This is a genomic window from Hymenobacter sp. (assembly GCF_036388155.1).
In the GTDB taxonomy this organism is placed as follows: domain Bacteria; phylum Bacteroidota; class Bacteroidia; order Cytophagales; family Hymenobacteraceae; genus Hymenobacter.
In genome coordinates this window covers 1-48,607 of record NZ_DASVSI010000034.1, presented here as the reverse complement: position 1 = coordinate 48,607, position 48,607 = coordinate 1, and the positions used below count along the sequence as shown (strand labels likewise).

Annotated in this window: 38 protein-coding genes and 1 pseudogene; 32 read left to right on the top strand and 7 right to left on the bottom strand. The window is 59.4% G+C overall.

Annotated features, from left to right (window positions below):
* Nucleotides 1-165: 165 nt before the first annotated feature.
* Nucleotides 166-342: a hypothetical protein gene (locus VF629_RS05030; RefSeq protein ID WP_331057362.1), complete on the bottom strand. Its 177-nt coding sequence runs from the start codon at nucleotides 340-342 to the stop codon at nucleotides 166-168.
* Nucleotides 343-493: 151 nt separating this feature from the next.
* Between VF629_RS05030 and fumC (VF629_RS05025) the strand changes: the two genes are divergently transcribed.
* Nucleotides 494-1,894 (top strand): class II fumarate hydratase, encoded by a 1,401-nt coding sequence (gene fumC / locus VF629_RS05025; protein ID WP_331057361.1) that lies wholly within the window; start codon nucleotides 494-496, stop codon nucleotides 1,892-1,894.
* Between the two features lie 187 nt (nucleotides 1,895-2,081).
* Here fumC (VF629_RS05025) and VF629_RS05020 read toward each other — a convergent pair whose 3' ends face one another.
* Complete coding sequence (locus VF629_RS05020) at nucleotides 2,082-3,113, bottom strand: LLM class flavin-dependent oxidoreductase (protein WP_331057360.1); 1,032 nt, start codon at nucleotides 3,111-3,113, stop codon at nucleotides 2,082-2,084.
* Between the two features lie 178 nt (nucleotides 3,114-3,291).
* Here VF629_RS05020 and fumC (VF629_RS05015) point away from each other — a divergent pair.
* From fumC (VF629_RS05015) to VF629_RS04975, 9 genes and pseudogenes are all read left to right on the top strand, one after another.
* Nucleotides 3,292-3,476, top strand: a pseudogene (gene fumC, locus VF629_RS05015) (class II fumarate hydratase); the annotation flags it as partial.
* A gap of 94 nt (nucleotides 3,477-3,570) precedes the next feature.
* Nucleotides 3,571-4,692 (top strand): DHH family phosphoesterase, encoded by a 1,122-nt coding sequence (locus VF629_RS05010; protein ID WP_331057359.1) that lies wholly within the window; start codon nucleotides 3,571-3,573, stop codon nucleotides 4,690-4,692.
* Nucleotides 4,693-4,772: 80 nt separating this feature from the next.
* A complete protein-coding gene (locus tag VF629_RS05005; RefSeq protein ID WP_331057358.1) occupies nucleotides 4,773-5,363 on the top strand; it encodes a Crp/Fnr family transcriptional regulator in 591 nt (196 codons plus the stop codon).
* A gap of 64 nt (nucleotides 5,364-5,427) precedes the next feature.
* Nucleotides 5,428-6,015, top strand: coding sequence for a DinB family protein (locus VF629_RS05000; protein ID WP_331057357.1), 588 nt, complete (start codon nucleotides 5,428-5,430; stop codon nucleotides 6,013-6,015).
* A 77-nt stretch (nucleotides 6,016-6,092) separates the two neighbouring features.
* Complete coding sequence (locus VF629_RS04995; protein ID WP_331057356.1) at nucleotides 6,093-6,686, top strand: GNAT family protein; 594 nt, start codon at nucleotides 6,093-6,095, stop codon at nucleotides 6,684-6,686.
* Nucleotides 6,679-7,086, top strand: a complete 408-nt coding sequence (locus tag VF629_RS04990; RefSeq protein WP_331057355.1) for a diacylglycerol kinase family protein — start codon at nucleotides 6,679-6,681, stop codon at nucleotides 7,084-7,086. Before VF629_RS04995 ends, VF629_RS04990 begins: the two co-directional genes overlap by 8 nt.
* A gap of 93 nt (nucleotides 7,087-7,179) precedes the next feature.
* Nucleotides 7,180-7,656: a DUF6970 domain-containing protein gene (locus tag VF629_RS04985; RefSeq protein ID WP_331057354.1), complete on the top strand. Its 477-nt coding sequence runs from the start codon at nucleotides 7,180-7,182 to the stop codon at nucleotides 7,654-7,656.
* Nucleotides 7,657-7,737: 81 nt separating this feature from the next.
* Complete coding sequence (locus VF629_RS04980) at nucleotides 7,738-8,235, top strand: DinB family protein (RefSeq protein WP_331057353.1); 498 nt, start codon at nucleotides 7,738-7,740, stop codon at nucleotides 8,233-8,235.
* 84 nt (nucleotides 8,236-8,319) lie between these two features.
* Nucleotides 8,320-8,943, top strand: coding sequence for a thioredoxin family protein (locus VF629_RS04975; RefSeq protein WP_331057352.1), 624 nt, complete (start codon nucleotides 8,320-8,322; stop codon nucleotides 8,941-8,943).
* A gap of 69 nt (nucleotides 8,944-9,012) precedes the next feature.
* On the opposite strand, the gene VF629_RS04970 is transcribed toward VF629_RS04975, so the two are convergent.
* Entirely contained in the window at nucleotides 9,013-9,858 is an 846-nt protein-coding gene (locus VF629_RS04970; RefSeq protein ID WP_331057351.1) for a DUF4382 domain-containing protein, read from the bottom strand.
* 118 nt (nucleotides 9,859-9,976) lie between these two features.
* Nucleotides 9,977-13,015 carry an AsmA-like C-terminal region-containing protein gene (locus VF629_RS04965; RefSeq protein WP_331057350.1) on the bottom strand — a complete coding sequence of 1,013 codons (3,039 nt, stop codon included), beginning with the start codon at nucleotides 13,013-13,015 and terminating at the stop codon, nucleotides 9,977-9,979.
* A 506-nt stretch (nucleotides 13,016-13,521) separates the two neighbouring features.
* Here VF629_RS04965 and VF629_RS04960 point away from each other — a divergent pair.
* The 3 genes from VF629_RS04960 to VF629_RS04950 all read left to right on the top strand — a co-directional run bounded on the left by VF629_RS04960 (nucleotide 13,522) and on the right by VF629_RS04950 (nucleotide 17,119).
* Nucleotides 13,522-14,637 carry an OmpA family protein gene (locus tag VF629_RS04960; RefSeq protein WP_331057349.1) on the top strand — a complete coding sequence of 372 codons (1,116 nt, stop codon included), beginning with the start codon at nucleotides 13,522-13,524 and terminating at the stop codon, nucleotides 14,635-14,637.
* Nucleotides 14,638-14,735: 98 nt separating this feature from the next.
* Nucleotides 14,736-15,776, top strand: a complete 1,041-nt coding sequence (locus VF629_RS04955; RefSeq protein WP_331057348.1) for a PorP/SprF family type IX secretion system membrane protein — start codon at nucleotides 14,736-14,738, stop codon at nucleotides 15,774-15,776.
* Between the two features lie 68 nt (nucleotides 15,777-15,844).
* Nucleotides 15,845-17,119 (top strand): SUMF1/EgtB/PvdO family nonheme iron enzyme, encoded by a 1,275-nt coding sequence (locus VF629_RS04950; protein ID WP_331057347.1) that lies wholly within the window; start codon nucleotides 15,845-15,847, stop codon nucleotides 17,117-17,119.
* 89 nt (nucleotides 17,120-17,208) lie between these two features.
* Here VF629_RS04950 and VF629_RS04945 read toward each other — a convergent pair whose 3' ends face one another.
* A complete protein-coding gene (locus tag VF629_RS04945) occupies nucleotides 17,209-17,910 on the bottom strand; it encodes a ComF family protein (RefSeq protein ID WP_331057346.1) in 702 nt (233 codons plus the stop codon).
* 199 nt (nucleotides 17,911-18,109) lie between these two features.
* Between VF629_RS04945 and VF629_RS04940 the strand changes: the two genes are divergently transcribed.
* The 13 genes from VF629_RS04940 (at nucleotide 18,110) to VF629_RS04880 (ending at nucleotide 32,716) form a co-directional block, all read left to right on the top strand.
* Nucleotides 18,110-18,490 (top strand): carboxymuconolactone decarboxylase family protein, encoded by a 381-nt coding sequence (locus VF629_RS04940; protein WP_331057345.1) that lies wholly within the window; start codon nucleotides 18,110-18,112, stop codon nucleotides 18,488-18,490.
* Nucleotides 18,487-18,876 (top strand): hypothetical protein, encoded by a 390-nt coding sequence (locus VF629_RS04935; RefSeq protein WP_331057344.1) that lies wholly within the window; start codon nucleotides 18,487-18,489, stop codon nucleotides 18,874-18,876. The genes VF629_RS04940 and VF629_RS04935 overlap by 4 nt, the downstream gene beginning before the upstream one ends.
* Nucleotides 18,877-19,011: 135 nt before the next feature.
* Nucleotides 19,012-19,782, top strand: a complete 771-nt coding sequence (locus VF629_RS04930) for an exodeoxyribonuclease III (protein WP_331057343.1) — start codon at nucleotides 19,012-19,014, stop codon at nucleotides 19,780-19,782.
* Between the two features lie 175 nt (nucleotides 19,783-19,957).
* Nucleotides 19,958-23,470, top strand: a complete 3,513-nt coding sequence (locus VF629_RS04925; protein WP_331057342.1) for a DUF4175 family protein — start codon at nucleotides 19,958-19,960, stop codon at nucleotides 23,468-23,470.
* Nucleotides 23,471-23,636: 166 nt separating this feature from the next.
* Nucleotides 23,637-24,083 (top strand): ATP-binding protein, encoded by a 447-nt coding sequence (locus tag VF629_RS04920; RefSeq protein WP_331057341.1) that lies wholly within the window; start codon nucleotides 23,637-23,639, stop codon nucleotides 24,081-24,083.
* A 6-nt stretch (nucleotides 24,084-24,089) separates the two neighbouring features.
* Nucleotides 24,090-24,587, top strand: a complete 498-nt coding sequence (ybeY, locus tag VF629_RS04915) for an rRNA maturation RNase YbeY (protein ID WP_331057340.1) — start codon at nucleotides 24,090-24,092, stop codon at nucleotides 24,585-24,587.
* Nucleotides 24,588-24,803: 216 nt separating this feature from the next.
* Complete coding sequence (locus VF629_RS04910) at nucleotides 24,804-25,529, top strand: GNAT family N-acetyltransferase (RefSeq protein ID WP_331057339.1); 726 nt, start codon at nucleotides 24,804-24,806, stop codon at nucleotides 25,527-25,529.
* 347 nt (nucleotides 25,530-25,876) lie between these two features.
* On the top strand, nucleotides 25,877-27,745 hold the full coding sequence (mnmG, locus tag VF629_RS04905) for a tRNA uridine-5-carboxymethylaminomethyl(34) synthesis enzyme MnmG (protein WP_331057338.1): 1,869 nt from the start codon (nucleotides 25,877-25,879) through the stop codon (nucleotides 27,743-27,745).
* A 159-nt stretch (nucleotides 27,746-27,904) separates the two neighbouring features.
* Nucleotides 27,905-28,810, top strand: coding sequence for a class I SAM-dependent methyltransferase (locus VF629_RS04900; protein WP_331057337.1), 906 nt, complete (start codon nucleotides 27,905-27,907; stop codon nucleotides 28,808-28,810).
* On the top strand, nucleotides 28,810-29,106 hold the full coding sequence (locus VF629_RS04895; RefSeq protein WP_331057336.1) for a hypothetical protein: 297 nt from the start codon (nucleotides 28,810-28,812) through the stop codon (nucleotides 29,104-29,106). The genes VF629_RS04900 and VF629_RS04895 overlap by 1 nt, the downstream gene beginning before the upstream one ends.
* Nucleotides 29,090-30,727: an Ig-like domain-containing protein gene (locus tag VF629_RS04890; RefSeq protein WP_331057335.1), complete on the top strand. Its 1,638-nt coding sequence runs from the start codon at nucleotides 29,090-29,092 to the stop codon at nucleotides 30,725-30,727. The genes VF629_RS04895 and VF629_RS04890 overlap by 17 nt, the downstream gene beginning before the upstream one ends.
* A gap of 884 nt (nucleotides 30,728-31,611) precedes the next feature.
* Nucleotides 31,612-32,106: a DUF4385 domain-containing protein gene (locus VF629_RS04885; RefSeq protein WP_331057334.1), complete on the top strand. Its 495-nt coding sequence runs from the start codon at nucleotides 31,612-31,614 to the stop codon at nucleotides 32,104-32,106.
* 124 nt (nucleotides 32,107-32,230) lie between these two features.
* Nucleotides 32,231-32,716 carry a hypothetical protein gene (locus VF629_RS04880; RefSeq protein WP_331057333.1) on the top strand — a complete coding sequence of 162 codons (486 nt, stop codon included), beginning with the start codon at nucleotides 32,231-32,233 and terminating at the stop codon, nucleotides 32,714-32,716.
* A gap of 185 nt (nucleotides 32,717-32,901) precedes the next feature.
* On the opposite strand, the gene VF629_RS04875 is transcribed toward VF629_RS04880, so the two are convergent.
* Nucleotides 32,902-34,305, bottom strand: a complete 1,404-nt coding sequence (locus VF629_RS04875) for an inorganic phosphate transporter (protein WP_331057332.1) — start codon at nucleotides 34,303-34,305, stop codon at nucleotides 32,902-32,904.
* Nucleotides 34,306-34,479: 174 nt separating this feature from the next.
* On the opposite strand from VF629_RS04875, the gene VF629_RS04870 reads away from it, so the two are divergent.
* The 4 genes from VF629_RS04870 to VF629_RS04855 all read left to right on the top strand — a co-directional run bounded on the left by VF629_RS04870 (nucleotide 34,480) and on the right by VF629_RS04855 (nucleotide 43,205).
* A complete protein-coding gene (locus VF629_RS04870; protein ID WP_331057331.1) occupies nucleotides 34,480-35,982 on the top strand; it encodes a glycine--tRNA ligase in 1,503 nt (500 codons plus the stop codon).
* 243 nt (nucleotides 35,983-36,225) lie between these two features.
* The gene (locus VF629_RS04865; protein WP_331057330.1) at nucleotides 36,226-38,670 is read left to right on the top strand and encodes an efflux RND transporter permease subunit; all 2,445 of its coding nucleotides are present in this window, start codon (nucleotides 36,226-36,228) and stop codon (nucleotides 38,668-38,670) included.
* 195 nt (nucleotides 38,671-38,865) lie between these two features.
* Complete coding sequence (gene ileS / locus VF629_RS04860; protein ID WP_331057329.1) at nucleotides 38,866-42,366, top strand: isoleucine--tRNA ligase; 3,501 nt, start codon at nucleotides 38,866-38,868, stop codon at nucleotides 42,364-42,366.
* A 167-nt stretch (nucleotides 42,367-42,533) separates the two neighbouring features.
* Nucleotides 42,534-43,205: a lipoprotein signal peptidase gene (locus VF629_RS04855; RefSeq protein WP_331057328.1), complete on the top strand. Its 672-nt coding sequence runs from the start codon at nucleotides 42,534-42,536 to the stop codon at nucleotides 43,203-43,205.
* Between the two features lie 25 nt (nucleotides 43,206-43,230).
* Here VF629_RS04855 and VF629_RS04850 read toward each other — a convergent pair whose 3' ends face one another.
* The gene (locus tag VF629_RS04850; protein ID WP_331057327.1) at nucleotides 43,231-43,680 is read right to left on the bottom strand and encodes a hypothetical protein; all 450 of its coding nucleotides are present in this window, start codon (nucleotides 43,678-43,680) and stop codon (nucleotides 43,231-43,233) included.
* 98 nt (nucleotides 43,681-43,778) lie between these two features.
* Here VF629_RS04850 and VF629_RS04845 point away from each other — a divergent pair, with 98 nt between their 5' ends.
* Complete coding sequence (locus tag VF629_RS04845; RefSeq protein WP_331057326.1) at nucleotides 43,779-45,683, top strand: ABC transporter ATP-binding protein; 1,905 nt, start codon at nucleotides 43,779-43,781, stop codon at nucleotides 45,681-45,683.
* Between the two features lie 254 nt (nucleotides 45,684-45,937).
* Nucleotides 45,938-48,430, top strand: coding sequence for a ribonuclease R (gene rnr, locus VF629_RS04840; RefSeq protein ID WP_331057325.1), 2,493 nt, complete (start codon nucleotides 45,938-45,940; stop codon nucleotides 48,428-48,430).
* Nucleotides 48,431-48,607 lie beyond the last annotated feature (177 nt).

Genomic DNA, 48,607 nt, shown 5'->3' with positions numbered 1-48,607 from the left:
GCTGAGCGCAGCCGAAGCATCTCTACTGCTACACTAAAATTGATTAGTTGCGCGGTAGAGATGCTTCGGCTGCGCTCAGCATGACCGTTCTTATTAATTATCAGCGACGTTGCTTCCTATTTAAGCGCCAGCTGCTGAAATCTTACCTGACTGTGTCCAGCCAGTTTAGCCGCTGTAGCCGCCGCCGCTTTCGGGCTCGGTGGCGCTGCCGCCGGGCTTGGTGGGCGTGGGCAGGTCGGTTTCGGTGGTCACTTCAACGTCACTGTAGTCGGGGGTGCCGTCGCCCTGCACGGGTACGGGCGGTTCGGTTTTGGGGTCGGGGGTGGGCGTGGGCTGGTTCATGGAAAGAAACAATGTGAATTGCTTGGGTGTACGGGCTTAGGCGGCCAATGGCTGCGTTGTGCCGTTCGGGGCCGGCGAGGCGGTGTACTTTTGCGCACGACCCCAACCGCAAGGGCTCACCATTTCACCACCTCACCACCTCACCTTCAGCATGGATTTCCGCACCGAAAAGGACACCATGGGCACCGTGCAAGTGCCTGCTACCGCGTACTGGGGCGCCCAAACCCAGCGCTCCATCGAGAATTTCCCCATCGCCCAGGACATCAACCGGATGCCCAAGGAAATCATCGCGGCGTTTGCCTACTTGAAGAAAGCCGCGGCTTTCACCAACCGCGACGCTGGCGTGCTTTCCGCTGAAAAAGCCGAGCTGATTGGCAAGGTGTGCGACGAAATCCTGGCCGGCGACTTGGTCGACTCGTTCCCGCTGGTGGTGTGGCAAACGGGCTCGGGCACGCAGAGCAACATGAACCTGAACGAGGTGATTGCCTACCGCGGCCACGTGCTGCAGGGCGGCCAGCTCACCGACGAGAAGAAGGCCCTGGCCCCCAACGACGACGTGAACAAAAGCCAAAGCTCGAACGACACGTTCCCGACGGCCATGCACATTGCGGCCTACAAAATCCTGGTCGAGACCACCATCCCCGGCATCGAAAAGCTGCGCGACACGCTGAAAGCCAAGTCGCAGCAGTTCATGAACATCGTGAAAATCGGCCGCACCCACTTCATGGACGCCACGCCGCTCACGCTGGGCCAGGAGTTTTCAGGCTACGTGTCGCAGCTCGACCACGGCCTGCGCGCCATCAAGAACACGCTAGCCCACCTGAGCGAGTTGGCCCTGGGTGGCACCGCTGTGGGAACCGGCATCAACACCCCTCCCGGCTACTCCGAGAACGTGGCCAAGCACATTGCCGAGCTCACCGGCCTACCCTTCATCACGGCCGAAAACAAGTTTGAGGCCCTGGCCGCGCACGACGCCATTGTGGAAGCTCATGGCGCCCTCAAAACGGTGGCGGTGAGCCTGATGAAAATTGCCAACGACGTGCGCATGCTCAGCTCGGGTCCCCGCGCCGGCATCGGCGAAATTCACATCCCCGACAACGAGCCCGGCTCCAGCATCATGCCCGGCAAGGTGAACCCCACCCAAGCCGAAGCCATGACCATGGTGGCCGCCCAGGTAATGGGCAACGACGTGGCCATCACCGTGGGCGGCTCGATGGGTCACTTCGAGCTGAACGTGTTCAAGCCGGTGATGATTTACAACTTCCTGCACTCGGCCCGCCTCATCGGCGACGTGTGCGTGAGCTTTAACGACAAGTGCGCCGTGGGCATTGAGCCCATCAAGGCCAACATCGACAAGCACGTGAACAGCAGCCTGATGTTGGTGACGGCCTTGAATCCCCACATCGGCTACTACAAGGCCGCCGAAATCGCGCAAACCGCCCACAAAAACGGCTCGACGCTGAAGGAAACCGCCCTGCAACTAGGCTACCTCACCGAAGAGCAGTTCAACGAGTGGCTGAAGCCCGAGGAAATGGTGGGTGAAATCAAGTAGCCCCGAGCTACTCATGAAGCAATTCCCGGCTTAGCAGCCAACCCCATTAGGCGGTCATGCTGAGCGTAGTCGAAGCATCTCGCGTGCCGAAGTAATCCTTTCGTTTTACCGATTGAGTTACTTCCACACGCGAGATGCTTCGGCTGCGCTCAGCATGACCGTTCTTTTTGCCTGTCCGGGTGGCCTATTAGGCTACCACCGTGCGCAGCAACGGAGCTACCCGCGTGCCCAATAGCTCGATGGAGCGCATGATTTCGTCATGCGGCAGCGCGGCCACGTCCTGCTGGAAGGTGACACGGGAAACCCCACCAAGGGCCTCGCTGTGGCGCAGGATTTTGGCAGCCACTTCTTCAGGACTGCCCACTAGCAGCGCGCCTTTCGGCCCGGCCTGGGCATCAAACATGCCCCGCGTAATGGCAGAACCGCCCCGTTCGCGGGCCCGCTCGGTGAAGCTGCGGGCGTAGCCGGGAAAGAACTCCTCCACGGCCTGCTCGGTGGTTTCGGCCACATAGCCCAGGGAATGCAAGCCCACTTGCAACTGCTCGGGCGCGTGCCCGGCCCGGCGGCCGGCTTCGCGGTACAAGTCCACCAAGGGCCGGAAACGGTGGGTGTCGCCACCGATGATGGCCACCATCAGCGGCAGGCCCAGGGTACCGGCTCGCACAAACGAAGCGGGCGTGCCGCCCACCCCCAGCCAGATGGGCAACTGCGGCTGCATGGGCCGTGGGTAGATGCCCTGGCCCGTGAGGGCGGGCCGGAACTTGCCGGACCAGTGCAGCTTTTCCTGTTCCCGGATGCGGAGGAGCAAGTCGAGCTTTTCGGCAAACAACTCGTCGTAGTCGTCGAGGTCGAAGCCGAACAGCGGGAAGGCTTCGATGGAGGAACCGCGGCCCACTACCATTTCGGCGCGGCCCTGTGAAATCAGGTCCAGGGTGGCGTATTCCTGAAAGGCGCGCACCGGGTCGATGGCGCTCAGCACGGTGACGGCGCTGGTCAGGCGAATGCGCTTGGTGCGGGACGCTGCGGCCGCTAGAATCACGGCAGGCGCCGAGTCCAGAAACTGCTCGCGGTGGTGTTCTCCGATGCCAAACACGTCGAGGCCTACTTGGTCGGCTCGCTCAATGCGGTCGAGCAGTTGGCCCATGGCTTCGGCGCCGCTTGGCTTTTGGTTGGTGCCGTTATCGAATAGAGCAGCAAAACTATCAATTCCAATTTCCATGATTGCAGAGTTTGAGTAGGTGATTTTTGGTAGTCCAAACGCAGGTACTGGGTAAACCAAATCATTTAGCCTATCAAATGTACGTACATTATATGTATGTACATTATTTATGAGATAATAATTCTACAGCTACCAACTAAGCGTTTTCAAAAGGATAATAACTGCCCGGTATGTGAAAAGCAGTCTCATGCTGGTGACGGCCCTTAACCCCCCACGTCGGCTATTACAAAGCCGCCGAAATCGCGCAAACCGCCCACAAAAGGCTCGGCGCTGAAGAAAAATGCCCTGCAGCTCGGCCACCTCACAGAAGAGCAGTTCAACGAATGGCTGAACCCCGAGGAAATGGTGGGCGACACTAAGTAGCGCGGACTTTTAGTCCGCGACTGGCAAACCTCGAACAGCGCGCTATGCGCGGACAACAAGGCGGCGCTACGTTACGCTGCGCAACCTTTGGCGCTTGCTTTACGCACAACGGGCGACCGGCTACCAGGCTGGTTGCCCGTTGCTTTTGGCTGCCTACCCGCAATTCGTCGCGCCTTTTCGCGCTTTCCTTGACGCCATTCCACCCACGGGGCGCGTGGTGGTGTATTGTCATTTCGACGCCGACGGGCTAGCCGCGGGCGCCCTGTTTGGTCGCGGCTTGGCCCGCTTGGGGCCCGGCTGGGAAATAGAAGTGCTGCCCTCGGGCAAGGGCGAGAATGCCTTCCTGACGCCAGCTGTGCACGAAAAATTACTGGCCGAGCGTCCCGATGCCCTCATCGTAACCGACCTGGGCGTGCACGAGCGCGGTACTTTGGAAAGCCACGGCATACCGGTGCTCTACGTCGACCACCACATTCCGGAAGGCCAGCCGCCCGCAGGCGCCACCGTGCTCACCGGCTACGGCCTCGACCCCGTGCCTTGCTCGGCGTGGCTGGCCTATGAATTGCTGGCCGCCGAAACCGACGTCACGGACCTGCGCTGGGTGGCCGCCATCGGCATCATATCCGACCTCGGCGACCAAGCTGCCTGGCCGCCGCTGGCTGAAGTGAAAAAGGAGTTTACCGCCAAGTGGCTCAAAGAAGCCGTGGCCGTGTGCAACGCCGCGCGCCGAGCCGGGGAATTTGACTTAGAGCGGCCCCTCCGCTACCTCCTGCACGACGACAACCCGCGGCCACTGGCGCAAGACGAAGTGCTGGCCGGCTACCGCGCCGCCGTGGCCCAGGAACTGCAAGCCGCCCGCAAGCTGCCGCCGCGTTTCCCGCCCAAAACCGTGGAAAACGCGCTGCCAGTGGCCCTCATCACCATCAATTCGCCGGCCCAGATTCACCCACTCATTGCCCAGCAGTGGATACAGCGCCTGCCCGACCGCGTGGTGCTGTGCGCCAACCTGGGCTACCTGCCCAACGGCCACATTGCCGTGGCCGGCCGCGCCGCCAGCAATAGCCTGCACATCCCCAACCTGCTGCGCGAGGCCTTCGCCCGCACCGGCCAGTCTCCGCCCGAGAACTTTGCCCACGGCCACCCGCAAGCCAGCGGTGGCCACCTCAGCCCAGCCGAATACACCGTGCTGTTGCGTGGGCTCGGGCTGGCCGAGTAGGGCAAGCTCAAATAGCCGGCTATGATTTGGGTGCGGAATTTCCATATTTGGATGCTCTAACTCGCACCCAACATTCTTCCATGGCTTCTGCACCTGCCTTTGCTGATGCGGCCCGCAGCATGCTCGTCACTTCGCTGGGTGCCGTGCCGTTTTTAACGCCGGCGGAAATCACCGATTTTGTGGCCTGTTGGACGAAGGAGTTGCGGGTGCCACGGAATGAGTTTCTGATTTCGCCTGGGCAGACGGAGCAGTATTTGTACTTCACGCATCACGGCACGCTGCGCATTTTTTACCCCACGGCCAGCGAGGAAATCTGCGTGGGCTTTGTGCATCCGGGCAACATGGTGTGTGCCTTCCCCTCGTTTGCCATGGGCAAGCCGTCGGAATACGCCATTCAGGCGCTGCAGGCCAGCGGGCTCATTGCCATTGCCCGCTCCGAGTTCCAGGCCTGTGTAGACCGCAGCCCTGGCCTGGCCAAGCTGTGGCGCCACGAGCTGGAAAAGACCCTCATTGGCCGCATGGAGCACGAAATCGACCTGCTGCTGCCCGAGCCAGCCCAGCGCTTGGAGCGGCTCCGGCAGCGCAGCCCGCACATCTTCCAGTCAGTGCCGAAGAAGTACCTGGCGTCTTACCTGCGCATGACGCCTGAAACGCTGAGCCGGCTGCGGTGAATCTTGATTTCAATCAAGGTGCCGGATGCTCGCGGCCCGGACCTTTGATAAAAAATCCAACGCCATGAATACCACCGCTTTCCTCGCCGAGCTGGACCGCGCCGTCCGCCAGCTGCTTACCACTGTGCAAACCGAGCTGGAGCCCCTGGAGCTGGCCCAGCTCAACCAGCAGCCCGCCCCCAAGTCCTGGAGCGTGCTCGAATGCCTGGAGCACCTGAACCGCTACAGCCGCTACTACAACCCGCGTTTCGCGCAGGCCCTGGTCCAGGCCGGCACTTCAGGGGAAGTAGAGGTGCGCTACAGCTGGGTTGGGCGCAAGTTTATCGACATGATAACGCCCAACAACCCCAAGAAGGCTAATACTTTCAGCTACATGAACCCCAGCGGCAGCCAGCTGGGACGCGAAGTGATAACCGAGTTTTGTGCGCACCAGCAGCAACTGCTACAGCTGCTGGCCCAAGCCTGTCACGCCGACCTCAACCGCAATGCCGTGCCCGTAGAGTTCCTCAGGTTGCTGAAGTTGCGCTTGGGCGAAGCGTTTGCAATCCAGGTGCTGCACGAGCAGCGCCACCTGCAGCAGGCGCTACGGGCCAAGGCCGCGGTGCAAACGCAGGCAGCTCCGCCCCTGCCGTTGCAGGTCATTGCAGCGTAAACACGCGAGTCAATCAACGAAGCCGCCCTTTCCCACGGAAGGGCGGCTTTTCTTTTTTCCCAGCATCTTTGCGCCCTATGGATTTCTCTGCCAACGTTGTTCTCGAAAACAGCCGCGCTCGCCTGCGCCCGCTGGAAATAGGCGACTTTGAAGCCCTCAAAGCCGTGGCCTTCGATGCCGACTTGTGGAAGTACACGCTGACCCGCGGCGACGATGCCGTGAGCCTGGCGGCCTACATCCGGCAGGCGCTGGAGGCGCGCGAGCAGGGCCTGCGCTACCCTTTCGTCATCATCGACCGCGAAACGGGCCAACTGGCTGGCAGCACCAGCTACTACGCCGACGCGCCCGCCGACTTGCGCCTGAGCATTGGCTACACCTGGGTGGGCAGCGCCTTTCAGCGCTCGGGCCTGAACCGGGCCTGCAAGCACCTGCTGCTCAGCCACGCCTTCGGGCAGATGGGCTACGAGCGGGTAGAGTTGGAAACGGATTCCCGCAACAATAAGTCGCGCACGGCCATGGCCCGCATGGGTGCTACTGAAGAAGGCACTCTGCGCAGCCACCGCCCCACGCAGGGCGGCATTCGGCGCGACACGGTCATTTTCAGCGTCATCAAACCCGACTGGTCGGAACTCCGCCAGACGGTGTTTCAGGCCTACGAAAACCATGGCTGAGCCCGCCCAACCCGCCGCCGACCGGCTTCGGCCGCCCGACGGCATGTGGCGCCGGCGCGTGGCCAGCTTCGGGCACGCCTTCCGGGGCGTGTGGGCGGCGCTGCGCTCGGAAGTGCATTTGCGCTTTCACGCGCTGGCTACGGTAGTGGTCATTGGCCTGGGGTTTTATTACGGTATTTCGCGGCTTGAATGGGCGCTGGTAGCTATTTCGGTGGCCTGCGTGTGGTCGGCTGAACTCGTGAACACCGCCATTGAAGCCCTCACCGACCTAGCCTCACCCGAATACCATCCCTTGGCCGGCAAGGCCAAGGACGTGGCCGCTGGCGCAGTGCTGCTGGCCGCGCTGGGCGCGCTGGTGGTGGGCGCATTGGTGTTCGGGCCGAAGATTTTTCCGTTATAAGCAGGACACTGACCTGAACCATTGCCCGCGGCGGGCGTACCCATAGCCGGCCCGCCGGCTTTCGGCGGACTCGCTTCTTAATTCCCTGACGCCATGCGCTTGCTTTCCTTTACTGTTACCGCTTCGCTCCTGCTGGCCACGGCCTGCGCCCCCAAGCAGGTGAGCGTGACCACCCCCGCGCGCCCCTCGCAAACGACGCAAAACACCGGCGCCTCCAACAACAACAACACGCCCGTCAGCACCCCCACCAGCACCACCGACCTGGCCTCGGCCCGCATCGCGGAGTCGGACACCACGCTCCGGCCGCAGTGGCTGAAGGCGCGCATTGCCTCCGTGCTGGCCGAGCGCAAGCGCAACCCCATCACCCGCATTTTGCGCTATGATTATGGCGGCCAGGCCGTGTACTACATCTCGGCCCCGTGCTGCGACCAGTACTCCAACGTATATGACACCAAGGGGAAGTTAATTTGCCAGCCCGACGGCGGCATCACGGGCAAAGGCGACGGCAAGTGCCCCGATTTTGACAAAACCAAAACCAACGAAAAACTGGTCTGGCAAGACCCCAGGTAACTGTGACCGGGCGGCGGCGTAACTAAGAACCCCGTGCAGAGGCTTCGCCGCCCCGTCCTTTCTTTACTCAGACTCTCTATCATGAACACCCTCGAAAAACTCGGCGCCTTCAACGTGTGGGCCAATACCACCGTGTTGAATCGCCTCGACGAAGTGGCCGCTACTGGCCAAGAAATTCCGGCCGTGGTGCTGCGCCTGTTCAGCCATGTGCTCAATGCCCAAGCCATTTGGATTTCGCGCATCGGCGGCACCGCCAGCCCCGTAAAAGTATGGCAAGAACACGACCTGCCTACGCTGCACCAGCTGCACCAGCAAACTTCTGAGCCGCTGCACCAGCTCATGGTGAACGCCGACGAAACCGAGCTGCAGCGCCTCATTTCCTACACCAACTCGCTCGGTGCCAGCTACGAAAGCCAGGTGCACGACATCCTCACCCACGCCGTGGTGCACGCCAGCTACCACCGCGCCCAGGTGGCCACCCGCCTGCGCGACCACGGCTTCGAACCCGTTAATTCCGACTTTATCACCTACTGCCGCGAGCTGTCGGTCGCGGCCAAGCACGCCGCTCCCAGCCTGTAATTCACCGATTAAACGCGACACTAAAAACCCTTCCGGGCCCGGAGGGGTTTTTTAGTGCCTTGCCCGTTCAATCTTACTTTTCCCATGCCTGACACTCTTTCTGCCGCTCCCGTTATCGGACTCGACCGCCTGAACCGGGCGTATTCCTACGCGGGCTACCGCCAGCTCATCGATGAGCTCATGGCCCAAAACCGCACCACCGGCACCACCCAAACCGAGCAGATAATAAAGTACGCCAAGCTGAACATCCAGCGCATGCAGCGCTTGGACAAGACCGTTGAGCTACTGCCCGAGCTGCAAAAAGCCCTCAACGAGCTCACCGAAGGCTACGAGTGGCTGATAATTACGGAAGGCTGGTGCGGCGACGCGGCCCAGATTGTGCCCGTGCTCGAAGCCATTGCCAAAGCCAGCCAGGACAAAATCGTGACGCGCTACGTGCTGCGCGACGAAAACCTCGACCTCATGGACCGCTACCTCACCAACGGAGGCCGGTCCATTCCCAAGCTCATTGTGCTGCAATCTGCCACCCGCGCCGAAGCCGCCACCTGGGGCCCGCGCCCGGCCGCCGCGCAGGAGTTGTTCATGCGCCTCAAGCAGGACCAAGTGCCCTACGAGGAGTTCGTGACCCAACTCCACGGCTGGTACGCCAAGGACCGCACCCTGAGCACCCAGCGCGAGCTGCTGGCGCTGCTGCAAACGCTGAAGTAGCCAAACCCCAAATACAACAAAAAGCCCCGCTTTCTACAAAGCGGGGCTTTTTTGTGAACGCAGGCCAGCTTAATTCAGCGGGGTTGTGCCCAGGTCCGTTACGTTGTCGTTGGTCACCACTACGCCCGTCCTGGTCACGTTGCGGTAAGCGTTTTGGCCAAGAGGGGCCGTGGTGGTTGGGAAAAACTCAACGCGGTAGGTACCGGCCGCCAGCCCGCTGAGCTGGTACGCGCCCGAAGCATCTGCGGAAGTGCTCACCGTATCGAGCCTCAGCACGCTGTTGCGGATGGCCAAAATCTGGGGCAGCGCCACGGCCGGGCTCACCGTGCCACGGAGGCCGGCGCGCAGGTCCTGGGCCACCACCCGAATGACGGGCTTGAGCAGGTAGCGCTCCTTCTTGTCGTTGCCGGGCTTCCAGTTGCCACGCTCCACAATGGATTTGGCCACGTCAAAGTCGAGCAACAGCTGGAAAGTCTCGCGCTGGCGCAACGTGGCTTTATCCAATTTCAATTTCACGCCGGACGTCTGGCCGCTGGGGGTTTTGAGGTCGTAGCGCTGGCCGTCGCGGGCGATGACATAGCTGTCAGGGCCCAGAATCAGGCGGATTTCCTTGAGCTCGCCGGGCGCAAAATTCTCGCTCACCAACAGGGCCGACTTGCCGTTTACGTACTCCAGCACGTTGATGGCCTGGGGCGAAAAAGTGAGGTTCTTCCAACCGTCGGGGTCTTTTTCTTCTTTCAGGTGCACTTCGAGCTGGCGCACGTCCAGCACCACGCTGCGGAAGTCACCCGGCGCGTCCATCAGCCGGACTTCAAGCTTGGAAGAATCGGCCGATGTGTCATCGGTTTTTGAGCACCCGGCCACCAGGGCCAGGGCCGCGGCACAAGCCAGGGGAAAAGAGCGGGCAATGTTCATTAGAATAACGGAAAAATATAAAGGAAGTTGATGGCCGTAAATCGGTACGACCAAGGTACGCCACGATAAGCTGCACCGTTTTCCTTTACCCCTCCGGTTTCGATGAACGGCCCCTCAGCTACGGCTTAGTGGTGTCGGCAGGCGACGAATCGACGGGCTTGGGTTTGGGCTTCGGCTTTCCAAATAGACTATTCAACCCTTGCCCCACCTGGTTTCGCAACCGAGCTTGGGCTTCCAGCTTGGCTTTCTCGCTGGCAATGCGCGCTTTTTCCTCAGCCGTATGGTTGGCAGCGTCGGTCGTGGCCTGAGTACTGTCCTGGGCGGCTTTTTTCTTCTGCGTGAGGCCGATGAGCGCGTCGGTCAGTTTCGTCTTCACCACGTTGGTCACAATGGCTTTGCCCTGGTCTTTCACGCTGCCGCTCGTCAGTTTCACCACCGGGCTCGTCATGGTGCCGCCGATGTTGAGGCCCAGCGTCACCCGCTCCGTGCCTTGAATGTCTTTCACGCCCGTCAGCTGAGTGAGCTTGCTGTTCAACGCATTGCCCAGTTTGCCGGTGGGCACGTTCAGGGCCGTGACGTAGGCCAGTGCACCAGCCAGGCTGTTCGAGCCGCCGAAGGTCATTTTCACGTCGCCCACGGCGAGGTCGAACGGCTGCACCACTAGATTGCCGTTCACGATGTTGGCCTGGATTTCTTTGTTCACCACCAGCAGCGTTTTCAGCTCCGGCAGCGTGGTCAGGCTGGCAATTTTGGTCATCACCTCCGACTGGTTGATGGCGGCTTTCACCACGTCAACCACGCCTTTGCCTGTCAGCGTGTTCAGGTTGGGGAACATGTCGGGGCCCATTTCACCGCTCAGGGTGAATTTCGTCCCGAATATACCCTCTACCTGGCCGGCCAGCGGCACCAGTTTCTTGATGGTGTTGAAGGCCGAGAAAGCGTTCTGAATGTTGAGGTTCTCAATGTTCAGCCCGAAGTTGAACGTGGGGTGCGCCAGGTTCTTGCTGCTGTAGCTGCCGGTGGTGCCAAAGGTCCCACCCAGCGTGTTGAACGTCATGTTGTTGAGCTTGGCCGTTTCGTCGCGCACGGTCACGGTGCCTTTGGCGTTGGTCAGCTTGAGGTTGTCGTAGGTCACGTTGTCCACATTGCTATTCAGCACCAAGTCGAAGTATTTGGGAATTTGCAACACGCCTTCCGCCTTGGCCGGGGCATTGCCGCCAGTTACGGTGGGCTTGGCCGATACCTCGTCCACCATCCACTCGTTCACGTTGAAATTGCGCGAGTTCACGGTCATGTTGCCCTTCAGCGACTGGCCCGGCGTGAACAGGTAGCCCAGGTAGTTGCTCACCGTGCCGCTGGCCGCAAAGTCGGAGCTACCAGCCATGCCGTTCAGGCTCTGCACCGCAATCTGGTTGTTATTGAAGGTGGCCGTACCCGAGCTGATTTTTACGCCCTGCGGCAAGTCTTTGCTCTTGTACGTCACGTTGGTGGCCTTCACGGTGCCGCTGGCTACCACGTTCTGGTAGCGCCCGGCTTCTACGTCGGCCATATTGCCTTTGGCGGCAATGTTGCCCGCCACGCGGCCCGTCACAGTCATGCCTTCCAGCGGGAAAATCTTGGTGATTTTGGTCAGGTCCACTGTGCCGCGCACGTTGGTGTCGAACACCGGCTTGTCGATGTTGTGCGCCGTGAGGCGGCCTTCCAGCGGCTCGCCTTCCAGCACCATCCGGAATTGCGGCAGGTTAATCTGCGTGTCGTTCACCTTGCCGGTGGTGTTCACCACCGTGCCGTTCAGGTTGATGTTCTCAATGGGAGCCGGGAACTGGGCCGATTTCACGAAGCCATTGGTGAGGCGAATGGCGGCGTTCACCACCGGCATTTGGGTTTTGGAATAGATGCCTTTGGCCGTGCCGTCCACGAAGAGCTGGCCGCGCATATTCAGGTCTTTCACCGGGTACACTTTCAGGGCCTCGGCCAGGTTCACGTTGGCTTTCACGCGGCCGTCCACCTTCATCGGCTCTAGGCCGTCGATGGCAATGTTGCCATCCACTGGGTTCGGGCCCAGGTCGAGGTGAAACTGCGGGATGTTCACCTTCACGTTGTTGGTGTAGCCCGACGGATTGTCAACCTGCATTTTCAGGTTGATGTTCTTGGCCGCCTGCGGCAGGTCAGGGTAGTGAAACTGGCCGTTGGTGACGACCAAATTCACGCCATAGCCGGGCATGTGCAGTTCGTTCTGCGTGCCTTTGTAGTAGCCATTAAACGCCACCTTGCCGCTGGTTTCAATGTTCTTGAATTTCTCCGTAAACACGCCCGGCACCAAGCTCAGCAGGGTTTTGAAGTCCGTTTCCAGCGCCTTGAACGTGAGGTCGTAGGTGATGTCCTTCTCGTTGGGCAGGCCGATGGCACCCGCGAAGCTGAACGGGAATTCGTTCAGCTTAATCTTATTGTCTTTGAACGTGTACAGGCTCTTGGCCAGGTCCATGTTCATCGTCACGTCGGCGTCGAGCTGCTTGTCGGTCACGTAGGCCGTTCCGGCGTAGGTCATGTCGAGGTCGGCTGCCGTGGTTTGCGAAGTCATGTCGAACACATTGCTGGCAAAGTCGCCGCTGCCGCTGTGGTTCACGCCGCGTGCCTGCATCACAAAGGGCAGGGTCAGGTCTTCGTAGCGCAAGCGGCCATCCGTCATTTTCCAGCCTTTTATGGCCAAGTTCACCTGCGTGGTGTCCTGTCCCTTGGCCGCCGCGGCCGAGTCCGAAATCATCACGTCCCAGTTGGCCAAGCCACTTTTCAGGCGGCGCAAACTCAGGTTGGGCCGCTCCAGCTCGATGGATTTAATGTCGATTTGCCCGCCGCGCACTACGCTCATCACGTCCAGGCCCACTTGCAGGCTGGGCAGGTAGGCCAGCGTGTCGCGGCTAAACGAGTCGAGACCAATTACCCGCAACTCGCGGATGTTCACCGTCATGTCCGGGAACGAGCTTAGCAGGCTCACGTCGATGTTGGCGGGGTCGTACTGCACCTGCGCCCGCACCCGCTGGGCAATCTGCTTGTCGGCCAGCGCCCGCAGCTTGTCTTTAAATAACACCGGCGCCAGGGCCAAAGCCGCGACCAGCACCACCAAAAAAATGCCTACACCCAACAGTATCTTCCGCATAACACGAGCTAGTAAGTAATTCCGGTCAAAGGTAAAACGACCAAGCTGCCGCTTTTTTTATGTTTGCCCGCACAAAATCAGGCCAAACAATGCTACAACTGATTTTTTGCCTCCTCAGTCCCCGCCGCTGGCCGCACAGTGCTCACTGCTGGCGCCGCATTAGCAAGCCTGTGGATGAACCAAGCCCTTCCTCACTCACAGTTATCCATTCACTGCCAACAGTTTCTCAAATGAAATCTTCGCTCGTTCATGGTTTAACAATCTTTGGATAACTCAATTTCCGGCTTAGATAAATTACAAACTATAAACAAATTGTCATAAATAAATTTTTGCGCTATATTTGACCCTTGTCCATTCGGTAGTCTATTTATAAAAGTCACACAAAGAGTTATCAATGGTAGCGACGAGAGTTAAATTCTATCGTCGCAGCTTGATTAAACGAACCAGTGCTGGCTTGCTGACCACCTCATTAGTTCAAAAATTTATACCCAGCTTTCCTTCAGCTTATGAAGCGTTTCTACTTCTTGGCACCCACCGTGGTGGCACTGGCCACCCAATTCAGCTTCGGCCAGGCAGGCACCATGAGTTTGATGGGCAACGTGCAGTCCGATGACCGCCGCGCACTGCCGGGCGCCGCCATCACCGTCATTCACGTGCCATCGGGCACGCGCTACGCGGCCGCCTCCAACGCGACTGGCACGTTTTCCATCAACAACTTACAAGCCGGCGGTCCTTACTTGATGCAAGTGGGCGAGGGAGGCTACCACCCCCAAACCCTGGAAAGCATCTTCCTGGAAAAAGGAAAGACGGTGACCTTCACCGTGACCCTGAACCGGCTCTCGGCGGGCGGCAAGGAACAACGCCCTAGCCGAGTGGCCAGCGCGCCGACCCCCACCGAAACCCTAGCCGCCGAAAGCGTGGTGGGCGGCCCCGTGCTCTTGACCACCGGCGGAGGCGCCACGGCCAGCTCCCAGCGCGATGCCCCAGCAATGCCGCCGCCAGCCGCCGCCGCCTCGGCTCCCGCGCCGGCAGCGGCTCCGGCCAGGGCTCCGTATAAGCGCTACGTCCGCCGCACGACGCCGCCCGTGGCCGACCCCATCGTGCCGGGCCATTATGACGCGAAAAGCGGCAACTATGTGTACGAAACTGGCCGCCTGACCACTCTGCAGCTGCCGGGAGGCCAGGTAATTTCTGACGTAGGGGTCAATTCTACCGAAAGCAACCTGCACCGGTTCCTTACCGACCCGCAGGCGCAAGTTGACACCGTGGACCTTACCCGGGGCTGGTACAACTTCGACCGGGTTTTTTTCACTCCTGGCAAGGCCACGCTCACGCCTGAGTCGGTGGACCAGCTGAGCCACGTGGCCGCGCTGCTCAAAGCCTACCCCAAAGCCCGCATCAAGCTGGGCGGCTACACCGACAGCACCGGAACCTACAAAGTGAACAAGCAGCTCAGCGACGCCCGGGCCCGTACCGCTTGGGCAGCCTTGGTCGAGTTGGGCATCAGCCCCAGCCGCATCGACGCCCGCGGCTACGGCCCCCGCTACGCCATTGCCTCGAACCAGACCGACGAAGGCCGCGCCAAAAACCGTCGCCTGAGCGTGAAAGTGTTGGCCAAGTAGGGAACCTGTAGCGGGGCACGGCTGGTTTGCGGCCGTACATTCGCGTCGACGGCCGTACTAAACAGCATTTTGGCGGCGTTATGTCGGTCACTATGCCCATGCTTACTTTCCCGTTGCGCTTCGGCATTCGGCACGGCCTTGCGGCGGGGCTGCTGCTGGGCGTCGTTTCGGGCGTGCGGGCGCAGGACGTGTTTTTTTCTCAGCCGTTTGCGACGCGCTTGCACACCAACCCTGCATTCACGGGCCTGGTCGACGACTACAGCGTGACGCTGGGCTACCGCAACCAATTTCCCAGCCTTGCCGGCTCTTTTATCACGGGGCAACTGGCAGCCGACGTTCGCCTCAACACCAAAGGCCAGCACCACGCCCTGGGCCTGCTCATCAACCAGGACCGGACGGGCTCGGTGGGCTACACGCGCTTCGAAGCGGGCGCTCTGTACGCCTACCACACCCGCCTCACGCCCCAGCTGGCCCTGAGCGGCGGCCTGCGCGCCAGCTACGGTCGCCAGCGAGTGGGATATGACAATTTCGTGTTCGGCGACCAGATTCTAGAGGATGGCAGCGTGGCCGGCCCGTCGGCCGAATCGTTGAGTTTTCCCCCAGCCAACTACCTCAGTTTGGGCACCGGCGCCGTGCTCTACACCGAGCAAGCGTGGCTGAGTGTGGCCGGCCAGCACCTCAACCGGCCCGACTTGGGGTTTCGCAATCAAAGCACGTTGCCCATCTCGTTTAATGTGTCGGGCGGCTATAAATTTTTCATGGTCAAGCCTTCCACGGGAATTGCGGTTCGCGAAGTGAGCTTTACGCCGGTGGCCTCTTACACCCGCCAAGGCAGCTCACAGCGCATCGAAACCGGGGCGTATTTCCTGGCCTCGCCCGTCACATTGGGCGCCGTATACCGCAATATTTCGGCCCCAGGCAACGTTAATCCCCAAAATCTGCTGGCAGTGGTGGCCGGCGTGCAAGCCGGCGGGTTGCGCGTGGGCTACAGCTACGACGTGGGCTTGACGCAGTTAAGTGCGGATTTAGGCGGCGCTCATGAACTGACTTTATCACTAAGTGCGTTTGACCGATTAGAAAACGCCTATCGTCGTCTAAAAAAACGCGTTTACCCGACAGCGCCTTGTCCGGTATTCTAATTTTTTGTACTATTGTGTCCTAATTGCCCTAAATAACTCGACAGCCTCATACTCATTTTAACTTTGTTATGAAATTAACCAATTATCTACGCCTTACCGTCCTCGGCCTGGTGGTCTTGGCGAGCTGCGGCAAAAAGGGCCCGCCGACGGCGCAGAAGCCTGGCAAATATTCTTCTACTACCGGTATTGAATACAACACCGAGAAGGGCATGGCGGTAGCCAATTTTAAGAAAATCCCCGAAGGTCCCGGTTTGGTGTTTATCGAAGGCGGCCGCACCGTGTTGGGCTCGCAGGAAGAGGACGTAACCCAAACGCACGACAACATTGAGCGTACCGTGACCATCGCCTCGTTCTACATGGACGAAGCCGAAGTGGCCAACATTCACTGGCTCGAATACCTGCACTTCATCCGTACCGACTCGGCGGAAGAGTTTTACCGTTCGGCCCTGCCCGACACCACGGTGTGGGCGCGGGACCTGTCGTTCAACGACCCCTACGTTACCTACTACCTGCGCTATCCCGGCTTCCGCTACTTCCCCGTGGTGGGCGTGAGCTGGCTGCAGGCCGACGACTATTGCACCTGGCGTACCGCTAAAGTGAACGAAGGCCTGGCCAACGGCTCGGGCTCGGGCAGCACTAAGAAGTCGGGCGGTCTGTTCGGCAAGAAAAAAGCCAAAGGTGATGCCGCTGCTGGCGCCGAAGGTACGGTGGCCGCTGGTGGCTTGTCGGATGGCAAGAGCGCCGTGTCTATCGAGCAGGGCAACACCCTCCCCAACTACCGCCTCCCCACCGAAGCCGAATGGGAATATGCCGCTCAGGCACTCGTAGGCACCCAAGAAGTGGGCAACGAGAACCAGGAGGAAAAGCGCATCTATCCTTGGGACGGCAAGTCGACCCGCAACGCTTACGGCCGCAAAATGGGCCAGTTCCTGGCTAACTTCAAGCGTGGCCGCGGTGACTACGCCGGCATCGCCGGTAGCCTGAACGACGGCGCCATGATTACGGAGTACATCTACTCGTACCCGCCGAACGACTACGGCCTGTACAACATGGCCGGCAACGTGAACGAGTGGGTGCAGGACGTATACCGTCCCCTATCGTTCCAGGACGTAGAAGACCTGAACCCCTTCCGTCGCAATGGCGTGGGTGACCCCGCCGAGAAGTACGACAAGAAAGGCTACCAGTCCCTGATTGACGACCACGTGCGCGTGTTCAAGGGCGGTTCGTGGCGCGACGTGGCCTACTGGCTGTCGCCCGGCACGCGTCGCTTCATGGCCGAAGATTCGGCCACGGCAACCATCGGTTTCCGTTGCGCGATGATTAACGCTGGCTCGAACAAATAGTCCGCTTCACTTATCAAAAAGGCCGCTTCTGAGTCAGAAGCGGCCTTTTTGTTTTTATATCCAATCAAGCTGGGATGCGTCTGCTTGCTTTACCTATCTGCGCAGGCAATGGTGGCAATGCTGACCTCGACGGCGCCGGCGGCCAGCAGCACGGCGCCGCAGGCTTCGAGGGTGGCGCCAGTGGTGAGCACGTCATCTACTACCAAGATGCGGCGGCCCACGATGTCAATGGCGTTTTCTACTTCGAATACCGTGGCCACGTTTTCCCAACGCTGGGCGCGGTTCTTTTTGGTTTGAGTCTTGGTGTTGGTGGTGCGGCGCAGGGCGGTGTTGTTGGCGGGCAATTTCAGGCCATCAGACAAGCCCGTGGCAAAGGCAGCGGCTTGATTGAAGCCGCGCTTCGCCAGCTTTTTGGGATGCAGGGGCACGGGCACGATGAGGTCGAAGTCGGCCGCAATGCCGGCGGCGTGCAGTTCAGCGCCGTAAAGTTGGCCCAGGGCGGTGCCCACGTCGCGCTGGCCTTGGTACTTGAGCTCATGGAGCAGGTGTTGCACCCGGCCGTGGCGCACGAAGCGCAGGTAGCTCAGCGTGTGGCGAACAGGCAGCTTGCCCCAGAAGCGGCGGCCTAGCGGGTTCTGGTCCGGGGGCAGCAGGTGGAAATCGGTGTAGGGCAATTCGGCCCGGCAGCCGGTGCAGAGGTGGTTTTCGCCCGTCACCAGCGGCTCTTGGCAGGCCAGGCACAGGCGGGGGTAAATAAGACCAACGAAATCACCCCAGAGCAAACGGAGCATGGCAGAAGGGGAGGGCGAGGTTTTGGGAAGTAATTTTGAAGAAGCAATGTAATTCATTGACCACAGCATTTACCGTAAGTGTGCCATGCTGAGCTTGCCGAAGCAGCTCACCTGCGCAACTAATGAGGTTTACCACTGCGGGAGAGATGCTTCGGCAAGCTCAGCATGACGTTCTTTTTACCCGCTCATCCTAATAAAAATGTCCCAAGTAACCGAATTTAACGAGTACCGCCAGCGGATGAACGAAACCATCATGGCGGCCGACAACAAGGTCATCAAGCGGTTTTTCAACCTCGATACCAACACGTATGCCCCCGGCGCCATTGATGTAAAGACCAAGGAAATGCTGGGCTTAGCCTGCTCCATGGTGCTGCGCTGCGACGACTGTATCAAGTACCACCTCGGCAAATGCTTTGAGGAGAAGCTGACCGACGAGGAGATTTACGAGGTGTTTGCCATTGCCAACATCATCGGCGGCAGCATCGTGATTCCGCATTTCCGGCGCGCGGTAGAGTACTGGGAAATCTTAAAAACGGAAGCCGTGGCGCCCGCCGCTCCGCATGCCGAACACGCTGTATGAGCGACGAGCTAACCCCCGTGGAACACCACGAATCCGAAGCCGATTTCGAGGCGCGCTGGGAAGCGCTGATGCGGGAAATGAAAGCGCGTTTTGGCAAGCGTCCTGATTTGAATGCGCTGCTGTTGCTCATTGGCATTCAGGAGCTGAATCAGGGCATCACCACCTTTACCAAGGAGCAGAAGCAGGACCTGATGCACATCGCCACTTGCCGGCTCTTCAGCCTGAGTGGGCACTACGAACTGGAGCGCGTGGATGCCGACGGCTGGCCTCACTACAAGCTGCTGCGCCCGGTGCCTTTTGCCAATTTGAAGGAGCAGGAGCGCATGCTGAAGTGGCACGTGCTAGAGTACTTCGCGCTCGACCCAGAAGACCAATTCGAGGCGTAACATTAGCGCCCTTACTTCGAACGTCATGCTGAGCGGAGTCGAAATTTCTCTTCTGCAATACTAGCCCTAGTTAGTAGCACGGTAGAGATGCTTCGGCTACGCTCAGCATGATGTTCTGATTCTATAGAATATCATATGAAAATCGTCTCTTACAACGTCAACGGCTTACGCTCGGCGGTAAGCAAAGGCCTGCTGGAATGGGCAGCCGAGGCGGCGCCCGATGTGCTGTGCCTGCAGGAAATCAAGGCCAGCCGGGAGCCGATGGACGTGTCGGGTTTTGAGGCGTTGGGCTACAAAGCCTACTTGCACCCTGCCCAGAAGCCGGGCTATAGCGGCGTGGCCACGTTCACAAAAGTGGAGCCCAAGGCCGTCATTCACGGCTGCGGCCAAAGCTGCTACGACGACGAAGGCCGCGTGCTGCGCCTGGACTTTGACAACGTATCGGTGCTGAACACCTACATGCCTTCGGGTACGAGCGGGCCCGAGCGGCAGGCGTTTAAGGTGGAGTGGCTGCACTTTTTTCGCCGCTACGTGGCCGAACTGCGGGCCAACGGCAGCACGCCGCCCTTGCTCATTGGCGGCGACTTCAATTGCTGCCAAACGCCCATCGACTTGCACAACCCCAAGGCCAACCAGAACAGCCCTGGCTACACGCCCGAGGAGCGGCAGTGGTTCAAAGATTTCCTGGCCGATGGGTTTGTGGACACTTTCCGCCACCACCACGGCGAGGCCGAGGGGCACTACTCCTGGTGGAGCTACCGGGCCGGCTCGCGCAAGCGCAACGTGGGCTGGCGCCTCGACCACTGGCTGGCCGACGCCGCGCTGCAACCGCGGCTGACCGGCGCGGGTCTGTTGCCCGACGCGGTGCACTCCGACCATTGCCCGGCCTGGGTGGAGGTGCGGTGAAATGGTGAGGTGTGAAATGGTGAGTTTGATGTTCTACTTGCATAGTCAGTGCGGTTAGTACGACAACTCACCATTTCGCACCTTACCATTTCGCACCTTACCATTTCACCTTCCGAACCAAGCACTCCGTCTTGATGTATCTTTCCTGAACAAGACCTTATCTATGGCGATGCTGATGGAGCCTGGCGCTTCAGCGGCCGAGTACCCTGCCTTGGCGCGGGTGCGAACGGAGCTGGAAGCCTTCAAGCGCAAGTTTTACCTGAACCTGCTGGTGCGCGGCCTGCTGGTGGCTGGCGGGCTGTTGCTCACGTTTTTCGTGGTGTTCAACGTGCTCGAATACTTCCTCTACCTGCCCACCGTGGTGCGGGCGGGGTTGCTGTTTGGGTTTATTGGACTGACGGTTTACAGCTTTGCGCGCTGGATTTGGACGCCGCTGGCGGCCCTCACCAACCTGCGCCGCCTGCTGAGCGACGAGCAAGCGGCCCGCAGGGTAGGGGAGATATTCCCCGACGTGCAAGACCGGCTGCTGAACGCCTTGCAACTGCAAGGCCAGGCCCGCGACAACGCCTTGATTGCGGCTAGCCTGGAGCAGCGCGCCGCTCAGATGGGCAACATTTCGTTTGCCCAGGGCATCGATATCAAGCAGCAGAGCAAGCCGCTGTGGAAATACGCCGCCGTGCCGGTAGCCGTACTGCTGCTATTGCTGGCGTTTTATCCCAGCTTTTTGGTGCAGGGCACCGAGCGCATCTGGCACTACAAGCGGGCATATTCGCCGCCGGCGCCGTTTCAATTCTTAATTAAAAACCCCAAGCTGACGGCTTTTCGAGGTGAAGATTTTACCCTCGATGTCGCGGTGGCAGGCGCGGCCCTGCCAGCCGACATGACCATTGCCTTCAACGAGGGCGAGCGGCGCCTGAACAAGGTGGCGGGCCGCGGCGACCAGTTTCGCTACACGTTCGAGCAGCCGCAGGAAAACGTAACGTTCCAACTGAAAGGCGCCGGGTTTGCTTCGCAGGAATACGAGCTGACGGTGCTGGAGCGGCCCAATCTGCGCGATTTCAAAGTCAACATCACCTACCCGGCTTACACCGGCAAAGCTGCCGAAACCATCGAAAACGGCGGCAACCTGACCGTGCCGGAGGGCAGCACGGTACGCTGGCAATTTGCAACGGCTGCTACCGACGAGTTGGCCTTGGTGTTCCAAAACCCCGACGAGACGCTGGCTGCCAGCGGCGACGACGGCACCTTCGTGGCCACGCGGCGGGTGATGCGCTCGCAGCCCTATTTGCTGCGCCTGAAGAACCCGGCCAGCCTGAACCGCGACCCTATTTCGTACCAGCTCACCGCGGTGCCGGACTTGGTGCCCTCGCTCACGCTGGAGGCGTTTCCGGACACGGTGACGCGGCGCTACCTGGCGCTGGGCGGCACCGTGCGCGACGACTATGGCCTGACGCGCCTGCAGCTGCACTACCGTTTGCTGCGCGGCGGCAATGCCCGCGCCGCCGGTGCCTATGCCTCGCGCCCGCTGAGCTTGCCCACCGAAAGCGCCGGCACCTACGCCTATACCTGGAACCTGAACCCGCTGAACATGCAGCCCGGCGACCGGCTGGAATACTACGTGGAGGCTTGGGACAACGACGGCGTGCACGGCCCCAAAGCCGCCCGCACCCGCCCGGCCGAATTCCGCCTGCCGGGCCGCCGCGAGATGCGCCAGGAGCTGAATGCCCAGGCCGAGTCGGTGGCCAGCCAGATGAGTCAGGCCGCTAAAGAGAGCGAGAAATTGGAGCGCGAGCTGGCCAAGGCCCAGGAAAAGCTCAAGACCAAGCGCGACATGAGTTTCCAGGACCGCAAGCAGCTGGAAAACATGCTCGACCAGAAGCAGCAGATGAACCAGCAGATGGAGCAGATGCAGAAGATGTTCGAGCAGCTACAGCAGAAGCAGGACCAGGCCAACCCCAAGAGCGAGGAGTTGGCTAAGAAGGCCGAAGAGCTGAAAAAGCTGATGAACGACCTGCTCGACCCCGAAACCAAGAAGCTCTACGAAAAGCTGAAAAAGCTGCTGGAAGCGCAGAAGCAGCCCGACGCCGAGATGCAGAAGCTGCTGCAGCAGCTCGAAAACAAGGAAAACACCCTCCAAAAGGAGCTGGACCGCGCCCTCGACATGTTCAAGCAAATGCAGCTGGAGCAGAAGGCAGAGGAAACCGCCAACAGGCTTGAAGAGCTGGCCAAGCAGGAAGAGAAGCTGGCCGAACAAACGGCCCAGAACGACAAGGAAAACCCCGACAACAAGCTGTCGAACCAAGAGCAAAAGGCCAAGCAGGAGCAGCTAAAGCAGGAGCAGGCCGAAAACCAGAAGGAGTTCGAAGACCTGAAAAAGGACCTGCAGGACCTGAAGCAGATGGACAAGGAACTGGGCGACCAGAACGGCATGGACGAGCAAAAGCCCGAGCAGGAGCAGGCCGACCAGGATATGCAGGAAAGCCAGCAGCAGCTCGGCAAAAACCAGAACTCCAAAGCCGCTGCCAAGCAGAAAAGCGCCGCCCAGCGCATGAAAAAGATGGCGCAGAAAATGCGCGACCAGATGAGCGAGGAGGAAAGCGACCAAGCCCAGCAGAACATCGACGACCTGCGCGACATCCTCGAAAACCTGCTCACGCTGAGCTTCGACCAGGAAAACCTGATGAAGGATTTCCGCAAAGTGGACCAGTCTGACCCGCGCTTCGTGCAGTTGGGCCAGACCCAGCGCAAGCTGCGCGACGACGCCAAGATTATCCAGGATTCCCTCTACGCGTTGGCCAAGAAGGAGCCCAAAATTCAGAGTTTCGTGACCCGCGAGGTGGGCGAGATGAACGGCCGCATGGACGAGTCCCTCACCCACATTCAGCAGCGCGACCTAAACCGGGCCACCGCCTCCGAGCAGCAGGCCATGACCAGCATGAACAACCTGGCCCTGATGCTGCAAGGCTCCCTCGACCAGATGCAGCAGGAGCAGCAGGCCGGCAAAGGCCAGCCGCAGGACGGCAAGGGCAAGCCCGGCAAGAAAAAAGGCAAGGGCAAAGGCCAGGGGCAGGGCGGCAAGCCCGGCCCCGGCGACATGGGCAAGATGCAGCAGCAACTCAACGAGCAGATTCAGAAGCTTTCGCAGAGCGGCAAATCGGGCCGGCAGATGTCGGAAGAGCTAGCCAAGATGGCCGGCCAGCAGCAGATGCTGCGCCAGGCCATGCAGCAGCTCGATAAGTTGCAGCAGGGGCAGGGCAAGCCCGGCGGCAAAGCCGGCGGCGAAGGCCAGGCCAGCGAAGGCAAAGACGGCAAGGAAGGAAAAGAAGGCGGCAAGGACGGCAAAGATGGCAAGGGCGACCAAGGCATGGGCGGCACCGGCGACATCAAGAAAATGATGGAGCAAACCGAAACCGACCTCGTGAACAAGCGCCTCACCGAGGAGACCATCATGCGCCAGCAGAAAATTCTTACCCGCTTGCTGGAAGTAGAAAAATCGGCCCGTGAGCGCGACCAGGACACCAAGCGCGAAGCCCAAGCGGCTCAGTATAAACCCCCGGTTTTTCCGCAGGCGTTCGACAAATACAAGGGCAGCAAGGAACGCCAGACAGAATTATTACGTAGTACTCCCCCGAACCTCACCCCGTACTACCAGCGCGAAGTGGGCGAGTATTTTCAGAAAATCAAGTAAGTGTCCGGCGCCGCCCATCCAAACCACCTGCGGCTTCGTTAACTGTTTAGCCTTCTGTCGGAACCGTGCTTTCGCTCGATGTCAGAAATTGTTGTGGCGCTTTGCCATTTAAAAGACTATTTTTGCCGCCCCGAACCCGCCGCCGCCCTTCCTATCAAACCACCTTATGAAGCAGGTAAAAATTCAGATTCCGTCGCTCGTTGAAAATATCCGTGTCGTCGAAAGCTTCATTGACAACTCCAAGGATACCTTTCAGATTGAAGACGATATCTACGGCAACATCATGGTGGCCGTGACCGAAGCGGTGAACAACGCCATTCGCCACGGCAACAAGTTCGACAAGGACAAAAACGTCTATTTGTCGCTGTACGTGGAACCCCAGCAGCTCAAATTTGAGATTGAGGACGAGGGCGCGGGCTTTAATTACGACAACCTCGACGACCCCACGGCGCCCGAAAACCTCGAAAACCCCGGGGGCCGCGGCATCTTCCTCATCCGCCACTTGGCCGACGAGGTGGAGTTCAGCAAGGAGGGTCGCCGCGTGCAGCTCACCTTCCAGCTCACGTCGGCGCCCGCCGACGAGACTTCGAACGCCGACCACATCGCCGCCTAACGCCGCATGAACAGCCACCCGCCGGTGGGGCCACCCCACCACGACAATTTTCCCCCCGGCGAGCTGCACCACGAGGCCCCCGGCATCGAGTTCATGGTGGAAGACGTGCCCGAATTCGAACTCTCCGACGCCGAAGGCATCGTGGAGTGGATTGAGCGCGTGGCCGCTGTGCACGAGCACCGCATCGTGCAGCTGACTTACATCTTCTGCTCCGACGAGTACCTGCACCAGCTCAACGTCGAGTACCTCGACCACGACACGCTGACCGACGTCATCACCTTCGACAACTCCGACGACGCCGACATTCTGGAAGGCGACATCTTCATCAGCGTGGAGCGGGTGCGCGACAATGCCCAGGACCTCGGCGTGAGCTTCCGCGACGAGCTGCACCGCGTCATGATTCACGGCGTGCTGCACCTGCTCGGCTACCACGACAAAGACCTGCTGAGCCAAACCGCCATGCGCGCCAAGGAAGACCATTGCTTGGCGCTGCGCACTTTTTAGCGCTTCGATTGTTTGCTTGTTCGAAACGACCCGACGCCCGCTTTTAGCGGGCGTTTAGCATGTATGGGGTAGAGACGCAAGTTTTGCGTCTTGTCGCTGCACGGTGCTGCATGAACGGTGCGTTTCCGGTTGTTCAACGACGAGACGCAAAATGTTGCGTCTCTACATCGTTCTGTTACTCTAAGCAACCTTTGGGCTTTCGTTGCCTCGCCCCTTATGTCTGTCTCGCCATCTGCTCACCCCATTCTTCGCGGCGATGCCTTGGATTTTTACCTTGCCCAGGGCTACTATCGGATGCAGCAGGAACTGTTCACTTGCCATTTCGTGCCATTTGCGGGCCGCCTTTACACCGCCCACTGGCTGCGCCTGGCCCTCGACCGCATCGCCTGGGGCCCCGAGCAGCGCGCCCTGCTGCGCCGCAACGCTCGCTTCTCGGCCACTATCCGCACCTTCCGCATCACGGACGAATACGAAGAGTTGTACGCCCGCTACCGCGCCTCCATCACCTTCGAAGCAGCTCCCACGATTGAAGCGGTGCTGCTTGGCGGGGAAGCCCACAACGTCTTCAATACCCAAATCATCGAGTTGCGCGATGGCAACCGCCTCATCGCCGCCGGCGTGTTCGACCGCGGCGAACGCACCCTGGCCGGCATCCTCAACTTCTATGACCCGGTCTACCGGAAGCACAGCCTCGGCAAGTACCTGCTGCTGCTGAAAACCGACCACGCCCGCCGGCAGCACCTCGACTATTACTACCCCGGCTACCTGGTGCACAACTACTCAAAATTTGATTACAAGCTCTTCGCTTGCCCCGCCGCCACCGAAGTTTTCGACAGCGTCCACGGCATTTGGGTGCCTTTTTCCCAGGAGGCCGTAGCGGCTCAATCGGCAGAGTTATTCGCTGACTGGCTGCCAGAAGAACTGGGTGGACTGACGGTGTAGAGTTATACTGAATGATTCATAAGCCGTCATGCAGAGCGCCGCGAAGCATCTCGCGTGCCACCGCTAATTCTTTCATCTAACGATTGGGTTACTACCCCACGCGAGATGCTTCGCTGCGCGCTGCATGACCCAAGGCCGCTTCGAGCACAACACCCAAACTGTACAAGTAGCCCTAATTCCTAAACCCACCTCCCGTTTCGTTTGAAACTGGCGGTGGGTTTTTGATTGCGTAATTTTGTAATTCTCAACGCCGGAACGCCGGGCGGGCTATTTGGCGTTGCACGTTACTTATCGCCGGTTAGCGCGGTGCTTAATTTCGAATCTGCTTCAGCGGGTTTTCTCCGAATATGTTTCAAACCTCCGAATACGACGTCATTGTAGTGGGCGCGGGCCATGCGGGCTGCGAAGCCGCCGCCGCCGCCGCCAACCTCGGCTCGAAAGTGCTGCTGGTGACGATGAACATGAACACCATCGCGCAGATGTCGTGCAATCCCGCCATGGGCGGCGTGGCCAAGGGCCAGATTGTGCGCGAAATCGACGCGCTGGGCGGCCAGTCGGGCATCATCACCGACCAGACCATGATTCAGTTTCGGATGCTGAACCGCTCGAAAGGCCCTGCCATGTGGAGCCCGCGCGCTCAAAGCGACCGCATGCGGTTCGCCGAAGCCTGGCGCCTGACCCTGGAAGGCATTGCCAACGTGGACTTCTGGCAAGAAGCTGTGACCGGTATTGTGGTAGAAAACGACGTGGTAGTGGGCGTGAAAACCCAGCTCGGCATTGAGTTTCGGGGCAAATCGGTGGTGCTCACGAACGGCACGTTCCTGAACGGCCTCATCCACATTGGTGAGAAAAACTTCGGCGGTGGCCGGGCAGCCGAGAAAGGCAGCCGCGGCATCACCGAGCAGCTGCTGGAGCTGGGCTTTGAAGCCGGCCGTATGAAAACCGGCACCCCGCCCCGCGTGGACGGCCGCAGCCTCGACTACTCCAAAATGGAAGCGCAGGGCGGCGACGAGGTGCCCAGCAAATTTTCCTACCTCGACACGCCGCGCCTCACGCAGCAGCGCCCCTGCTACATCACCTACACCAACGAGCGGGTGCACGACATCCTGCGCGAAGGTTTCGAGAAGTCGCCCATGTTCCAGGGCCGCATCAAGGGCTTGGGGCCGCGCTACTGCCCCAGCGTGGAGGACAAAATCAACCGCTTCGCCGACAAGGACCGCCACCAGATTTTTGTGGAGCCCGAAGGCTGGAGCACGGTGGAGTGCTACATCAACGGCTTCAGCAGCTCGCTGCCGGAGGACGTGCAGTACCGCGCCCTGCGCGAAATCGCGGGCTTCGAAAACGCCAAGATGTTCCGCCCCGGCTACGCCATCGAATACGACTTTTTCCCGCCCACGCAGCTTTCGCTCACCCTGGAGACCAAGCGCGTGCAGAACCTCTATTTCGCGGGCCAAATCAATGGCACCACGGGCTACGAGGAAGCCGCTTGCCAGGGCCTGATGGCCGGCATCAACGCCCACAACAAAGTGCACGGCAAAGCGCCCTTCATCCTTCAACGGAGCGAAGCTTACATCGGTGTGCTCATCGACGACCTGGTGAACAAAGGCACCGACGAGCCCTACCGCATGTTCACGAGCCGCGCCGAGCACCGCATTCTGCTGCGCCAGGACAACGCCGACCTGCGCCTCACGCCGCTGGGCCACGAGCTGGGCTTGGCTTCGGATGAGCGGCTGGAGCGGGTGCGCCTGAAAGAAACGCAGGCGGCGGCATTGGCCGAGTTGCTTCAGAAATTTGCCATCGAAACAGCCGAAATCAACCCGCTGTTGGTAGAGCTGGGCTCGGCCGAAACCCACGAAAAGACCCGCGCCGTGAACCTGCTGCGCCGGCCGAATGTGGAATTGGCTGACCTGCGCCGCGCCCTGCCGGCACTGGATGCTGCGTTGGCAGCTTTCGATGCTGAGGCTTTGGAGCAGGCCATCATCAACATCAAATACGAAACCTATTTGGTGAAAGAGCAGCAGCAGGCCTCGCGCATGCAAGAGCTGGAAAACTTTGTAATTCAGGGCAAGCTGGACTACCGCGCCATGCCGGCCCTCAGCCACGAGGCGCGTGAGAAGCTGCTCAAGATTCAGCCCGAGACTATTGGGCAGGCCTCGCGCATCAGCGGCATTTCGCCGGCCGATGTATCGGTGCTAATGGTGTATTTGGGGCGGTAAGATGTAGCGCGGACTTTTAGTCCGCGAGTTCGAACGTTACGACTCGCGGACTAAAAGTCCGCGCTACATCGCGCTTCCTAAAATCTTGCGAACTTTGCCGGGCTACAAGAGTTGCCGCGCCGTACTACCCACGGCCGGCTTTGCCATTTAGACCTATCCGTGTCTTACGAACGATTAGAAAGCTGCCCGGTGTGCGGCAAGCCCGATTTCCGCAACAAGATGGTGGTGGAAGACCGCACGGTGAGCCACGAAAGCTTTGCCATTGTGCAGTGCACAAATTGCAGCTTCCTATTCACCAACCCCCGGCCCAGCGCGGCGGAAATAGGCCGCTACTACGAGTCCGACGACTACGTGTCGCACAACAGCGCCGCGGTGGGGTTGGTCAATCAGGCCTACAAAGTGGCCCGGTTTTTCACGATGCGCCGCAAGGTTGGCTTGCTGAACAAGCTGGCGCCGCGCCGGGGCAAACTGCTGGATTATGGCTGCGGTACCGGCCACTTTCTGGCAGCCGCTAAGGCGGCACGCTGGCAGGTGGCGGGGTTGGAGCCCAACGCCCGCGCCCGCGAGGAAGCCAGCCAGCGCCTGGGCCAGACCATCGGGGAGGAGAATTTGGCCTCTTTTCAGCCTGGCACGTTTGACGCCATCACGCTCTGGCACGTGCTCGAACACGTGCACACGCTCAACGAAACGCTGGCCCAGTTGGTCGCGTTGCTCAAGCCGGACGGCGTCATCCTCGTCGCCGTGCCCAACGTGGAAAGCCTCGACGCCCAGCATTACCGCGAGTTGTGGGCGGCCTACGACGTGCCCCGGCACCTCTACCACTTTGCCCCCAAAACCATGACCCAGCTGCTTAAACGGCACAAACTGGCCATCCGCCAAACCCTGCCTATGCCACTGGATGCCTATTACGTGAGCATGCTCAGCGAAAAGCACAAGGCGGAGCGCGCGGGCGGGATTATTACGGTATTGAAGGCCGGTTATAAATCGAACCAGTACGCCGAGCAGCACGAAGGGCAGTATTCGAGCCTGTTGTACGTGGCCGGGCGGCGCACCCCGGCGGCCTGATGCGGGGGGCGGCGCAGCGGTGGGGGAGGGGGCTGGCGCTGGCCGCTTGTCTGCTGCCGGCGGCCCGCGCCCAAACCGTGCCGGCACCTGCGCCCGTTGCGCCGGGAGCTTTGCCGCGGCCCGATTCGTTACAATCCGCTGCCCCGACCTTTGTGGCGGATACCGCCCGGCACGTCACCGTCGTTACCGCCGAGCCCACCGATGCCGTGACGCGCCCGCTGGCCTTGCGCATTGGGGTGGCCATTGCCCTGCTTACCATCACCACGCTGTTACTCTATAATGTCCGTTCGCGCTGAACTGCTGGCTTTGCTGGCGCTGGTTGCCTTGCTTGAAAGCTGTGCCGCCGTGGCCCCGCCCCTGGGCGGCCCGCGCGACCGCACGCCTCCCCGCCGCATCAGCAGCTCGCCCGACAGCGCGGCCCGCAACGTGAGCCAAAAGTTTATTCGGCTGGAATTTTCGGAGCCCGTCGTCACCAAAGACCTGAGCAAAAACCTGCTCATCACCCCCCAGCTCCCGGTTGACAACCCCTACAAGCTGCGAGAGGACCGCAACTCCATCACCCTGCTTTTTGAGAAGCCGCTGGACCCCAACACCACGTACAGCTTCAATTTCCGGGAAGGCGTCGTGGACATCACCGAGGCCCTGCCGGCCAAAAACGCAGTGCTCAATTTCAGCACCGGGGCCGTGCTCGACTCCGGCAAAGTGAGCGGCGTGGTAACGGACGTGCTCACGGCCAAGCCCATTGCCGAAGCCAGCGTGGGCTTGTACCGCGAAGCCGACACGGCCGGGGTGCGCCGGGGCCGCCCGTACTACACCGTCGCAACCGACAAAGAAGGCAAGTTCAGCCTCGGTTTTTTGAAAGCCGGCGTCTACAAAATCTACGCCGTGAGCGACAAGAACAACAACGGGCGCTACGACGACGGCGAAAAAATTGCCTACCTGCCGGCGCCCATCACCATCGCGGGCAGCGCCGATACGCCCGTGCCGCTGGTGCTCACCCAGCCCGACCGGCGGCCGCCCTTGCTCACCACCCGCACGCCCAGCCCCACGCAGCTGCGCCTGAGCTTTAACGAAGGCCTCCGGTCTGCCACCTTGGCGCCGCTGGGGGCCACGGCGCCCCAGGCCGCCGTGGCCGAGGCAATACAAGTGGTGGAAAACGGTCGCGGCGTGGTGTTGTTCAAAACCCCCGAAGTGGGCGACGGCCGCTACCTGCTCACCTCCGTGGACAGCACCGGCAACGTGGGCCGCGATACGCTGCAAGTGAAATTTCCGGTGCCCCCGGCCACGGCCAAAAAAGTGGCCGCGGCGGCGCCGCTCTACTCGGTGGAGGGCAGCCCGCGCGACGTGTACCCGGAAGGTCAGGTGAAATTCCGCTTTAATGTGCCGGTGCGCGTGGCAGCGGGCAAGCCGTTTGGCACCCTCATCGAAGACTCTACCAAACGCCGCCCCTTGCGCCTGCCCGCCGACGGCGTGCTCAGCCCCGACCGCACCCTGCTCACCGTGAAGTTCAACACCAAGGCCCAGGCCCGGCTGGAAGTTGTGCTCGACTCCACGGCCATCACGGCCATTACCGGCCAGAACCTGCGCCTGAAACCCCTGCGGCTGGGCATCAGTGAGCAGGACGTTTCCACTAGCCTGTCCGGCACCATCACCACCCAGGAGAAAAGCTTTGAGCTGCAATTGCTCGACGACAAGCTGCAGGTGGTGGCCAGCCTGGCCTCGCCCAAGGGCAAGTACCTGTTTGCCGACATGCCCGCCGGCATCTACCGCCTGCGCGTGCTCATCGACAGGGACGGGGACGGGCGCTGGCGCAACGGCGACCCCAACCTGCTCCTGCTACCGGAGCCCGTGTACCTCCACCCGCGCCCCCAACAGGTTCGGGCGGGTTTCGACATCGTAGAGCCCCTGAAATTCTAGCCAAAGCGCTTAGCTGAGGCCAAAGCCCAGAGGAAACGCCCCGCATGCAGTGCGACGGGGCGTTTCCTCTGGGCTTTTTGGTTGGCGCTGCTTCACTGCACAAGCCAGCGCGTGCTGCACCGCATGTCAACTGGCTATTGAGGGGCTTTATGCCCAGTTCCGAGCAACTGTCGTGCATAACTAATCTTCGAAACCAGTTACTGAGGGGCATTTTCAGTAGTAATCCACCGGTTTTCCACTGATTTTTCCACATCAATTTCGCGCTGTGGAGAATTTCGGGGATAACCTGGGGGAAATGTGGCTAGCGGAAGGGGATAAGTGGAGCACAAGTTTTTTTGGCGATTTCGACGGTTTAACAGGGCTGTAAGGGCGGGGATAACCGTGGATAACTTTCCCCCGCCAGCAGGCCTTCCCACAACCCCAATTGGGCGTGGATAGCGAAAATGTGGATACCCACAGCCAATGTTGAAAAATGAAATAAATCGTTGTCTAACAATCACTTGTTTTCCACAACGCCGGTGGAAAGCGAGTGGATAAAGCCCTTATTACCCCCACGTTATCCACGCTGGGGATAACCTCTTCGGCTTATCCACTTATCAACCGACCTAATGAGTGGAAACAAAAGAGGATTTTTGAAAAAAAGTTTTAATAAAAAGTTAAGGTTGGGGAAAACCCGCTTCAAGGGTTTGAGTCCCGCTTCAAGGGTTTGAGTCCCGCTTCAAGGGTTGGACCCTGAGCAGAAAATGCAGCTTCCGGCAAGCGCTTCGCCGCTGGAAAAAAATGGGGCGCCGCACTTTTCGCCGGCAGCGCCTTCACCGAGGCCCGAGGTTGCCCCGAAATCTGGGCAGTTATCCCCCCGTGGGCCACCTTGCGTATAGCGGGCAATGCCTTTCGACTACACCCTCGATTTCCACACCGTTGACTTCCGCCAGCACCCCGAACTGTACCGCGTGGGCCGGGGCGAGCAGGGCGTGCTGCTGGTGCAGCCCTACAAGGGCGAAATCCTGCCCCACTGGCGCTTCAAAGACGCCGCAGCGGCCACCGAGTCGTCGGAGACGATTTACGGCCTGTTTGAGGCCTATTTAAAAGCCGAGGATTTTGTGGGGGCCGACATGGCCCGAAAATTCATTCAAATGGGCTTTACGCGGGCCCGGCGCTACGCCAACCACCGCGGCGGCAAGAAATACGCCGGCCCCGTGCCCGACGACAAAAAAGGCCAAGGCGGCGCCCACGGCCGCGCCGAGCTGCCGCGTACCGACCACCCCGACCCGGACAAGGTGGAGGCGGCCGCCATTTTCAAGCGCAAGTGGGACCAGGCCAAAGTGCACCCCGACTACCTGCGGCAGAAAGAAGCCTTCATCGAGAAATACGGGAAATGAAGTTTGCTGTCAGTTGCTCGTTGTCAGTTGTTAGCATTGAATGGAACAACCTAACAACTGACAACGGGCAACTGACAACTACCCCCGCTGCCTACCTTTGCTACCCATCCTTCACCCCAATCCCATGAATACCAATCAACCCTCCAGCATCGAGGAGAACGAAATTATTTTGGGCACCGGCATGGGCCCCTTGCGCTTTGGGGCCACCATGGACGAGGTGCGCACCCTAGTGGGCGAGCCCGAAGAAATTGAGGAATCTGACGACGACGACGACTTTGAGCACCAAGCCTGGAACTACCACGAGGAAGACTACCTGCTGTCGCTGTACTTCGACCGCGAAGACGACTTCCGCCTGAGCTGCATTGAAACCGACAACCCCAGCATGCGCCTGTTTGGCGAGGCCATCTACGGCCAGAGCGTCGACCAGGTGAAGGCCCTCATGCAGCGCCACAACCAGCCCACGCCCGAACTCGAAACCATGGAAGAAGGAGCGGTGCGCCTCTCCTACGAGAAGTCGATGATTGACCTGTACTTCGAAGAAGGCGAGCTGCAGTTCGTGAACTTCGGCGTCTTCATCAACGACGACATGGAGGTGCAATGGCCTCAATAAACCAATGGTTATCCACATTTGCCACCTTTTTTGCTGTGGATAAGTGGATAAGTCACTAAAACAGGTAGGGTTATCCCCCTATTCGCCCGATTTGCTAGCAAGCAACGTTTTGCTAACAAAGCCCCAATAAAAAAGGCTGTCTCCGTTGAGGGACAGCCTTTTTTGCTTTCAGCCGGTGGCTCGCCTTACCCCAGCAGGGTGCGGAACAACAAAAACAGCAAGCCCGACAGGACCATGGTAACGGGCAAGGTGAGCACCCAGGCCAAGGCGATGTTGCGCACCATGCCGGGGTTGATGTTCTTCACGCCGCGGCTGGCCACCATGCTGCCCGCGATGGACGAAGTGAGCACGTGCGTGGTCGACGAGGGCAGGCCGGCGTAGGTGCTCGCGCCAATCATCATGGCGGCCACCAGTTCCGAGCTGGCGCCTTGGGCGTAGCTCAGGTGCTCTTTGCCGATGCGCTCGCCGATGGTTTTTACGATGCGCTGCCAGCCAATCATGGTGCCGCAGGCCAGCGAGAGGCTCACCATGAGCAACACCCACCACGGGGCGTAGTCGGTGAAGGTTTTCATCTCGGCAATGGCCGCGTCGTAGGAAGAACGTTCCTGCGTGCTAAGGCTAACTTTTTCGGAGGCGAGCAGCTTTTTGGCGCGGTTGGCAATGAGCAGGATGTCGCGGCGAATCTCGAAGCGCGTCTGCCGGGGCAGGTCCTCGATGCGGGTGGTGTTGGCAAAAATGCGGTCGAGGTCGTTGGTTTGGGCTTTCACGTCGGCTAGCACTTTTTGGTCGGCGGGGCTTAGCTCGGCGGGGTTTACGCGGCTCATCACCTGCTCAACTTTGGTGAGGGAACTGCGCAGGTCGAGCGGGTTTTTGCCTTGGTCGAGGGCAAAAAAGCTGGGCACGATACCAATGAGAATCAGCATGATGAGGCCCACGCCTTTCTGGCCGTCGTTGGAGCCGTGAAAGAAGCTCACCAGCGTGCAGGTCACAATCAGCAGCAGCCGAATCCAGAGGGGCGGGGGCTTGCGCTTATGGGGTTCTTTAAAAATGGCCTTGCTGGGCACAAAGCGCTTGAACAAGAACATCATGCCAATGGTGAGGGCAAAGCCCAGCAACGGGCCCACGAGCAGGGCAATGCCCGTTTCGCCGGCTTTGCTCCAGTTTACGGCCGCGCCTTGTCCGTTGGGGAGCAACGAAAAGGCAATGCCGACGCCCAAAATAGAGCCAATGAGGGCGTGCGAGCTGGAAGCCGGAATGCCGTAGTACCACGTGCCCACGTTCCAGATAATGGCGCCCAGAATAAGGGCGCCCACCATGGCGATGCCGTGGTACACGTTGGCGTCGACCAAGCTTTCGACGGGGAGCAGGTACACGATGCCCATGGCGACGCCAATGCCGCCGGCGAACACGCCGATGAAGTTCCAAAAAGCGGACCACACCACGGCCACCCAGGGCCGGAGCGTGTTGGTGTAAATCACAGTGGCTACGGCATTTGCCGTATCATGAAAGCCATTCACGAACTCGAACGCGCAGGCGGCCAGCAGGCACACGCCGAGAAGCAGGAGTACGTGAGGTTCTAAACCAAACATAAACAGCAGTTTTGTGGGAATTTGTTTTTATTCATGGAGCAAAGGTAGGATGGTTGCTCACAGCCGGGATGTTACCGAATTGTGTCCTGCGGGGGGCTTTAGCCGCTAGCTCGACATTCCCGGCCTTCTACGCAGCTGTTTTAGCTTGGGCCACAGCGGCCTACTTTTGTGGGCATGAACCCAGCACTCGAAACCACCCAGCTCAAGGATATAGTGGCCCACGCCAAGGAATACGGCTTCGTGTTCCAGTCATCGGAAATCTACGACGGCCTGGCCGCCGTGTACGACTACGGCCCCAATGGCGTGGAGCTGAAAAACAACCTCAAGCGCCTGTGGTGGGAATCGATGACCCAGCTGCATGATAATGTCGTGGGCATCGACGCGGCCATTTTCATGCATCCGCTTACCTGGAAAGCTTCGGGCCACGTCGATGGCTTTTCCGACCCGTTGATTGACAACCTCGACAGCAAAAAGCGCTACCGCGCCGATGTCTTGGTGGAAGATAAAGCCGCTGAATACGAGAAAGCTGGCGAGATTCTGAAGGCGAATATGCTGCTCGAAGAAATGGGCCGGCTGCTAACCGAAAACGACTTGGTGGCCGTGCGTCAACTCATCATTGATGAGAAAATCAAGTGCCCAATTTCGGGAACGGCCAATTGGACGGAAGTGCGCCAATTCAACCTCATGTTCACCACACAGGTTGGCGCAGTAGAAGGCACGACGACGGATTTGTACCTCCGGCCCGAAACGGCCCAGGGCATTTTCGTGAACTTCCTGAACGTGCAGAAGTCGGCTCGCATGAAAATTCCGTTCGGCATTGCTCAAATCGGGAAGGCCTTTCGGAATGAGATTGTAGCCCGCCAATTTATTTTCCGGATGCGGGAGTTTGAGCAGATGGAGATGCAATTCTTCGTGCGCCCCGGCACCGAGGAAGAGTGGTACAATAAGTGGAAGCAAACACGCCGCCGCTGGCACGAAGCGCTGGGGTTGCCAGCTACTAAGTTGCGCTACCACGACCATGAAAAGCTCGCGCACTACGCCAGCGAAGCTGTGGACATTGAGTACGAATTTCCCTTTGGCTTCAAGGAAATGGAAGGCATTCACTCGCGCGGTGACTTCGACCTGACCCAGCACCAGAACCTGAGCCGCAAAAAGCAGCAGTACTTCGACGCCGACATCGACCCCGCCACTGGCAAGGCCTACGGCAACTACGTGCCTTTCGTGGTAGAAACCTCAGTGGGCGCCGACCGCCTATTCTTGGCCACGCTCTGCAACGCCTTCCAGGAAGAAACCATTACGGAAGGGGAAGGCGAGGCCCAGCAAACCAAAACCCGTACTTTCCTGAAGCTGCACCCAGCCGTGGCCCCAGTGAAGGCCGCCATCTTCCCGCTCGTCCGCAAAGACGGCATGCCCGAGAAGGCCCAGGAAATCTTCGACTCGTTGAAGTACGACTTCCGCCTCGTGCTGGAGGAGCGTGACGCCATCGGCAAGCGCTACACCCGCCAGGACCTCATCGGCACGCCCTTCTGCATCGTGGTCGATGGCCAGACCCTGGAGGACAACACCGTGACCGTGCGCCACCGAGACTCCCGCGAGCAAACCCGCATGCCGATTTCGGAACTGCGTGCCTACATCGGGGAGGCCGTGAGCCCGCGCCGCATATTCGAGAAGCTGTAGAAGCTGACCAAACGCGGAGCAACCTCACCCCCGGCCCCTCTCCAAAAGAGAGGGGAGCCTGATGGCTATCTCCGCTTCATTAGAGGCTATGTAATAATGTAAAAAGCCCCGACTCTGCTTTGAGCCGGGGCTTTTTAATTTGGGCAAATCAAGCTCGTCAGGCTCCCCTCTCTTTTGGAGAGGGGCCGGGGGTGAGGTTGCCCCGCCGTGCCCTTACGTAACTTTGCCTTTTTGCAGGGTTTTATGTGGGAGCAGCTCGCCTATTTCATTATCCGGTTTCGTCTTTCGCTGATTGCGGTGTTGGCCGTCATCACCGTGTTCATGGCCTGGAAAGCCAAGGACGTGGAGATGACCTACGACTTCGCTCAGGTCGTGAGTCCGAACGACCCGGACATGATTTATTTCCAAGACTTTAAGAAGACCTTTGGCGAGGACGGCAACGTGCTGGTGGTAGGCCTGCAGGACAGCTCCGTCTACAAGCTCAGCAACTTCAACGAGTTGCGCATTCTCACCGATACCCTGGCCAAAGTAGAAGGCGTGAACGGCGTGCTGAGTGTGAGCAAGCTGCTGAACATCAGCAAAGACACGGCAAATAATAGCTTCAAAGCCAACCCCATTTTTAAGACTGCGCCGCGCAGCCAACGCGAGCTGGACAGCCTGATGCGGGTGGTCAACAGTGTGGAGTTTTATAAGGGCCAGCTCATCAGCCCCACCACCGGGGCCACGCTGCTGGCCCTGACCATGGACCCAAAATACCTGAACTCGTCGCGCCGGCAGGCCGTGATGAACAACATTTTGGGCTTCACGAAGCAGTTCGAGCAGAAGACCAAAATCAAGCTGCACTACGCCGGTCTGCCCTACGTGCGCTCCACGATGACGAGCAAGGTGGCGTCGGAAATGAAGTTCTTCACCATCCTGGCCATGGTCGTAACCGGGCTCACGCTGTTGGTGTTCTTCCGGACGTGGTCGGCGGTGGTGTTTCCGCTGATTGTGGTGGGCGTCACGGTTATCTGGTGCATTGGCTCCATTGTGCTGCTGGGCTTCAAAATCAACCTGCTCACGGGCCTTATACCCAGTATTATCGTCGTTATCGGCATTCCGAACTGCACTTACCTGCTCTCACGCTACCACTACGACTACCGGAAATCGGGCAACCAGATGCTGGCCATGACGCGGGTAATCCGCAAAATCGGCCTCGTCACCCTGATGAACAACATGACCACGGCCGTGGGCTTCATCGTGTTTGCCTTCACCGATATTTCGATTCTGTACCAGTTCGGCCTGGTGGCCACAATCAACATTTTCGCAGCCTTCCTCATCAGTTTTATTCTGATTCCGGCCGTGTTCAGCATGTTGCCGCCGCCCACGCCTAAGCAACTAGAGCACCTTGATGCCAAGCCGCTCACCAAGCTGCTGGAGTTTTTCGACCACCTTGTGCTCGACCGCCGGCCCACGGTATATGTCGCGGCCCTGGTGATGGTAGCGGGCGCGGCATTCGGCATTTCGCGTATCGAATCTGTCTCCTACATGGTCGACGATTTGCCCAAGAAAAGCTCCGTCAACGCCGATTTGGCCTTTTTCGAAAGCCACTTTAACGGCGTGATGCCCTTGGAATTCGAAGTCGATACCCACAAAAAGCGCGGCTTACTGAAGCTTAAAAACCTGGAGAAAATCGACCAGTTTGAGAAGTTTCTGCGCACACAACCGGAGCTGTCGCCGCCCGTCAGCCTGGTTACCTTCCTCAAGGCCAGCACCCAGGCTTTTTACAACGGCGACCCCAAGTTCTTCCGCCTGCCCGATAACTCGGAACGTCCCTACATTCTCACCGCCTTGGCCAATTCGAAGGGTGCCGGCAATGAGGCGGGCATGAACAGCAAGCTCCTGCGGTCCTTCGCCGACAGTACCGGCCAGAGGGCCCGCATCAGCCTCAAAATCGCCGATATCGGCTCGCAGAACCTCGATTCGCTGATGAACAAGCGCATCCTGCCCGAGATGAACCGCATTTTCACCGGTTCGGGCATGGATATTCGGCCCACCGGCACCACCATCATCTTCACCAAAGGCAACGAATACATCATTCACACCCTGCGCGAAAGCCTGCTGCTGGCCTTTGGTCTGGTAGGCTTGGTGGTGCTTATCCTCTTCCGCTCGGCTCGCACGGTGCTGTTTGCCCTCATTCCGAATGCCGTGACGCTGGTATTGACGGCCGGTATTATGGGCTTTTTCAACATCCCGCTCAAGCCCAGCACCGCCCTGATTTTCGTGATTGCACTGGGTATTGATGGGGACAACTCCATTCACCTGCTGGCCAAATTCCGCCAGGAAATGGCCCTCAATGGCCACCGGGTGCGCGAAGCCGTATCGGTTACGCTAAGCGAGGCGGGCACCAGCATGATTTACACCAGCATCGTGTTGTTCGTCGGTTTCAGCATTTTTGCCTTCAGCGAATTCGGTGGCACCAAAGCTTTGGGATTGTTAATGTCGGCTTCGTTGTTAATCACCAACTTCTCCAACCTGATTTTGCTGCCCGCCATGCTCATTACGTTCGACCATGGCAAAGGCAACCTCATTGATAACGACGCTTTGATTCGCCATTATGACGAGTCGTACCACGAAGAAGACGATGACCAGGAATTGAACCTCGCCCGAATGAAAAAGGAAGGCGAAGTCGGTACGTATGAGATTTAAGACCCTCAGATTACCAGAATAAAAAAGAACGTCATGCTTCATCTGGCGTCCGCGCAGCCGAAGCATCTCTCCCGCGCCTCTTGTCATGCTGAGCTTGCGAAGCATCTCATCACCGCTGAACGATTCGTTTGAACGTGATAAGATGCTTCTCAGGCTCAGCATGACAGCCGATTGAAAAGATATAGAAAGAGAAACATGAAATACCCCGAGTACAAGCAGCCGCTCAATTACGGCCAGGTGGGCGAGGACATCCTCGCCTGGTGGAAGGAGCACGGCATCTTTGAAAAGAGCGTGAGCAGCCGCGAAGGCCAGCCCACGTTCGTGTTTTACGAAGGCCCGCCCTCGGCCAACGGCGCCCCCGGCATCCACCACGTGATGGCGCGCACGGTGAAGGACATCTTCTGCCGCTACCAGACGCTGCTGGGCAAGCAAGTGCCTCGCAAAGGCGGCTGGGATACCCACGGCCTGCCCATCGAGCTGCAGGTGGAGAAGGAGCTCGGCATCACGAAGGAGGATATCGGCAAGAAAGTCAGCGTCGAGGAGTACAACCAACGCTGCCGCGAAACCGTGATGCGCTTCAAGGCGCAATGGGACGACCTGACCGAGAAAATGGGCTACTGGGTCGACCTCGACGACCCTTACGTGACCTTCGAGCCGGAGTACATCGAAAGCTGCTGGGCGCTGCTCAAGAAGCTTTATGACAAGGGCTTGCTGTATAAGGGCTATACCATTCAGCCGTACTCGCCGGCCGCGGGCACTGGCTTAAGTAGCCACGAATTGAGCCAAGAGGGTACTTATCGGCCCGTAAAGGATACGACAGTTGTAGCTCAGTTCAAGGTGAAGCGCGACGCTGCGTCTGAGAAGCTTTTTGAGGTTGAAGACCCCGCCGAAACTTTTGTATTAGCTTGGACAACTACGCCTTGGACTCTGCCTGCTAACACAGGCTTGGCTGTGGGCCCAAAAATCGTCTATCAACTTATTCAAACTAAAAATCAATACACTGGTGAGCTAGTCAATGTATTGTTGGCAAAAAGCCGTTTCACTTCGTACTTCGACTACACTACAACCTATCCTGTAGGTCATGGTGTATTGCCGTCAGTAGAGAAATGGACAGGTCCTGCTACATCGAACGGCAAATATTTGCCATTCAAAGTTTTAGGAGAATTCACTGGAGCTGAACTAGCTGGAATCAAATATGAACGGCTATTTGGAATCGAAGCTGGTTTCCCACACTTCGAAGGCGAAGAAAAGGGTTTTCGTGTCATCCCTGCTGACTTTGTAACCACCGAAGACGGCACGGGCATCGTGCACATCTCGCCCACGTTTGGGGCCGATGACTTCCGGGCCGCGCAACTGGCCGATATCCCGGCGCTGATGGTGCCGGATGCCGAAGGCACGCTCGGTCCCATCGTGGACCGGACGGGCCGCTACGTGGCTCAAATGGGCGAGTTTGCGGGCCGCTGGGTGAAGAACTACGACGGCCACGACGAAACTGGTGTCGACTACAAGACGCTGGACGAGAGCATTGTCATCAAGATGAAAGGGGATGGCACGGCCTTCAAAGTGGAGAAGTACGAGCATACCTACCCGCACTGCTGGCGCACCGACAAGCCCGTGCTCTACTACCCGCTCGATTCCTGGTTTATCAAGACCACGGCGGTGAAGGACCGGCTCATCGAACTCAACAAAACCATCAACTGGAAGCCCGAAAGCACCGGCGCCGGCCGCTTCGGCAACTGGCTGGAAAACCTGGTGGACTGGAACCTCAGCCGCTCGCGCTACTGGGGCACGCCGCTGCCCATCTGGCGCACGCAGGACGGCACCGAGGAGCTGTGCATCGGCAGCATCGAGCAGCTGAAAATGGAGATTGACAAGGCCGTCGCGGCCGAAGTCATGACCCACAACCCGTATCGGGTTTCTGGTTCCTCGTCTCTGGTTTCTGGTTCGAACGACAACCAGCAACCAGCAACCAGGAACCAGGAACCCAAAGTAGACCTGCACCGGCCCTACGTGGACGATATTTTCCTCGTTTCGCCCAGCGGCCTGCCCATGTACCGCGAGACGGACCTCATCGACGTGTGGTTTGACTCCGGTGCCATGCCCTACGCGCAGTGGCATTACCCCATCGAAAACGGCGAAAAATTCCAGAAGAATTTCCCCGCCGATTTCATTGCCGAAGGCGTGGACCAAACTCGCGGCTGGTTCTTCACGCTGCACGCCCTGGCGGTGATGCTGGAAGATTCCGTGGCCTTCAAAAACGTGATGGCCAACGGCTTGGTGCTCGCCAAGGACGGCCAGAAGATGAGCAAGCGCCTCGGCAACGCCGTGGACCCGTTTGCCACCATCAAGCAGTTCGGCCCCGATGCCACCCGCTGGTACCTCATCGCCAACGCGCCACCGTGGGATAACCTCAAGTTTGACCCCGCCGGTGTGACCGAGGTGCAACGCCGCTTCTTCGGTACGCTGTTCAATACGTACTCGTTCTATGCGCTTTACGCGAATCTGGACGACTTCCAGACTCGTGAATTCGACCGCATTTCGCAGTCGGATTTGAGCGAGTTGGACCGCTGGGTGCTCAGCAAACTGCAGTCGCTGATTGTGGAAGTGCGCGGCTACCTGGATAGCTACGACCCCACGAAGGCCGCCCGCGCCATCCAGGATTTCGTGACCGACCAGCTCTCGAACTGGTACGTGCGCCTCTCGCGCCGCCGTTTCTGGAAAGGCGAACTGACTCAGGACAAGCGCGCTGCCTACGAAACCCTGCAGGAATGCCTGGTGGTGGTGGCGCAGCTGATGTCGCCCATCGCGCCGTTTTTCGGCGAGTGGCTGTACAAGAACATGACCGATTGCATGCGCGCCGAAGCCGTGGCCAAAAACACGCCCCTGGCCCCGGAATCGGTGCATCTGGGGCTGTTGGTGGAAGCCGACGCTGCCCGCATCGACCAGAAGCTGGAGGAGCGCATGGAGCTGGCCCAGCGCATCAGCTCGCTGGCTCACTCGCTGCGCAAAAAGTCGGTGCTGAAGGTGCGCCAGCCCCTGCAGCGCATCCTGGTGCCGGTGCTGAACGACTCGACCAAGGAGCAAGTGGGCCTCGTGGAGGACCTGATTTGCGCCGAAATCAACGTGAAGCACATCGAATTCCTCGACGACACCCACGGCGTATTGGTAAAGTCTGTGAAGCCGAATTTTAAGGTTTTAGGCAAGAAATACGGCCCTCGTATGCAGAACATCGCGCGTCGGATTCAAGAAATGAACGAAGATGAAATTGCCCATCTAGAGAAAGTCGGTGAACTGACTCTAGAAGTAATGGGGCATGGCATCAAGTTCGTACTTGAAGATGTGGAAATCCGTACCGACGACCTGCCCGGCTGGCTCGTGGCCACCGACGGCCCCCTCACCGTGGCCCTCGACGTGACCCTGACCGACGAACTGCGCCAGGAAGGCCTCGCCCGCGAGCTGGTGAACCGCCTCCAAAACCTGCGCAAAGACTCAGGCCTGGAAGTGCAGGACAAAATCCGCGTCACTTTGGCAGATGCCCAGCCCGAGCTCACAGCCGCCGTGGCCGCGTTCGGTGACTACATCCGCACCGAAACGCAGGCCCTCGCCCTGACGTTTGCGGCCGATGTGAACGGCGGTTCCGTGCTCGAATTTGATGACTACTCCGTGCCCGTGCATTTGGAGGTTGCAACTGCTTGATGCTGAACGACTCGTCGGGGCCTCGAAACCCCGGTGAGTCCTCGGTCGCACAAACGCTCAATAAGCTCGTCTATTTAGGCTCAAAAGGCCAGACAGTCAGTTATAAAAGGTACAAAAAGACGGTAATAAAACAGGCCGTCGCTCTCGCCACTTTTGGCACCGTCTGAATGCACCCAACCCTCACCACTCGCCAGCAAAACGCGGCCAAATTCTTCCTGCTGGCCCTGCTCATTATTGCCATCGACCAGCTCTCGAAGTGGGCCGTGCACACCTACATGCAGCCCGGCATGGCGGGAGAAATTCCGGTATTTGGCAACTGGTTTAAGCTCCATTACACGCTGAACCCGGGCATGGCTTTCGGGGCTGAGCTGCCGGCTCCCTACGGCAAGCTGGTTCTGACGGCTTTTCGCCTAGTAGCCGTCTTTGGGTTGAGCTACTACATTATTCGCCTTTGCCGGCAGCGGGCATCAGGCGGCTACATCGCCTGCATGGCCCTGATTCTGGGCGGCGCCGTCGGCAACCTGATTGACTCAATTTTCTACGGCATCGTTTACAACAATGCACCATTTGCCTCGCCTACGCGCTGGTTCTACGGCCAGGTAATTGACATGCTCTACGTGGACATCTACGAAGGCTTTTTGCCCCAGAACTGGCCGCTGCTAGGAGGGAAGTACGTTTCGCTCTGGCCCATCTTCAACATCGCCGACTCGTCCATTTTCATCGGTGTAGCCTTGATTCTGCTGAATCAGAGCCGTTTTTTCAAGCAGGAAGAGCAGAACCAAGCCGTTGCCACGGAGCGCGCCCCTTTGGTAGCTCCTGACTCTGAGAATCTGGCTTAATTAGGGGAGAGGCGCATTAGGTCCGCTACCACAACCTCCACCAAGGCTTCTTCAAGTCAGTATTCAGCTTGTCAGGCTCTTCCATTGGCTTTAATTCGCCGTTTTCAGGGAGTAGTATCGGGCCTTCAAAACTGCAATCGTAAAAGCCAACTTGATGCTTTTGCCCCAACCGATGAGCCGTTTCGTATGCTTTTTCTGTTAAGGACCAGCTGAAGGCCGCATATATAACCACACGGCCAATGCAATAGTCCGTTTCGTAATCACTTGTGTGGTCATCGGTCGCATTAGGACCATTCATGTCCGGAAAAGTATGCTCCATCTCTATTAACCAAGCCTGAAGGCTAGGAGTAGTAACAGCTGGGTCATCGTAGGTATGCTCCTCTGCCCATTCCGTTTGGGTGTCATACCAAGCCATAAATTCATCCTTCGTTTTCGGGGCTGCCTCTTGGCTGAAAACCATTAGGTCGTAACTCATAGGAGAAGGGCTTTTGGGAACAAAGTACCACACGTTCCTGCGTACATGACGTTCTTGCATACCTAAACTGCCCACAACCGCTACCCTTAATCCCCTCCGTGCCCAACCCCCTGCTCACCGTTTCCAACCTCACTATTGACTTCTCCAGCCACCGCGGCGACGTGCGGGCCGTGGATAACGTGTCGTTTGAGCTGAATAGGGGCGAGACGCTGGCCATTGTGGGCGAGTCGGGCTCGGGCAAATCCGTGACGTCGCTGGCCCTGCTGGGGCTGATTCCGATGCCGCCCGGCCGCATTGCCAGCGGCAAAACCATCTTTCTCTCCGAAAAGCTTGGCGAAACGGACCTGCTGAAACTCTCTGAAACGGACCTGCGCCAGGTGCGCGGCAATGACATTGGGATGATTTTCCAGGAGCCGATGACCTCGCTGAACCCCGTGTACACCTGCGGCAGCCAGGTGGTGGAGGCCCTGCTGCTGCACACCGATTGCACCAAGCAGGCCGCCAAGGAGCGCACCATTCAGCTGTTTGCCGAAGCGCAGCTGCCGCGCCCCGAAGCCATCTTCAACAGCTACCCGCACGAAATCTCGGGGGGCCAGAAGCAGCGTGTGATGATTGCCATGGCCATGGCCTGCCGCCCGGCCCTGCTCATCGCTGACGAGCCCACCACGGCTCTCGACGTGACGGTGCAGGCCCGCATGTTGCGCCTCATCGACGACCTACGCCGCCAGCACAACACGGCCGTCCTCTTCATCACCCACGACCTCGGCGTGGTGGCCGAAATCGCCGACCGCATTCTGGTGATGTATCGGGGCAAGGTCGTGGAACAGGGGAGGGTGCTGGATATTTTTTCAAATCCGCAACATCCGTACACAAAAGGGCTGTTGGCGTGTCGTCCGCGGCTCTCGGTGGGCAAAAAACGCCTGCCTGTGGTAGCTGATTTCATGGGGGAAGATGCCAGCGGGCAGCTTTTTGCCCAGCCGGCGCCCGTGCTTCCGCTGCCAGATGAGGCACTTGCGGAATCTTCGCCCGAAGTGGAGCAGCAGCAGTTACGGGATAAAATTGAAACCGCCAAAACGTTCCCCGTGGAACATGGGCAAATTGGCGATGTTCCACGCCCTGCCAAGCTTACTTCGGCGCCCGTCAGCGAGCCCGTCGTGGCTGACAAGCCCAACGCCACCGAACCGCTTCTCCAGGTTCAAAACCTCCAGGTCTACTTCCCGCTTCGCAAGGGTTTCTTCCGTCGGGCCACCGACTACGTGCGGGCGGTGGACGATGTCAGCTTCACGCTCTATCCCGGCGAGACCATCGGGCTGGTAGGGGAGTCCGGCTGCGGTAAGACTACGCTCGGCCGGGCGCTGCTCCGCCTCACGGAACCAACGGCCGGCAGCATCCTGTTTGAAGGAACTGACCTGGCCAAGCTGTCCAGTGGTGACTTGCGCCGCCGTCGGCGCGATTTGCAGCTGGTGTTCCAGGACCCCTACGCCGCCCTCAATCCCATGCTGACGGTGGGCGAGGCCATTTGGGAGCCGATGCGCGTGCATAACGTGGGCGGCACCCGCCAACAGCAAAAGGCGAAAGTGATGGAGCTGCTGCGCACCGTGGGGCTGCGCGAGGAGCATTTCCAGCGCTACCCGCACGAGTTCAGCGGCGGGCAGCGGCAGCGCATCTGCATTGCCCGGGCGCTGGCTTTGCAGCCCAAGCTGATTGTCTGCGACGAGTCGGTTTCGGCCCTTGATGTGTCGGTGCAGGCGCAGGTTCTCAACCTGCTCAACGACCTCAAACGCGAGTTCGGCATCACCTATCTGTTCATCACGCACGACCTGTCCGTGGCCCGGTTTATGAGCGACCGGCTGCTGGTCATGCACCAGGGCCGCATCGTGGAGAGCGGCCCGGCGGCAGCCATCTACGCCGCTCCGCAGCACGAATACACCCAAGGCCTGCTGGCCGCCATCCCGAAGGACAGCTTGGCGGACATCGAAGCCGCCGTGGCCAGCCGGGCGTAACGTAGCGCGGACTTTTAGTCCGCGAATTCAAATGCTCTGGCCCGGACCTGCGCCTGATTGATACCTTGCGCCGACAGATGCAGCTTCTGTCGCTTTTTTACAAGACTCCTTGTGCTGCTACTCGCGGACTAAAAGTCCGCGCTACAACCTACCGGCTTCTGCCGCGTTTTACTTACCGTGCCGATTCATTCGGCCAATCAATTTCCGCTTTTGCCGCCTGCGACCAATCAACTTTCGGCGGCTGTCTTTTTCACATGAACACCCCCGAAAACACCCGGGCTCCCCGCGCCAAGCGCGAAAAGCCCGAACCCACGGCCATCACGCAAGACCAAGTGCTGCGTGTCTTCGCCGACAATCCTACCAAAGTGCTGGCCTACCGCCAGCTGTCGCGCCGCCTCGGCGTCACGACCAAGGGACAGCGCGAGGAAATCTTCGCCCACATCAAAGTTCTGCGCAAAAACGGCCTGATTACGCTGCTTCAGAACGACGAATACCGCTTGGCTGACACTGACGCTGTGGCCACCGCGCTGATGCCGTCTAACGCCAAGAAATCGAGCAAAAAAGCCGACTTGCCGGTGCAGCCCCCGCGCAATCGTTCGGTGCAGGCCGAGTTTGGCCAGGACCCCATTGTGCACCGCCGCCGCTACGCCGGTTTCGACTACGCCGACGGCGACGACCGCCCCGAGCGCGCCCCGGCCAATACGGTCATTGGCACGGTGGATTTGGCGACGCCCAACTTCGCTTTTGTCGTGCCCGAGGGCGTGGACGCCGGCGACGACATTCGCGTGTTTACCGACCAGCTCAAGTTTGCCCTGCAGGGCGACGTGGTGCGGGTGCGCCTGCGCAACTCCCGCGACGGCCGCCCCATGGGCGACGTGGTGGAAGTGCTCAAGCGCCAGCGCCCCGAGGTAGTGGGCCGCATCCAGATTCAGGGCACGCTCGGGTTTGTGAAGCCTGATAACCGCAAGGTTTACTTCGACGTGTTTGTGCCGCCGCATTTGCTGCACGATTCGCGCAACGGCGACAAGGTGCTGGTCCGCATCAACGAGTTTCCGGAGGACAGCAGCCGCCAGCCGGTGGGAGAGGTCATCCGCAACTTCGGCGCGGCCGGCGGCAACGAAGCCGAGATAAACGCCATCATGGCCGAGTTTGGCCTGCCCTTCGAATTCCCTGAGGAAGTGGAGACCGAATCGGAAGGCATCAGCGAGTTGATTGAGCAGGATGAGATTGCCCGCCGCCGCGACTTCCGCAACGTCACCACCTTTACCATCGACCCCGCCGACGCCAAGGACTTTGACGATGCTCTGAGCATCGAGAAGCTGGAAAACGGCCACTGGGAAATTGGCGTGCACATCGCCGACGTGACCCACTACGTCCGCCCCGGCACCGAGCTGGAGCGCGAGGGAAAGCACCGCGCTACGTCGGTTTACTTAGTCGACCGCGTGATTCCGATGCTGCCCGAGCGCCTGAGCAACGGCCTCTGCTCGCTGCGCCCGCACGAAGACAAACTGACTTTCTCGGCCGTGTTTGAGCTCGACGAAAATGGTAAACTCTACGAGTCGTGGTTCGGCAAAACCATCATTCACTCCGACCGCCGCTTCAGCTACGAGGAGGCCCAAGAGCGCATCGAAAGCAAGGAGGGCGACTATGCCGAGGAGATAAATGTGCTCAACGACATGGCGCATAAAATCTGCGCCCAGCGCTTCAAGCAAGGTGCCATCACCTTCGAAACCCAGGAAGTGAAGTTCCGGCTAGATGAGCACGGCAAACCCCTCGGCGTGTACGTGAAGGAGCGCAAGGACGCGCACAAGATGATTGAGGAGTTCATGCTGCTGGCCAACCGCAAGGTGGCCGAGTTCGTGTTCAACCTCAAAAAGACCAAGCCGCGCTTCACCATGGTGTACCGCACCCACGATGCGCCTGAGCCCGAACGCCTCCAAACCTTCGCCCTCTTCGCCCAGAAATTCGGCTACAAGCTGAAGCTCGACAACCCGAAAAAAATCAGCACCGAGCTCAACAACCTGAGCTCCGAAGTGGTGGGCAAGCCCGAGCAAAACGTGCTCCAAGGCCTCGCCATTCGGACCATGGCCAAGGCCATTTACAGCACCGAGCCGCTGGGCCACTTCGGCCTGGCCTTCGACCACTACTCGCACTTCACCTCACCCATCCGCCGCTATCCGGATATGATGGCCCACCGCCTGCTCGAGCACTACCTGCTCGGCGGAAAGAACGTACCGGTGGAGCCCGTGGAAGAAGAGTGCAAGCACTCCTCGGCCCGCGAAAAACTCGCCGCCAACGCCGAGCGCGCCAGCATCAAGTTCAAACAGGTGGAGTTCATGGCTGACGAAATCGGCAACACGTTCAAGGGCGTGGTTTCCGGCCTCACCGAGCGCGGCATGTACATCGAAATCGAGGAGAACAAGTGCGAAGGCATGGTGCGCCTCTCGGACATTCCCGGTGATGAATTCGAGCTCGACAAGGACAACTACCGCATCGTGGGTCGCCGCACCAAGCGCATCATCCAGTTCGGTGATGTGATGGATGTAGTAGTTAAATCGGCCAACCTCCTGGACCGGACCATCGACTTTGAGCTAGTCGATGACCGCCCCGACCACGTGAAGAAGCGCGAGGCCGATGAGCGCAAGAACCGTGGCGGCGGTGCCCCTCGCGGCTACCGCGACTATGACAAGGGCGGCAAAGGCGGCGGCATGGCGAAGGGCGCCCACAAGGGCAACAAGCGCCGCTAGACCCAGCGCCCCAGCCCCGCGGAACCTCACCCCCGGCCTCTCTCTAAAAGAGAGGGGAGCCTGACGATAATAGAAGCTCCGACTCAATCCAGAGTTGGGGCTTTTTTGTTGATGCCAGTACTACCAAGCTCATCCGTCAGACGCCTCTCGGCTCCCCTCTTTTGGAGAGGGGCCAGG

What these genes read in the sequence shown, in the direction of transcription:
- VF629_RS05030 (WP_331057362.1), bottom strand. Translation starts at nt 342, where the DNA reads ATGAACCAGCCCACGCCCACCCCCGACCCCAAAACCGAACCGCCCGTA.
- fumC (WP_331057361.1), top strand. Translation starts at nt 494, where the DNA reads ATGGATTTCCGCACCGAAAAGGACACCATGGGCACCGTGCAAGTGCCT.
- VF629_RS05020 (WP_331057360.1), bottom strand. Translation starts at nt 3,113, where the DNA reads ATGGAAATTGGAATTGATAGTTTTGCTGCTCTATTCGATAACGGCACC.
- VF629_RS05005 (WP_331057358.1), top strand. Translation starts at nt 4,773, where the DNA reads ATGGCTTCTGCACCTGCCTTTGCTGATGCGGCCCGCAGCATGCTCGTC.
- VF629_RS05000 (WP_331057357.1), top strand. Translation starts at nt 5,428, where the DNA reads ATGAATACCACCGCTTTCCTCGCCGAGCTGGACCGCGCCGTCCGCCAG.
- VF629_RS04995 (WP_331057356.1), top strand. Translation starts at nt 6,093, where the DNA reads ATGGATTTCTCTGCCAACGTTGTTCTCGAAAACAGCCGCGCTCGCCTG.
- VF629_RS04990 (WP_331057355.1), top strand. Translation starts at nt 6,679, where the DNA reads ATGGCTGAGCCCGCCCAACCCGCCGCCGACCGGCTTCGGCCGCCCGAC.
- VF629_RS04985 (WP_331057354.1), top strand. Translation starts at nt 7,180, where the DNA reads ATGCGCTTGCTTTCCTTTACTGTTACCGCTTCGCTCCTGCTGGCCACG.
- VF629_RS04980 (WP_331057353.1), top strand. Translation starts at nt 7,738, where the DNA reads ATGAACACCCTCGAAAAACTCGGCGCCTTCAACGTGTGGGCCAATACC.
- VF629_RS04975 (WP_331057352.1), top strand. Translation starts at nt 8,320, where the DNA reads ATGCCTGACACTCTTTCTGCCGCTCCCGTTATCGGACTCGACCGCCTG.
- VF629_RS04970 (WP_331057351.1), bottom strand. Translation starts at nt 9,858, where the DNA reads ATGAACATTGCCCGCTCTTTTCCCCTGGCTTGTGCCGCGGCCCTGGCC.
- VF629_RS04965 (WP_331057350.1), bottom strand. Translation starts at nt 13,015, where the DNA reads ATGCGGAAGATACTGTTGGGTGTAGGCATTTTTTTGGTGGTGCTGGTC.
- VF629_RS04960 (WP_331057349.1), top strand. Translation starts at nt 13,522, where the DNA reads ATGAAGCGTTTCTACTTCTTGGCACCCACCGTGGTGGCACTGGCCACC.
- VF629_RS04955 (WP_331057348.1), top strand. Translation starts at nt 14,736, where the DNA reads ATGCTTACTTTCCCGTTGCGCTTCGGCATTCGGCACGGCCTTGCGGCG.
- VF629_RS04950 (WP_331057347.1), top strand. Translation starts at nt 15,845, where the DNA reads ATGAAATTAACCAATTATCTACGCCTTACCGTCCTCGGCCTGGTGGTC.
- VF629_RS04945 (WP_331057346.1), bottom strand. Translation starts at nt 17,910, where the DNA reads ATGCTCCGTTTGCTCTGGGGTGATTTCGTTGGTCTTATTTACCCCCGC.
- VF629_RS04940 (WP_331057345.1), top strand. Translation starts at nt 18,110, where the DNA reads ATGTCCCAAGTAACCGAATTTAACGAGTACCGCCAGCGGATGAACGAA.
- VF629_RS04935 (WP_331057344.1), top strand. Translation starts at nt 18,487, where the DNA reads ATGAGCGACGAGCTAACCCCCGTGGAACACCACGAATCCGAAGCCGAT.
- VF629_RS04930 (WP_331057343.1), top strand. Translation starts at nt 19,012, where the DNA reads ATGAAAATCGTCTCTTACAACGTCAACGGCTTACGCTCGGCGGTAAGC.
- VF629_RS04925 (WP_331057342.1), top strand. Translation starts at nt 19,958, where the DNA reads ATGGAGCCTGGCGCTTCAGCGGCCGAGTACCCTGCCTTGGCGCGGGTG.
- VF629_RS04920 (WP_331057341.1), top strand. Translation starts at nt 23,637, where the DNA reads ATGAAGCAGGTAAAAATTCAGATTCCGTCGCTCGTTGAAAATATCCGT.
- ybeY (WP_331057340.1), top strand. Translation starts at nt 24,090, where the DNA reads ATGAACAGCCACCCGCCGGTGGGGCCACCCCACCACGACAATTTTCCC.
- VF629_RS04910 (WP_331057339.1), top strand. Translation starts at nt 24,804, where the DNA reads ATGTCTGTCTCGCCATCTGCTCACCCCATTCTTCGCGGCGATGCCTTG.
- mnmG (WP_331057338.1), top strand. Translation starts at nt 25,877, where the DNA reads ATGTTTCAAACCTCCGAATACGACGTCATTGTAGTGGGCGCGGGCCAT.
- VF629_RS04895 (WP_331057336.1), top strand. Translation starts at nt 28,810, where the DNA reads ATGCGGGGGGCGGCGCAGCGGTGGGGGAGGGGGCTGGCGCTGGCCGCT.
- VF629_RS04890 (WP_331057335.1), top strand. Translation starts at nt 29,090, where the DNA reads ATGTCCGTTCGCGCTGAACTGCTGGCTTTGCTGGCGCTGGTTGCCTTG.
- VF629_RS04885 (WP_331057334.1), top strand. Translation starts at nt 31,612, where the DNA reads ATGCCTTTCGACTACACCCTCGATTTCCACACCGTTGACTTCCGCCAG.
- VF629_RS04880 (WP_331057333.1), top strand. Translation starts at nt 32,231, where the DNA reads ATGAATACCAATCAACCCTCCAGCATCGAGGAGAACGAAATTATTTTG.
- VF629_RS04875 (WP_331057332.1), bottom strand. Translation starts at nt 34,305, where the DNA reads ATGTTTGGTTTAGAACCTCACGTACTCCTGCTTCTCGGCGTGTGCCTG.
- VF629_RS04870 (WP_331057331.1), top strand. Translation starts at nt 34,480, where the DNA reads ATGAACCCAGCACTCGAAACCACCCAGCTCAAGGATATAGTGGCCCAC.
- VF629_RS04865 (WP_331057330.1), top strand. Translation starts at nt 36,226, where the DNA reads ATGTGGGAGCAGCTCGCCTATTTCATTATCCGGTTTCGTCTTTCGCTG.
- ileS (WP_331057329.1), top strand. Translation starts at nt 38,866, where the DNA reads ATGAAATACCCCGAGTACAAGCAGCCGCTCAATTACGGCCAGGTGGGC.
- VF629_RS04855 (WP_331057328.1), top strand. Translation starts at nt 42,534, where the DNA reads ATGCACCCAACCCTCACCACTCGCCAGCAAAACGCGGCCAAATTCTTC.
- VF629_RS04850 (WP_331057327.1), bottom strand. Translation starts at nt 43,680, where the DNA reads ATGAGTTACGACCTAATGGTTTTCAGCCAAGAGGCAGCCCCGAAAACG.
- rnr (WP_331057325.1), top strand. Translation starts at nt 45,938, where the DNA reads ATGAACACCCCCGAAAACACCCGGGCTCCCCGCGCCAAGCGCGAAAAG.